The sequence below is a fragment of the Erysipelothrix amsterdamensis genome (assembly GCF_940143175.1).
Lineage (GTDB): Bacteria > Bacillota_I > Bacilli_A > Erysipelotrichales > Erysipelotrichaceae > Erysipelothrix > Erysipelothrix amsterdamensis.
The window spans coordinates 1,614,326-1,671,996 of the sequence record NZ_OW659496.1; the positions used below are offsets into that span (position 1 = coordinate 1,614,326).

Here is a 57,671-nt window from a genome sequence, read left to right on the forward strand (position 1 = left end):
CATGAAGTGCCGTTAAATCAAAATCATCGATCTCTTGATAAGCACATTCTTGTTCAACCACAAAAACATCAATACGTAAGCGATACATCTCAAACAACTCTTCTTTCGTTAAATCTTGAAACCATTTCTTCTCAATATTCATAGAATCCCTCCTTCTTATCTTAATCTTACATGACAATCGTGAAATCTAGATTAAAATCATCAACCCATTCCATAAAAAAACACCCTTTATAAAGGGTGTTTTAAAATTACGCTAATCATTTTATTGATCTTCGTTTTTTTTCTTTTTATTCATAAGCATTAAGACAAATCCTAGAACAACAAGACCACTTGCAAGAAGTACTGGTGTACTATCTACTGCAATACCTGTTGAAGGAAGTGATGATGCATTTTTATCTGTGTTAGTTCCATTTCCTGAACCATTTTGAGATCCATTTGTAGAACCGTTGTTTGAACCGTTGTTTGAACCGTTATTCGATCCATTTCCAGAATTACTATCATCAGTAATATTTAAGTTAACATGTTTACTGATTGTTTTATTCATGCCAAATGTTGAAGGTGTTTCTTCATCAATAAAGTCACCATCGATTGTGTAGTTCAAGACCACATCATATTTACCAGGAGCAAGTTTTGTAATATCTGCTGTATGGTAATCAACACTTGCAAGTTCTGCAATTTCGCCTGTATCCAAGTTAATTACTTTACCTTCTGCACGTTTGATAATTTCTTTTTCAATCGTACCATTAGCTTTGAATGCCTTGAATTCAGCCATTGTCATATTTAAGTCATGTCCAACAACTTGATAACGTGCTGTAACATGTCCTAAAACAGTAACTTGAACACCATTTGCTTCAAAGATGAAGTTATGGAATCCAGCTGTTGTAGGAAGTGCACTTACGAGTTTGATGTCTTTAACATCAACTGCATTACCGTTTGCGTCAAATGCTGTTACACCTGCTGCTGCGATAACACTTGCGTTGTTCATGTTTTTCATCTTCATGTCAAAGTTGTTTGCAAAGATTGATCCTTGACCTGGAGTAATTGTTCCATGATCAAAGAGTGATGCATCTACCTCAATGTTTTCTGTATTACCAGCTGCATTAGTTGCTTCGAATTTAACTTTATGTTTACCAACTGTTGTAGGTAATTGTGAAATCACTTTGATGTCTGTAATTGGCGTAATGTTATTAACATCTGATACATCAAATGCTTCAACGCCTGAATTTTCGATAAATTTAGCTTCGTTTACATCATCAATAAGCATTGAGAAATCGTTAGCATTAATAGCAATTTTATTTACATTATCCACGATATCAAACACATGTGCTTTAACTGTGATTGATGAGCCTTTAGCTGTTGTGAATGTAATGTTGTGAACACCTGAAGTTGTTGGTAATGCTGATACGTTAATATCATCATTGTTTAATTGAACTGCAGGATCAACACTTAGGTCAAATGCTTTTAGACCTGATAATTGTTTTACGTTTGCTTCGTTTACATATGATAATTGAATTACAAAATCATGTGCATTAATTGCTTCATTATTTATAGGATTAATTTCATCGTATACATGCGCTGTTACTTCTTTTGAAGTTCCGGCTGCTGTTTCGAATTTAACAGGGTAATCTCCCACACTTGTAATTGAATGTGTCACTGTTGCGATTGCTACAGATACTGGAGTATTTGTCGTTACATCGAATGCTGCTGCGTCTGCACCAGCGATTAAGTTTGCATCATTTACATCACTTAACTTAATGTTGAAGTCATGTCCGTTGATTGCTTCTTTTGTTCCTGAATCGATATCATCGAATACATGGGCTTTTACTTCTTTTGAAGTTCCTTTTTCCGTTTCGAATTTTACTGTGTGATCACCAACTGTTGTTGGTAATGGCGATACTACCGTCAAACCTACTGGATTTTTAGGTGATACACTAATGTCATATGCTTTTGCATCTGCACCAATGATTAAGTTTGCATCATTTACATCACTTAACTTAATGTTGAAGTCATGTGCATTGATTGCTTCATTATTATTATCATCAATTTCATCAAACATTTCTACATTTACAGTAATTGATACTTCATTTGATTTATTCTTAGCTACTGCGCTATCAACAACATAAACTTTGAATGTGTTAGTTCCGTTATTAGCGAAATCTACACTATAATCATCTGATTGAAGTTTGATGCCTGTTTGGCTTCCAGCTTCGACCATTGTCATTGTTAAGTGATTTTCAACAAATTCATCAAATGTTAATGCATTTGCTTTACCTTTTTTAAGGTTTAGATTAATTGTTGTAGGAGTAACGGTTAATACTGGAGCTGTTGTATCAACTACAGTTACAGTTACTTCTTTATTAGCTTTAAGACCTGTTGTTGGATCTGTTACTTCGAGCTTAACTTTATAACTTCCCTCTGTTGTTACATTTCCACTTGAGTCTACAGGAATTGAATCAATTTCGGTTGCAGTTATTTGAGCATCTGCAATTGCACCACCTAATTTATCAGTAGCAGTTACGCCGAATGCTGTTTTTAGGTTTGGTTTTGCAGAACCTAATTCTACTGTTTTACTTGTTCCTGTAACATTTAATACTGGTTCATTTCCAGCTGTCTTAGGAATGAATTTGAATGTTGTAGTTCCTTTGGCTTCATTTTTAGCTGCATCAGTTGCAACGATTTCAAATGTATATTCACCAGCTGCATCAATTGCTGCGATCGCTGCTTTTACATCTGCTTGTTTTGTACCGGAAGCAATAGTTGCTCCAGATGCATTTTTAATTGTCCAAGCCTCAGTTACATCTGTTGTAGCATCTGTAACACTATATGAAATATCTGTTGGTTGTAATGCTTTGTCTGCTGTCAGATTTTTAATTTCAGGTGTATCAGTATCTGTAATGTAGAGAATTCCATTTGTATATGTATGTCCCATGATTACACGTTCAGTTGCAGTCCCATCATGTAAGTCGTTTAGAACTGAACTATACTTGAAATCTTTTGAATTTGCAGTATTCGTAAATTTAAGTACATAATTGTCATTTTGTGGAAGGACTTCATCTACCATCGAGAATGAACCATTAGTTCCTGTTTGCATAGTTTTAATAACTAAACCATTGAGCATTAATTCTACTTTCCAATTTTTACCATAATTCGAAGTTACGATATTATCATCTTTATCAACGAATACGACGCCACCAGAAATATTAGTCATTAATGTCAATGCACCATTTATATCTTTTATTTCTTCAGTTCCAAAAATATCAGATACTTTAAATACTTTTGATCCCGATTTCTTTAACCACCCGAATTTTCCGGAAGAATCAATTTCTACTTGATCTGTTCCAAATGATTCAGCTTTAACATCACTGTCAAATACAACCTTGATTTGGTAATCACCGTTTGGTTTGTCAATAAACCCAAACATACCATCTACACCATTACCTACAGAAGTAGTTGTTGACTCTAAAGCGGTATTTAGGTCGTTTGCATCGTATAGTTCTACTGTAATACCGTTCATACCTGCTTCACTATTATTTTGGCCGTTCTTATTTAAATCATAGTATAACTGGCCTTCTAGAACACCTTTTTCTGTTGGTTTTGAAGCTTTAACGCCTGTTTTTGTAAGCTCTAAAGCATCAACATTTGTAATTGAACCGCTTGTAGTTTCACCACGGTATGCAATACTGTTGTAAGCCATCGAATCATCTCGAGGGGTTTCTGCTGGGAGAACACCTTCAAATTCAATATAGAGTTTATCCGTAGGCATTAATTTATCAATCATTTCAACTTTTATTGCTCGTATTGTAGTATCATCAACTGGTTTACTTGTTGTCCAAGCTGCACCTGCGATAATATTACCTGATGCATCAAATCTTTCTGGATTCTCACTTGTTGAGTAACTAATCAAATAACGATTTGATTCAGCACCATTTATGAGTACTTTAATACTACCTGTTGCATTAACTTTAAAATTAGAACCGCGACCAATTCCTGTAGTAATTGTAGAATCTCCCAAATTAGGTAAAGTATCGATTATTGTAAAGCGATCAATTGGTAGTGTTCCTTCATTTTCTAATGTATATCCAAAATAAACATTGCTATAAGGTTTTGATGTACCAATTACGCCGTCACCGTTAAGCCAGTTAGCATCAAGTCCACCCTTAACCCCTGAATTCGTTTTAACGCCATTTGCTCGTGTTATTTCAAATGATTTTGTACGTCCTTGATAAGTTTCCGCACTAGTGCCAATCAAGTCTTTTTCTTCTTGGCTGAGGTTCTTAGAACTATATTTTGGTGAGTTAACCGTTTCTATTTCACTATCGAAACTACCTGCACCAAACTCAACATCATATTTCCCAGCGATTAGTTTGGAACTATCCACATTAAATTGAACTTGTAATAGTTCTCCAAAATCACGTGTTCCAACTAGCTCATCATTTTTCAACTTATATAGATAGATTACTTTTCCATTACTCAATGGAATCTTTTCAAGTTCTGGTTGTTCATTTCGAATAAATACATCACGCCCAACATATGAGTGATCTAACGGTCTTGTATTCAAACGGATACCATGGCGACTTATATTGGTATTGACCTCTAATCCTTCCGGGGCAATCATAAATACATATGGATTGGTAATTGTTGGTCCACCACCATTTTGTATAGTTAATAAAGTAGAGAAGCGCGCTTTCATAGTCGGTGCTGTTGGAATCACTCCATACCCAGTACCTGGGTATCCACCATCTACGTCACCAACTTGCAACTGAGTAGTTCCTAAATTATTTGAACTACTTTGAATCTCAACGGATACAGTTTTTGGGTTAGTTCCACCTTCGGAAAAATACTCATGTTGAACCCCTACTGTATCAATATAGTTAACCTTTTCAATTTCGAAATCTACACTTTGACCTGGAGTCGTATTTTGTAGAATACCTTCAATATATTGATGATTATCAGTTTGATTTGAAATAGTTACAGATCGAGACAGCTTTATTCGTGTTATGTTACTAATTGATGAAATGTCTTCTCCGTCTGTAATTTGTGTGTAAACACCAGAATTATTAGTTTCATATGAATGAACCATTGCGTTCCCACCAACTCTAATTGGTTTAAACTCTGATGGTATTAAAATAATTTCTTCAAGGTTTTTAGTAGGATATGGACCACTTCCATCGACTCCTACAGCTGTTCGATATATAACGCGATCACCTTCTCCTGCGGTAGTAGGTGAGACCATATGAACAGGTCTAAGCATCGTGCCATCTGGAAGAACAGTTGTTTTTTGATTTAGAGTTCCAATTAAATTATTACCATTATATATTTCGTATTCGAAGTTATAAGATCCACTTGCAGTTCCAGATGGAACCTTAGTATTTTGTCGAAGATCAAATCTTGAAAGCGATACTTCGCCATAACTTACTATTGTTTCATCACCATCATTTTTCACCAAATAACGACGTGTTTGCAACTTAGAATCATCAATATGAGGATTAACTCCATCACATAAATCAAAATTTAAATTATGATTTTTTCTCACAATTTTCAAATCTGAGAAGTGTAATTCTTGACCTGAAAAACTATTCACAAACCATCCTATTACTCCACCTGCATATACAGATCCGTTCCAGTTTCTTGCATAACTCCAAGAAGCGAAATTTGTACTGTCAGCTTCAACAAAAGACCCAGGATTACCTGTTATATTTATTGTTCCACTTTGTGCAGCAGCTTCTTCAAATTCCGCCCCAGTGTTATCTTTACCATTCATTTTTGCGGAAACTACTGAAGTTGTTGATGGTACTGCAGCCACACTTACATCTGCAGGGAATTGGATGCTAAACGATCCGGAAAAGCCATCTTCAATTTTAAACTTCATAATTTTACTTTGTGTATCGTATGATTGCAATTTGACTGAACTATTTGTAGATTTAACTTTACTCTTATCCACCACTAATGGTGCAGATGATAAATCAATTTCTAGACTTCCACTATACAAAGCTGTATTGGCATTAGTTTGAGCACCATTAAAGAGAATATTTACTGGTCTTGTATCTCCTGGATCACGGCTTATTACTGTTCCATCACTAACGATTGACAACCCTTGTATACCTAATCCATCAACAGAAACTTTTTGTCCATCCACTACATCTTCATCAGCTTCAGGTTCTTCCACTTTAGGTTCTTCTGCCTTAGGTTCCTCTGCCTTAGGTTCTTCAACTTTGGGCTCTTCTGCTTTAGCTTCTTCGATTTCAGTTACATTAACTTTAAAGCTATGTTTTTCATCGCGGTTAATCGCTTCAGCTTCACCTTCTGCTGCTTTGACCTCTTTTGAATAGTTTAGTTCAAATTCAACTTCACCATTCTCAGATACAACCATTTCGTACTCGTCGGTTTTATCTTTTACAAGATCAAGTTTCTCTTTCTCCTTTCCCTCGTCTTTGAATACTTGTGATAAGTCATTAACTACTTTAGGCGTAGTCGGATCTTTATCTTCAAGTTTGATTTTTAAATCTAATGTAAGATCGGAACTGACCTAGTTCCGTGGGACTAAAGAAAAAAACCTCTTGTATGAGAATTATTGTAAAATAGTTCAATATAGGAGGTTTTTATATGGGAACACGAACTATGCATAGCTATGAGACAAAGATGAAAGTTATAGAAATGAAATTGGCAGGATACTCAAGCAGGTTTATTCAGACTGAACTTGGAATAAAAAATGTAACACAAGTCAAAACATGGTGGAGATGGTATCGAAATGGTGAACACTATCGATTTTCTCAACCTGTAGGCAAGCAATATACTTTTGGAAAAGGGCCTGAAGGAGACACGGTCGAAGAAACACAAAGACTTAGAATTAAATCTTTGGAGCAACAAATTGAACTATTAAAAAAGTATTTGGAAAGAGAAAGGATGTGGTTCCTGAAATAATCATCAAGCTCGTTGAAGAGTATCGCAACACTGTATCAATTAAAGATATCTTGAATCTTTTTGGGGTACCTAAGTCAACGTATTACCGTTGGACTAAAAAAGAGCAACTAGATTCTAATAATTATTCTGTCAATGAAGCATTAGTAATTGAACTTTGTAAAGAAAATAAATTTCGTTATGGATATCGAAAAATAACTGCATTAATTCGAAAAGAAAGAATTATCAATAAGAATACTGTTCAAAAGATAATGCAGAAACACCAATGTCAATGCCGTGTTAAGGTCAAACGGTATCGAAAAAACAAAAATCCGAAGATCATTATGCCCAATATCATTAATCGCGACTTTAAATCACTACGTCCTCTAGAGAAATTGGTGACAGATATCACTTACATCCCTTATGGCCATAAAATGCTCTATTTATCTACGATCATGGATTTATATAATGGTGAGATTATTGCGTCTACATTGAGTGACAGACAAAACCTAGAATGTGTGGTTGATACATTAAATCAACTTCCGGATATCGTTCAGCCATGTATTCTTCATTCTGATCAAGGAAGTGTCTATACATCAAAAGAGTATCAACTTAGAGTAAAAAATAAAAGCATTACCATGAGTATGTCCCGTAAGGGGACACCCGCTGATAATGCTCCTATCGAATCGTTTCATGCCTCTCTAAAGTGTGAAACATTCGAATTAAACCCAGAACTAAAGGGTTCTACTGAAATTGTATCACAAACTGTGATAAACTATTTAAAATATTACAATGAAAATCGAATACAAGAAAAGCTAGGATATCAATCGCCCGTAAATTATCGGTTAACTTCATCCTAACTTGGTTTTTTCTTTAGTCCCACGGAACTAGGTCAGTTCCATCTTTGGGGTTTAGTTTTTTATTCACTACGATATTGAAGTCATCGTTTCCAAGTGGCGCATCATCAGCGAGTGCTGGTGCGATACCGAGTGATGTCATCATCAATACTGTAGATAATAAAGCAACTAAATGTTTTTTAATACCCTTCATATCTCATCCTCCTTCTAACACACGTCGCGTGTGTTTACGAAATTATCTTAAAGTCCGACGTGACTTTTGTGCGCAATTTGTCATAAACAAAAGCTTAAATGTTATAAAAAAAATAGATGAAATATGTAGTTAATTAAGTGCATAATTTGAATATTAAATTTTTGTAAAAATTGATAATATCTACTTATAAATGGATATTACAACATTTTTGTTATTATAAAGGGATACGAAAAACGAATTTCCGTCTTCATAGTTCACTTAAATAACGAGTTCTTCACTCAAAATTCTAATACTAAATTCAAACAGCAAAACAAACAAACTTTTTTTGTTATTTTACATACAAAAACAAACCTGTATGTTGACTTATAAAAATATTGATTTCACCGTTTACTATTGTATTTTTCATCCAGGTTTAGATACTAATCATTCCATAAAAACATGTGTACTTTCAGTTGTTAATACATTCTGTTTTTTATCAGTTTCAATCCTCCTAATACTCATAATTAATTTAAAAAAAGAATGTTTCTTTAACACGCTCTATTTTTGCAATTTCAATAATTCATTAAGTGAAAGACTTATACTCTACATTTCTCTTCCTAATGATCAGAGCTAATGTAAAAAATTATAAATGATTAATATAATTACAACCTTTTGATGTAATCTTGGATTAGGCTTAATTACCATTAGAAAATCATATGATATTAAATAAACAGTTCCTTATTTTGAATTTATTTGTTTATTCCATATTGTGAACCTTATACTTCCCATTTTTGATTTTTATTACATTTTTCAATGTTTATATAGCATTTTGAGGTCTTGTGTAGAAAATAAAGATAAAATATGAGTAATTTAAAAGAGGTAAATTTATGAAAAAAATATTATTTGTTGAAGATGATGTTGAATATTCTGATTTTCTAAAAGAAAAGCTTGAGAAAGTTCCTTATGATGTGGATTGTGTCTACAGTGGAATTGATGCAATGGAAAGTTTAGCTTTAAATCATTATGATTTATTACTAACTGACCTTGAATTAGATGTGATTAATGGTTTACGTCTTGTTGAGGCATCACGAAAAATGTCGCCAGGTACACGTTCAATTATTTTAACTGGAAAACCAAGCAACAGTACCGAACTCGAATCACTCAGACTTCATACAGATTTATATATTGAAAAATCAAAAAGCTTAAAGGTAATTCTTCAGTATATTGCGAATATTTTAGATCGTGAAGAAGTCCCTATCACACACATCAAGTTTTTAGCATCAAGCATTGAAAATATCATGATGGATTTGCGTCTTAGAAGTGTCTACAAAGACAATGTAGAACATCATTTAACCCCTACTGAATTCGGTCTTCTTGAATACTTTTTAAGTCATAAGTCTGAATTAATCACGCGCGAAGATTTACTTAGAGCTGTATGGGCTGAGGAGCCTACTCCTGAAAACATTCGTAAGGTTGATGTACATTTGAAGAACTTGCGAACCAAAATGAATATTTTTTCAATTGTCACAGTCCGAGGATGTGGCTATAAGTGGAATGAAGCATAGTAAAAGTAGCTTTCTTTTCGGAATCGCGCTCTCTGTAGGCTATGTCGTTATAATAGCCTATTATGTTATAAATCTCAGCAACCTCCCTGCTCAATACCGGCTAGAGGAGTCTAAAGCTGTCGAAAAAATTGAAGCTGAAGTCAGCAAATCTGTTGATGATTATGCATTAACGAAAGAGAATCAATTTGGGACTCTTGCAGCACGGTATCCTCTTGATCTTCTTGTAATTGAGAATCAGAAAACCATCTATCAATCTTCAATAGCACTTGATGATAGAAATTTCTTCGACATTGTTTCTTCAAAAGCAGTATTATACGAAGCGAAAGGCAACTTGAATTCTCACGAAGATGATTATCAATTTTTTATACGTTTGTATAATTTCCCTGACGATATATATTTAATGCCTTTTCTAGCAAAACAAATAATTATTCTAAGCTTCTCGTTCATCATAATTACATTAGCATTTTTCTTTATTATGAATTCGCTTATACAACCATTAAAGAAAGCAAAAGTATCGCTAGAACATCTTCAAAATTACGAATTTGATCAAATCAAAGCCAGTGATGATGTGATCAATCAACGTCTTTCTAATGTCTCATCTCAAATTGATAATGCAATGATACAAGCATCACACCGTTATACTGACTTTGAAAAAGATTTAGAAATTAGTCGTCAACGTTTAAACAACGCTTTAGTTGTTTCACGTTCTTTCGTTCACGATTTAAAAACACCGGTGCACCAACAGTTGATGATTAATGAACTGGTAATTGATAACACTAATCCGTCAGATACTCCATCATCTGTTGCGTCTATGAACATAAAACATAGCACCAAACTCATGGAACGCATTAATGAAATTCTAAAAGTATTAAACCAAGATAATCTAACACTGGAAAAAAATATTTCAAATTTTGATTTAATCGCATTAACTTATACAACCTTACGTTCTTTCGGACAAAGTTTTTCAAAGAAAGCTTTAATGATTGACATTGATGGGCCCGAATCATTAAATATTGAATCCAATAAAGTTATTTTACAATTGTTGATTCATAATTTAATGTCGAATATCGGACATTACGCACTCCCTGAATCAACCGTTTTCATTTCTATTCGCGAACTTTCTAACTCTGTCGAAATGATTTATGAAAATGAAAGCAGTCTTAAGAATCTCGATCGCATGAAAAAATCCGAATTTCTATTTAACGTTCTAAATGAAGATAAAGAGCATCAACACAGTAGTGGAAATGGTCTCTTCCTAATTAAAGATCTCGCAAATTTAGCTCATGGATCATACAACCTCAAAACTAATAATAAGAATGTATTTATTACAATTACACTTCCAAAAGAACGTGGAGAAGATGATGAAGAAACTCACTAGGTTATTTACTATAATATTTTTATTCGAAATTATTTTAGTACCTGTTTATTCATTCGAAGATGAAAAGATTTACGATTCAGTTGAACATATTACCGAAGCTGGTCGATATCGTATTCGTATCTATTATATCGATGATGACGGGCTCGAACAATATGATATTATTACTCTAACAATAACTGAAGACGATTCAAAAAACACACCCAATCCAATCATAAAGTCTGTGTCAGAACCACAAACCGAAAATAAAAAACTTACCGATAGTACTGAGGTTATTGTTGCTTCTAACATAGAAATTACAATAGGAACCTTTAGTCGCCTAACAGATCAACGGTTAATCGACCTCGCGCACGTAAGAGCTTGGATTCAGGAAACCGGCGAAACAATTCCAATTACTGAAGTATTAAGAAAAGAAAGCGCGGATGGGATAACGGTCACTTTCAAGACGAGCAATCAGACTATGATTCAGATTAAAGTGTTTGAGGTCCCCGCAAAAAATGTAACATGGAATTCTATAAATCGTGATGCATCAGACGCTAGTCAAGTTGGGACATTTGAAACGATAAATCCAAGATCAATCACGATTACTGTAATGGTTTTGTTATTAATTCCGCTACTTGTTATTATAGTAATATATCTCTATATTCAAAGACAGTTTAAGAAAGTTGATGAACTTTTATACCATGCATCAAAAAAAGATCGGGACTCTTAGGTTCTGATCTTTTTTTAATACAACAAATGATTTATCTTTATTAATTTTTGATAGGAATCCGTACTTATCCAATCTAAATGATTCTTATCAAAAGCATAAATAACCCCTTTTTCTAAACTATATAATTTTTTCGTAGACCGATCAATGATTACAAGCTTCTGTCCACTTTCAACACGCATCCATCCAACCAACATACGCTCATTATAGACAAGTGGGATGACATCATCAAATTCGAGGGGACACATTTTATGACTTTCAAAATCGAAGCAATTCAACCAGACGTGAAGTCCTTCTCTCAAACCAAAAATGCCTTCTTTTCCATGGATAGAAACTTCATTGTAAAATATGTTTGAATTGTGGGTAATAATTTGCTCGCGCTCGATTGAAAATTCATAGATACCACGAACAAAGTGAACTTTGTCCGAAGCATTTATTTTTCCGAATATAAATGTATCCTCATACCGAGTCAACATCCCTGCATTTAAAATCATTTTAAATGTTGTGTGTGTTAACGTACTGTATCGATAAATATCATATGACTTTGGATCATTGGTTTTAGCAGAAAAATATAAATCTTTTTCAATCAAAATTGCCTTATTCAGTAATGTCATTGGCTCACTTAACTGTGGTTTTACCCGATTAATCGTATTGGCATTTATATTGTAAATCAAATACATATCTTCACAGCTTTGATTCTCATAGCCATGATCAACAAAAAAAACAAGAAACTCTTGGTTGCGGTCGACGTAAGTGACTTTTGTAATACATGTCGATTTATAAATATCATTTTTTTTCTTGGTATCGATATTAAAACGAACGATTCTACTTGTATGGGTAAATGGATTAACTGCACAGTAAAACAAGTGGTGCGCTTGAATCGTCAAAAGTTCCACAATTTCATGGAGCGATTCTTGGATATCAAAATATTCAGTACATACATTCCTAGCTATCTCAGTAAACTTTGATGCTTCCTTACTATTTTTATATTCTGCAAATAAATTACTATTAACACCCCATTTTTTAAGTAACTTCTCTACATCTTCCGAGGATAAATTTTTCATACCATAAAGTTCCACCGCAGCATTCATACGTGGAAGGACATTTGAAATATCCAGTAACGCATGTTCTGTGTTTTTGTAGTTTCCCCATTTTAGATTACGATAATAGTTTGGTGTCTCAACCCTTATGTCACCATATCCTTTTTCACCCACAACATCAATTAACTGTGGGAATTGTGCATTTTTATATGGAATATATGTTACCACATCTCCCAACATATCTGGATTATCTAAGGCAGTACAATAAGCACCGTAGCCTTGACTTAAAACCCATAAGTTAAAGTTTCGAACGGTATCATACTCAATTGAGTCATTCACGACTTGACAGAGCATGATGGGCCAAACACTCTCATTTAAGGCTTCGAGATACCCATAAAAATATAAGTTAAAATTTTCTAAATCTTGGGGAGCCATGTTTTTAATATTTTTTTGGAAAAGGAAATAAAACAACGCATCATCATTCTGACTTTGATTTCGAATGGATGCAATAATTGCCCAAAAATTATTATGATTCATAAACGTCTCCTATTTTCACGACTTCATCACGATTAATATATAAGATATTAAATCATTGGAATGAAGAATGTTATATAAGTTATAGGTAATGTAATCAAAATGGTACTATTACAAAAAAATAGTCTTGAGAGACTATTTTAGAGAGGTTGTGCGATTGTTAAGCCAATCAATCGTATCTTGAATGACTTCCATCCCATTTGGCTCATCATATAGGACATGCCGCATGCCGGGATAGATTTTTAAAGTTTTATCCTTTGATTGAATTAATTCATAAAAAGACTCCGAAACATCTTTAGGAACGGTTGGATCTTCTTCTCCTTGCGCAATAAAGGTTGGATAGCGATAAAATTCACGTCGACTCATTAGATCTTCAGCCCCATCAATAAATACTGATCGTGCAAAACGAACGGTAAAGTACGATAAACGCATCGGATTTTTGCTGGTATACATATAATCTTTTTCCAGCGTTTCTTTTTTGATTGGATTATTAATTTCCAACGAGTCCTCCGTGAATTTCACAAGCATATCATCAGCTAATTTACTTGCCAGTTTGATTCCCAGTCGATTGGGACCTCGAACACCACTGACATAACCGACCGCAGGCCCAAGGAATACCTGTCCACTTAAGCTGTTTGGGTACTCAATACCATAGAGCGCTGAAACAAGACCACCCATACTAAATCCCAGGGTAAATAAAGGGATATGAATGTTTTCACGAGTTGCCATACGAACCATAGTGTGTAGGTCCGTAATATAGGTCTTATACGTGTCAATATCACCTTTTTCTGAAATGGTCTTGCCGTGACCACGCATATCGTAACGGTATACAGAGTAGTTGTTTTTATTCAGTTCACGTGCATATACATCATAGTCGCCCGAATGATTGGTGAATCCATGACACATGAGCACTACACCACGGGGATTTGGTACGATATCTTTAATATAAAAAAGAGAATCTGTATTGCTTACTTTTAAATAATCATACATGGTTTATCACTCACTTTCTTGATGTTCCTATCATATCACGAAATAAATGATTCGACTTCTATCTCACGGACCTTTCAATTTTTACTGTATATTTGGTTCATTGAAATCATCTAAAAAATGATGTTGGGTTTCATCATCAAAATAAGAAATGACTTTATTAAGGTTCACGTTCTCAGTACTCCTGAAAATATTCGATTCAATAAATGGGTTAATGGCTTTGTATGTTTGGATAAACTGTTTTATTTCTTTACGTTTACTTTCTGTTTCATGATGCAGTTTTTCATCGCGTTCGGTGAAACGACACGCACATTGCAAGAATTCAAGACCCGTACAGTTGACCCACTTGATAATTGACGACTCACGAACTAAATACAAGGGACGAATAAGTTCGATATCTGGATGGCTTGTGGATTTAAGACGTGGCATCATGGTCCCAAATTGGCCCCCATAAAACAGATTCATGACAGTCGTTTCAATAACATCATCATAATGATGTCCCAAAGCAATTTTATTACAACCTAATTGTTCTGCAAATTGGTACAAGTGACCCCTACGCATTCGAGCACACAAATAACACGGACTCTTTTCTATGTGATCTACATAGTCAAATATTTTCGCATCAAACATCTCAATATCGAGTTCCAGTTCATGTGCATTTTGGTAGATGCGTTGACGATTAACTTCATTATATCCAGGATCCATAACAATGTATTTAACGGTAAAAGGAACCTCTGAATGTTGGACAAGAATTTTGAAACACAGTGCCATGAGCATACTGTCTTTGCCACCTGATATGCAAACTCCTATGCAATCATTGGCTTGAATCAGTTGATAATGTGTAATACCTTTCATAAATTTTGACCAAATATCTTTACGGTAGGTCTTGAGTATTATATTTTGATGTGTTGCCATAAGTAACTCCTTATTTTTGTATCAAAATTCTAACATAATCGTACTCAAAGAACCAAATAAAAACCGAGTTTTTTAACTCGGTTCTTTTATCAAATCTCAACCGCACCACTTTTACTTTTATTAAAGTCTATCTCATAGGCCGTTTTGAAGTCAAATATTTTTCGCGGCATTGAGTTAATTTTGAAGCAAATATCATCAAGATATTGTTGCGCTATATCATACATTGATTTTCCTTTTGGTATAAACCTTCTAACGATTGCATTCGCTCGTTCATTGGTTCCACGTTGAAAAGAACAGTATGGATCACACTTATATAGTTTCACACCCAACCGCTTGGCTGTAATTCCTAGTGTTTTAAATTCAAGTCCGTTATCTACTGTTATTGATTTGGTTGTTATATTATTCTCTTCAATAAATTTTCGAATTAAGTTTGATGTGTAATAGTCATATCGATATTCTGCTTTAATAAGCCAGGTCATTCTTGAGCAGCGGTCTACAATGGATATAATTGCTGCAGATTCATGTTTCTTACCGATTATAGAGTCGATTTCGAGATGACCAATCTCGTTACGTTCCTCAATGTATTTAGGTCTAAGGCTAATTGGAAGCACCGTTTTCTCTTCCAAGTTCCATCTTAAATGATTCATCATTCCACTAATTCTTTTTTTGCGTTTTCGACGTTTATAGCACATTCTATTTGGTTTTATATCAAGTTTACCTTGGTTAATCCAGTTATAGACTTGCTGCGATGTAACACACGGTTTATATGGATGATATCGTTTATAGTTACTCAAACATACTTCTACCGAATGAACTTTAGGATCATAGTGAGAATGCAGATATTCGATTAAGTGGGAATATTTGTCTCGGATATCAATCGTTCGTTTCTTATAGACATTATTTTTATATCTAGAAATCGTAGAATGAGATATATTGAGTTTACGTGCTGCCTTGCGCATAGAATAGCCGATGCTTAATAGAATATCAATTTGGTCTTTCATTTTTTTATCTAATTGTTTATACTTCATATGGGAGCTCCTTTTAGTCGGGTGGGCTCCTTTTATTATACAAAAACAACCGCACCTTGGGTGGTGCGGTTGAGATTTGAATTTAGGAAACCGAGTTTTTTAACTCGGTTTTTATTGTTTACGTTGTTTTTCCACATTCGCCCGTAATTGTCCACATGCTGCATCAATTTCGCTTCCTTTTTCACGACGAATGGTACATTGAATTCCATTACGTTTTAAGTAATCATAAAACTTAGCCGCTTGTTCCGGTTTTGTTTGACGGAACGGATTTTCATCGACTTCATTATAAGGAATAAGATTTACATAGGCATTCATTCCACGAATAAGGGCTACTAATTCTTTTGCTTGAGCGATTTGGTCGTTAACGTTATCAATTAGAATATATTCAAACGTCAATCGACGGTTGCTTTTTGATTGATAGTATTTCAAGGCATCAAAGAGTTTTTCAAGATTGAACATTTTATTCACCGGCATGATTTCTGAACGGAGCGTATCATTTGGTGCATGGAGTGAAATCGCAAGATTCACTTGGGTTTGTTCATCTGCAAATTTTTTAATCACCGGCGCAACGCCTGATGTTGAAATTGTAATATGGCGCGCACCAATTCCTAACCCATGGTCATGATTCACAATACGTATAAAACGCATGATGTTATCATAATTATCAAATGGTTCACCAATTCCCATCACAACAATATGGCTTACCCGTTTATCTTGTTCATCCAAATGACGTTGCACAAACATAATCTGATTAACTACTTCAGCAGATGTAAGATTACGTTTTTTCTTCAAAAGTCCTGAAGCACAGAATTTACACCCCATCGCACATCCAACTTGAGATGTAACACATACACTGTATCCGTAATCATGCTTCATCATGACTGTTTCAATGAGTGCGCCATCACTACACTCTAATAAGAATTTTGTCGTTTCATCGGAAGCTACTTGTTTCATAACAACTTTAAGCGTATCCAATTCAAAGTCTTGTTTTAATTTTTCACGTAAAGAGATGCTTAAATCACTCATATCATCAAACGAGGTAACTCGTTTTTGATAGAGCCATTGGAAGAGTTGTTTTGCACGAAAACGCTTCTCACCATAAGATTCAAATAAATCTCCCATTTCATTTAGATCGTATCCATATATGGATTTCATATTTATCACCGTATCAAGTCTAGCATGATTAAACACTTTGTCATAGTTCCATCTTGCATAATTAGTGCTTTTTTTCTCAAAAAAGATGGATTCACCCTAAAGTAAATCCATCTTGTGATAATTGTTAAGGTTCTTCTCAAAATCACAAGTGAAATTATTTAAAATTTCGCTTCTTTTTTTGTTTCCGATTGATCCACAACAACAAGCCGCCCACGATACTTGGAACAATACCATAGTGCCAAATTCCTTTTGGTGTGATACCGGCAGCAGGAAGTTTTTCACTTGGTACCGATATCTCCGGTTTTTGCGGTTTGTGAGGTGTTTGAGGAACCTCTGAGGTTGCTTTTGTGTTTAAGACATCCATACTCATCGAACGTGTTAATGTTACCTCCACAGGGTCTGTTAAGCGCTGATACCCTTGTGGTGCTTCTAATTCTTCTAACCAGTAGGTGTCTTGTACTAATTTTTTAAATTGAATGAAACCGGATGCATCACTAACCCAAGTTGCGACATCTTTGGACCATGAGCCATCCTGTTGATAATACTCTTTTTGTCCCGATTGGATACGATAGAGTCCAAACTCAGCACCAACAAGTGTTTTATGTGTCTGTGCATCCCGTTTCACTAAAAGTAAATCATAACGTTGTGTAGGATCTGTTTGTTTGACATTTTTTAATACAAATGATGTCGATCCGGGTGTTATGTCAGTTTTAACCGTAATAGCTACAGGTTTTTCTAGTAATTCGTAACCTTGTGGTGCTTTGAGTTCTTCAAGTTCATACAGGCCCGCTTCAAGTTGATTAAACTGTGCAAATCCATCAGCATCCGTTTCTAAAACAGTCGCTTCTGAAGAATCTTTTCGCCATGTAATAAACCCATAATCATCTTCATGATAATAACGTTTGACCCCATACACTATACGGCTTAAACGTAGACCAGCACCTTGAAGCATTTTTGTGTCATCGGTTGCATCAACTTTGTATATGTTAAGCTCATGGTATGGAGTTCCCGGTGTAACTGGGTCTGTTTCTTTTTGATTTAGAACTTGTTTGGAGATTACTGAATCGTCCGTATCCGTTATCGTTATTATTTCCTTATAGGTCGTCAATTCATAACCCAAGGGTGCTTGAACTTCTTCAAGAGTATATGTACCTGTTTCAAGTTTATCAAAATATAGATGTCCGTAACGATCACTTCGATGGCGAACCTCTGATGCTTCCCATGATGTGACACCATTTTCTGAGTTATAATACTCCTTTTGTCCACCTCGTTCTCGATACAGCACGAATTCTGCGTCACGTAAAGTGACTCGAGGATTATCAGCATCGAGCTTTGTTATTTCTAAGCGGTGTACTCGTGGCAATTTAATATTTTTAAAATGTAATGGAGTCGCAGTCGCTTTTGTCACTTGAATGGATATCGGTTGTTTTTTAACTTGATACCCTTGAGGTGCTTCAATTTCCTGAATAAAGTAATTTCCCAATGGGACATCTTTAAACGTTACCATTCCCGATGATGTGGACACCACAACATCTGCTTGATTGCGGTCTTCAGTCCAGGTACCATCACCACGATAATAGGTTCTCGTTCCATTAATCATATTATACATAAGAAATGATGCACCGGATAACGGCTGATCGTTTTCATCAACTTTTATAAAACTATAATCACGTGATGTGTGAATTTTCGTATTCGTGACGGTTTTACGTACAACAAGAGGTACAGTTGCTAGCTGTTCATCAAAATCAACTTTTGTAATATCCACCGTCGCATTCCCCTCATAACCGTCCGGTGCTTTTACTTCTTGAACTTGATAATCTTGGTTTGGTTCAACTCCAATAAAAACAGCCTTACCCTTCTCGTTTGTTTCCACAATTGCATCAGCTGGAGGCGTTGTACTTTTTACCCATTTTACAGCCTGGTTCGAAATCGTGTAGTAGTAGGTATCGCCGTGTTCATCGTTTTTTGTTAGAACAAACTGTGCGCTTTGGAGTTTAATTAAAGGATTTGATGCATCAACTTTTTCAATTGCGATTATACCATAAATAGTACGTACGTTTTTATAGTTTTCAAATTGGTATTCAACCGGTGTCACCGCAGCATTTTCGACATGGATGATGCGAGGTTGGGTATCCACCACGTAACCTTTAGATGTCTCTACCTCAAGCAAAACATAATCCCCCTTCGGTAATTCTTTAAAAAGAATATCTCCAGTTAACCCGTCCGTTTCAATTACCGCCTTGGGATCCGTTCCAACAGTCCATACAACGTTCTGATCTTTCACAGCATAATATCGACCTGTTTGCATGTTATATAGCTTAAAGCGAGCCCAAAGTGGTGCTATGAACGGTGTGATGCTGCCATCATCTTCAACCCCTACTTTGGAAAGATGTAACTGATTGTCTGCATCCATTTGTTGATTAAGAATTGTTTCCATATGAGGGTTATCCTGCTCACTCAAAGTAATCTCACGGATTGTAGAGTTCAACACATGACCCTCTGGTGCGATAATTTCTTGAAGGTAATACGTTCCAACTTCTAAATTTAAGTCAGTATTAAATCGACCTTGTTCCGTAAAAAGCACATTCTTTTCATCAGCTTCTTGTGTCCACACAGTCTCAGACGATGATGAACTTGTGCTGTAGTAAAAACGATGATTCTTATCTATTTTGAAAAGTAAGAAACCTGCATGATTCAATAAATCCCCCTGTTGATTGTGTTTATTGATGTTGAAAAGGACTTTTGGCTTGGGTGTCTTCTTATTATAAACGTGAGTTTCAATAACTCGACCTGAAGATTGTGTAATGGTCACTGGCACTCCCTTACGTTGAATGCCCTTATGATCAGGGGCAGCAATCACTTCTTCATCGATAAAGCCTAGGTCATAACCCGTGGGAGCTTCCATTTCAATCACATAGTAAGGACGCGGGCTCGGAATTAATCTGGGAAAGGCAACCAACCCATCCGTTCCTGTTTCTAGCACTGCCGCATCTTCTACATCTTCAACCCAATCAACAACGTTGTTGCGAATACGATAATACTTGAGCTTGTTACCGAAAACCATCCCTAAAGTTATCCTAGAACCAGCCAAAACATGGTTTGGATCATCTTGATCAACTTTTTGAATTTGAATGGTGTGTAGATTGTCTGTTTGTGGTGGAATCATGGTGGATAACCACGTATTGGGAATAAAAACATGAGTGTTATTACCACGTTGGTGGTAATCAACAGCAAAGATTTGACCATAAACATTCGCACCACTTAATACAACACTTGCCTTCGGTGCAAAGATTGTTCCGAATACATCGTCATAGGAAATGATGTTATTTTCTTTGCTAATTTCATCGCTGTCTAAGCGCAAGCTTCCATCATCGTCGAGACCATTATGCATTACCGTAATTCCCTGTGGTGCAACGAAATTACCATTTTGATTTTTATCATTATAAAAATCTGTAATTTGGGTCGCCTCGGGCATATAATTAATAATTTTTGCGGCGTGTTCAGCAATCTCCGAACTCCCACTTGGAAGGGTATGTTCCGCCCCACCTTTATTTGACATAAAATTACTGTGATGGATTACCTTTTTCGCATATTCCGGTTTCCCTTGAACCATACGGTACGATGTAATAATCACCTGTTCGATATTTTTATTATTAATTACGGATTCATAATCAAAGCCTAAATCAGAAATTAAAACCTCACCCTTCTCATTGGGTTCAATATTAACGACCAGAATTTTAGCGTTTTTTTGTGAAGGTTGAATATCATACTTAACTTGCTTACCATTGACCCACTTTCCACCCAGCGTTTTCCCATTTGATTGACCCAATGATTCCACCAACGGTTTCATCGTATCAGAGGTAAGTTTAACTTGCTTATCAAAGCCTAAAAACAATTCCGTTGTTCGAGATGTCGGCAAATATGATTTTTGCTCTTCACCTAAACTTGGTGTACCATCGACATTTTTAAAAACTTGATCAGGCCATGTGAAATCATCCGTAACTAATTTCGAGTTAATCAGTTTCCCGGAAATATTCGTTTTTTGAATTTGGGGCTGTACGTGTTCATTTAGATTTCGTACCCGACCGCCAATAAGTAATGCGAGTGGTTTCGCATTTTCAACCAAAGAAAGTGATGCTTCGGCACCATAAGTAAAAGACATCAAATTAGTCGGTAAACTCGAATCACGACGAACCGCAACAGGTCCCGTTACAAATGATTGTCGCGCTGAATGATACCCCGACAAAACAATACTGTAATCAAAAGCATCTTTCATCTCATTATATTCTGCTTCTGTAGTTTCTGGCGGATTGTCTGCATAAACGGGAGCTATGAATCCCGATGATATAAATACTAAAAACGCCATTAATGCTACGCTTAAATTTTTCCCCATAAAATCCTCCAATATTTAAGAACATGGTATCACGATACCTTGAACTTTAAATGATAATTGCATTTAATCGTTATCGTTAGTGGATAAAAAAAAACCGTCTTGCGACGGTTTTAGTAAATTTAAGCTAATTGATTCTTTGATTCACCTTTGTCGATAAACTCTTGAAGGTTTTCATATGAGTATTCGACCATATTACTTACAGCTTCATCAGTATATGAACCAACATGTGGGGTTACAAGAACGCGTGGATAAAGATTATTCAAACGTGTTTGTAGTTCATCAAACGCTTCTCCTGATAAATCCTTATTAAAGTATTTTGTTTCATTTGCAAGAACATCTGCCGCGAAACCCTGGATTTTTCCAGATTCAACAGCATCAAGAATATCATTAATGTTTTGAAGTTCTCCACGTGAAGTATTCACAACAATAACGCCATCTTTCATTTGAGCAATTTTCTCTGCATTCAAGAATTCATCATTTGACCCCTTGAAGTAAGGCATATGCATCGAGATGATGTCTGACTCTTTTAAAAGTGTTTCAAGATCTACTTGAGTACATGTATCTCCAAGATAGTCTTTTTCAACAACATCATAACCAATAACATTGGCACCAACACCTTTGAAGATTGTAGCTGCGGTAAATCCGATTTTACCTAAACCAATAATCCCAACTGTTGATTTACGAATTTCTTTACTAAACATAAAGTCATCAATTTTGAAGTTTCCTTTATGTGTATTGTTTGCAGTGTATTGAGTATGACGTGCAAGTGTTAATGAAAGTGTTAATGCTAATTCAGCAATTGCATTAGGCGAGTAGAATGGTACATAAGCAACTTTTAAACCAAATTCTTTAGCAGCTTCTAAATCGATATGGTTATATCCTACAGTACGTGTTAAGACATACTTAACGCCATAATTTTTGTAAATCTCTAAATTTTGGCGATTTCCTGGGCAATTCCCGCGAAGCATTACTGCCTCACAACCTTCTGCCATATGAACTGTTTCGTCATTTAGCATTTTTTCTGTTAAGACTAAGTCAAAATTAAATTTTTCATTTAACTCTACAAAGAATTGTTTTTCTACTGGTCGAACACCGTAGCATAATAGTTTCATTTTAAATCTCCTTTTTTGATTCTTAGATAATTCCTACGCCATGTAATGCTGTAAGAATAACTAACCATAAAATGATTGCAACAATCGATAATACTGTAGCAACAAGTGATGCATTTGACGAGAATAATGCTTCTTTATCAAAATTAATTGCATAACTTACGGCAACGGTTGCAGGTGGTGTTGCAAGCATGATGATTACACCAGTAATCGCAACGTAGTCTAAAGGTAAGAATCCGATTTTCTTGTAGAAAATCATGATAAGTAGCATAATTGCTGGAACAACAACCAGTTTTCCAAATGAGTAGATCCAAACATTAACGTCTTTAGTTGCATCTTTAAGTGAAATTTTTGCTAATGTCATACCGATTGCTAACCATGCAAGTGGTGATGATAATGATGCTAAGTAACCAACAGCTTTCATGAACCATGGAAGTGTCACATCTAAACGTAAGAATGCAACTGTCTTAGCAGTTTCACCAGCGCCTACAGTTACTTGTGGCAGGCTTGCTTGGAACATCCAAATCAAGAATCCTAAGAATGTAGCAATAATGATTGGGTTAAGAATAATTTGTTTTAAGTTTTTCTTCTCAAATTTTAAACCTGAGAATAAGATATAGCCATATGAGTATAGGAATACACGGTATGCTACATTAAATAAGTTTGCGTAAAGTGCTCCTTCATTTCCTAAGAAAGCTGAAATGATAGGAATACCGAAGAATGTTGTGGATCCAAAGATTGTAAGTCCACGCATTGCATCAAGTTTATCACCTTTATATTTAGCTGTATAAGCTAATGTGATAAGAATTAAAAGTACATATGCAACAAAACCAAAGATGAATGAGTTTAAACCTACAGTAAATGTTTCAGGTTTAATATCTGTCATAAATGCTTTAAATGCTAATGCTGGTAACGCAACATTAAGTAATACTGCAGTTAATGCTTTTGATGCATCATCTGTAACTTTATTTGTTTTCTTTAGGTAGTAACCTAAAAGGATGATTGATATTGTTGAGAATATCGCTCCTAGAAACGCCTGATCAGACAGGACTTGTTTTATAATATCCATTAAATTCTCCTCCGTTAATTGATATATCAAAAAGCACATTTGCTTCCCCTATGCTTCTTGGTATAAACATAATACTCCCATAACGTTGACTTATGGTGCGATAACGAAAAGTATTATAGACTTTTTACAATAAAAATCACATATTACGCACATATTTGAACTATTATGTGAAATTTGTTGTGTTTTTTAACAAGGTTTGCTTCATTACCTAAATATTCTTATCATTTTATTTCAATTATTATTAAAACTGTACTAAAAATCGAACTAAGTAAAGTATTGAAATGATATCACTTCAATATAAACATGTGATGACATAAGTTTTTCTTATATCAACTTTGGTCATTCTATTTAGTTAAGTGCAAATAAAAACACTATAGCTTCAGCCCTACTATTAAGAGAGAGATACAGTGTTAATATGTGGTTTTATTTGGAATTATTTAATTCTTCTTTAATCAGTGTGGTAGAGATATGAGGTGTTCTGGGTAAGTATACAACTTCGCAATACTCTTTCAGATCGTCAAATTTCCCTTCCCAATCATCACCCATCACAAAGACATCAACTTCATTATTTAAAACATCAGTAACCTTTTGATCCCATGTCTCTTCAGGAATGACTTCATCTACATACTTTATCGCTTCAAGTATATATTTTCGTGTTTCAAAAGAATGGAATGAATCCTTCTTCTTGAGCGCATTGAATTCATCCGTAGAAATTCCTACAATTAAATAATCTCCTAACGCTTTAGCACGCTTTAGAATATTAATATGACCTTGATGTAATAAATCAAACGTACCGTATGTTATAACTTTTTTCATTTGTTTACCCCCTCATTAGTGTCTTTATCAATTCGATAGCTTTATGAGTTGCACATCCACACTCATCAATAAATTTCTCGTGAATTACAGATGTATTCATATAACCATATTGGTGATCACTTGTCTCATTCAAATAATTTGTAAGATGATCAAATGAAGTGAAGTTTCCTACATTAAACAATTCATCATAATTAATATATAAACCTCTTTTATCTTGATACTCTTCAAAATCAGGAGTTACAAAATAAATTGGTCTATCTAGGATTGCGAAATCAACACATAAACTAGAATAATCTGTTATTACAATATCACTCACTTTAAATAAATCATTCAAGTTTGGGTAAGTACTGACATTGAGAAAATTCGGATTATCAATGTTATCATATTTTCTTGAATCACTTGCAGCATGGTGACCTCGATATAAAATATAGTATTTATCTGAAAGTTTATCAATCATCGCTTTTTTCTCTTCAAAGTAATCATAAGTTTTATATTCTTTAAAAGTAGGTGCAAATAATATTACCTTTTTCTCTGTATTAATATTCAGAGCCTCTTTTATTAAAACAACTTGGTTTTGATCAATATTTTTGAGTTCATCGTTTCGTGGTAATCCCGTTAGATAAATAGATTCTTCAAGTGTTCCGAATGCGTTAATAAATATTTGTTTTTCATAATTTGATTGGACTAAGTAACAAGGATCATTTAATAAAGCAATACTCTTACTTTTTCCTGAGAAAACACCTGTTCCATCAACATCATTACCAATTTTTTTAAATGGTGTCCCATGCCATGTATTTATATATACAACATTACTTGGCTTTTTAATTTTTAAACCTCTAGAAACTGTCGTATTTGTAATCCAAATTTCGGACTGAAATAAATACTTAAAATAAGATGGCTTATCTGTTGAAATGTACTTTGTACGCGGATAATCAAATACGGACGTATCAACAGATTTATCAACTGCCCAAATAAATTTATGGTCTTCAAAGTCAGGATCTTCCAACATTAATTTAAATATTGCAAAAGGACTATCCGAGAGGCCTTTACCTCCAAAAGAAAGAAATAATACTTGTTTTTTTCTGTTTCTAAAAAATATTCCATTTATTTTTATAAATGTATTACCAACGAGGTTGTAAAGTTTGAATAAAAAAGTACTATTTTTGATTGCTGTCTTTAGTTTACTCATCCTTTTTAATCTCCCATTTATTTTCATTGCCTACCATAATAAGCATAATAATAACAAGTAGGAACCTTGAGTCGACAATATTACCAATTAACTGTGAACCAACTAAAATAATCATCAAGGCATATTTTAAATCAATATTGCTTCTCTGACCAAATAGAACAAAGTACGATTGATAAATATAGTAGAGTAATGGCAATATTAGGAACAAGCCGCCTTGAGCTAAGTATTGGAAGAAAATGTTATGTGGAATGACACCAGGATACTGTTTCATACCAAAACCGATCCCTAAAAGTACATTGCTCTTAAACAATGTTACTGCTTTATACATTAGATCAAATCGTCCACTATCATCAAACAACTTATTTCCACGCCATAATGTCAACAATCCCACTAATGTAATCCCAACAGCAACGAGAATTAAACTGAAGCGTATTTTTTGCTTTCTTGATATTTTATTTCCTTTAAGTATTTCAACATAAAAGATTACTGCAAGGACTACAACGAAGCAAAATAAACCTGTACGAGCAGAAGTTAAAAAACTTGCAATTAATAAAATTACCGCACTCGAGATTCTGTATGTTATTGACTTATTATGTTTCCAAACAAGAGGAATTGCTGAAGATAGAAATAACGATAAGAAACTAAAATCTGCAAACACAACTGCGAAAGCATCCCTGTAATCAGTTGCAGATCGAATAAATCTTAAATGAAAACCTACTTCTGTATTGAAAACATAAAATAAGAAAACTTGCATAACCAAAAAACACGCAGTAGATAAAGCCGTAATTCTATAACTTTTTTTTAAGGAATCAATCTTAAAGGATAGAAAAGGCGTATTTAGGACGAGTAGCGTTAGTAATACAACAAACAGCACGAGATAGTAAGCTTGTGATGCAGCGCTAATAAAATTAGGGGAACTCAATATTACGCAAGAAATTCCAATTAAAAAGATGATACTTGAAATTAAGAATCCCTTTTGATTTTTTGGATATTTCTTAAAATCTATCGAATTAATTTTTAAAGCAAATGATACGAATAGATACAGAATTAAAACGAGCAACAAAATATTAAACCATGTTAGGAATAATGGTTTAGATCTCATACCCATGACATTCACAAATGATAGCGGTACAGAATAGATAAGGAGATGGAAAATAATGTTTTCTACCCCTCCCTCTTGCTTATAACTGAATGTTGCATAACTAAAAAATGCAATTCCAAGTAGAAACACGAGATAACTATAATTCTGATTAAATCCTAAAATCGTAAAAAAGTATGTGACTGAATAAATCAGTGCGATTTTACTTTCTTTACTGCTTAATAATTTTTCTAACATAATAACTCCTCTAAAACTTCCTTAATCAATCTTCATTTTGGCAATACACATCATTTAAAGCTATAAACACATTATCTAATTGATATTTTGAACTCATATTATAATTTCTTATTCCTTCTTCTTCTAACTCGTGCTTATCTGAAATAAGATTTTCGATATGATTTGCCAAACCCTCAGGACTGATTGATTTTATATCATAAATAAACTTATCATTCTTAATCAAATCAACATGGCCGCGAATATTTGATAGAAGAACTGGTTTTTTTGTTGCCATTGCCTCAAGAACACTAACAGGGAGCCCTTCACGATACGAACAGCTCAAAAATAAATCAGTACGTTCTAAGAAAGTCACCACATTGCTTTGATATCCTCCAAAAAAGATATTATTTTCAAGATTGTTTTCCGCAATATACTCCTGATATTCGTTCAAACGATCACCAGTACCAAGTATAATATACTTGACCTTCTTATTCTTCTCAATTAAGTTTTTCATAGCCTTAATCGCTAAAATATGATTTTTATTTTCATTTAGTTCACCAATACTTAGCACTAACAAATCATCAGCATGAATTCCAAAAGATTCATCAAGTGAATCTTGATTTTGTTCTAACTTAATCATAAATGACTTGCTAAGACCTATACCCGGTATTTTACAAAGATTTACACGATCAGGTTTTACACGCATAAAATAGTCATAGTCCTCTTGATTAATAGTAACCACATTGTCCGTCCATTTTAACGCAACCTTTTCAATGGTTTCAAATATTAACCAATTGTGCATCGGTGCTCCATTATAAAAATGAAGTCCATGAGCGAAATAGGTGACTTCAGCACCAGATCTATATGCCGCTTTACGAGTTAAAAATGCGGCAATTGGCGTATGTACAAAAATTTTATTATATTTTTCAGAATTTATTAATGAGGCTATTTGCTTATAGCTCTTAAAATGACTTGGAATTGACTTTGGACTTCTAGTAAAGTCAATTTGATGCATTACGACATTCGTACCCTCTATAAGTTTATAAGCCTCATCACGGATGTCGTCAAAATTTGATGCAACTTCTACGGAATACCCTTGTTTCTTCAAATACTCGATGTGTGGAAGCAAAAATGCTTTAATAGTTACGCCTACTGTAGTAACAATTAAACACTTATTCATTATCTATTTCTCCTTTTCTCTTAATTACTACACTATCATACATCATCATTAAAACACCTTCATCATATTGGTAAAAAGATTTGGAGTTCTCTTTCCCTTCGAGATTATTCATAATAAATTCTACAAAATCCACACCGGCACCATAAGCATGTAAATATGCGCCACCAAAACGCGGATTAATTTCAGATATGAAATATTGGCCATTTTTATAGAATAAATCAACATCCATCGGCCCATAAAAATCTAAACAATTTACTAATTCTTCAAGTAATGGCTCTATGTTTTTATCAATAAATGAAATTGTTTTGCTTGCACCACCGATTCTCGTTTCAATTTTACGCTTTGAAAAGAAACTCACAAGTTCTCGACTATGAGTATCAACGTAAACATCTACATCTACATCTTCTTCGTCCATTAATTCTTGAATAATTAGGGACTTGTCATCCGAGAAGGCAACTTCAAGCTCATCAATATTATTTATTTTACGAGCACCAACACTACCACTACCAGTTCTTGGTTTTACAAAAACAGGAAAATCAACACCATCTTTATTTTCTAAAAATTCTTTAATATCGCCATAAGTTTTAACTGTAGAAATACTGTTCGCTTCAAGATGTTTCGCAAATTTATATTTATCAAAACAAATTTTGGCTGTTTCGTATTCAGGATGTAAAACTTCTACGCCTATTTCTTTAAATAATTCTCTATTTTTAGTAAGAATTTCAATTTCAGGATCTATAAATGTCATAATAGCCTTAATATCTTCTTTCTTACAAATATCTATTAATTCTGAAATGTAATTCTCATCATCGATTCTCGATGTAATATAATATTTATCAGCTAAATAAATAGCTGGTGCATACTCGCTACAATCTGTAGCGATAATATTCCCATGATTTTTCATTGTTTTTTTAAAATCTTTGACTAATTCTCCACGTCTTCCAACACTACAAAATAATATGTTCATTTTTATCCCCCATAAATTCTTCCATTGTTGAAGTTCCTTCTGAACTTATACCTTCTCTTACTAATACAGTCTTAATTGTCATAAAAAAAATTTTTAAATCGTAAAAAAACGATACTTTTTCAGTATATTCTACATCGAATTCAAATCGCTTTTCCCAACTTATAGCATTACGACCATTTACCTGAGCTAACCCAGTCAATCCAGGCTTTACATCATGTCTCTTATACTGTTCTTTAGAATACCGTGGAAGATACTTTGGAAGCAAAGGACGAGGTCCGATCACGGACATATCGCCTTTTAAGATGTTAAACAATTCAGGAAGTTCATCTAAACTCAGACTTCTAAGTTTAGACCCAAAAGTCGTCATTCGTTCGTCATCACTTAGAAATTCACCGCTCTCATCAAAAGAATTTCTCATGGTGCGAAATTTATACATTGTAAATATTTTACCATTTTTACCGGTTCTTTCTTGCTTGAAAAGTATTGGTTTCCCTAGTTTTTTACCAATTAAGAAGAACAGAATAATATACAACCAGCTAAAAATAATGATACCAGATAGTGATAAAACAATGTCTAATATCCGCTTGAGAACGACAGTATAAAATGATTGACTATTTTTCATCTTCATTAAACACCTTTCTAATAATTTCAATTACTGTCTCTTGATCTAACTCTGTCATTTTTGTATCACTTGGTAAGCAGACACCATGTTCAAATAAATCTTTAGAGACATCATGATTATCAACACTGATAAAATCATACTCTGAGAAAACAGGTTGTAAATGCATTGGTTTCCAAACAGGTCTTGATTCAATGTTTTCATTCTCTAATGCGACAATAACATCAAAAGCTGTGATGTGTGAATTCTTAACAATCATTGAACTCAACCAATAATTATTCTCTGACCATTCATTTTCTGGCATAAATGTGATTCCATCTAAATGTCCTAGACTTTCTTTATACTTTTTGAAAATTTCTTTTTTTCGAGCAACGCGTTGATCGAGCACGCGCATTTGACCTCTACCTATCCCAGCAAGTACGTTACTTAAACGATAATTATAACCCACTTCATTATGTTGATAGTGTCGAGCCTGTTCACGCGCTTGTGTAGCCCAAAAACGCGCTTTATCAATCATATCTTTGTTTGACGAAACAAGCATTCCCCCACCTGAAGTTGTGATAATTTTATTCCCATTAAACGAAAAGATCCCAAAATCACCGATAGTTCCAGATGCTTTATCTTTGTAAGAACTACCAAGGGATTCCGCAGCATCTTCAATAAGTATCGCATTATTATCATCACAAATTTGACGTATCTCATCCATACGAGCATTAATACCATACAGATGTACAACGATAACCACTTTTGTACCAGGATACTTTTCAAACGCACGTTCTAGTGCTTCAGGGCTCATATTCCATGTCAAATATTCACTATCGATGAAAATAGGATTAGCTTTTTCATACATAATTGGATTTGCAGTTGCTGCGAAAGTAAGAGATTGACAAAAAACATTATCTCCAGGTTTAATATTAGATAATTTAAGTGCTAAATGAATTGCAGCTGTACCACTACTTAATGCAAGTGCTTCAGTTGATTTCGTATAGTCTCTAATATCTTGTTCAAATCCATCAACATTAGGTCCTAAAGGCGCAATCCAGTTGGATTCGAATGCTTTGTTTATATATTCTTGTTCAAAACCTTCTTCACTCATGTGAGGAGAAGCTAATAATATTCTTTTACTCATATTTACCCCTTTTTATTTCTCGTTATTCTTAGAATAAGTTGGAACTGTTTCTTTAATCGCATCATAGACATCGATTTCTCCATCAACTGCTTGTTTTAATGTTAGTAGTGAGGTTTTAATCGCATCAATCTCATAATTTATTGGATTTGCAATGTGTATTAAATCATTTGGTGTCTTTTGCAATCCTTCTTCTGCCATTAATAATTCTTCATAAAGCTTTTCACCAGGTCTTAGTCCTGTAAATTTAATTTCTATATCTTTGTATGGTACATAGCCACTTAATTCGATTACTTTCTCTGCTAAACTTAGAATTTTAACAGGTTCTCCCATATCTAATACAAAAATTTCTCCACCATCTGCATAGGTAGCCGCTTGTAATACTAAACTCACGGCTTCGGGTATTGTCATAAAATATCGAATTATTTCTGGATGCGTTACCGTAACTGGTCCGCCTTGTTCGATTTGTTTTCTAAATAGTGGTACCACCGATCCATTTGATCCCAATACGTTTCCAAATCTTACAGCAACAAATTTCGTACTTGAACATTTATCAAATGCTTGAAGCATCATTTCATTAAATCGTTTGGTAGCCCCCATTATATTTGTTGGGTTCACCGCTTTATCCGTTGAAATATTTATGACTTTTTCTACTTTGTACTTTATAGATGTTTGAATGATATTGAATGTTCCAAAAATATTATTTTTAATTGCCTCTTCTGGAGCATCTTCCATTAGAGGAACATGCTTATGAGCCGCAGCATGGAAGACAATTGTTGGTTTTGTAGACTCAAAAACTTTTTCAAGAGAAGACTGATCACGAACAGATGTAATAATTGCCGAGACTTTTATTTTCGGAATGACGCCTTCACGTTCCATAATTCTAAGTTCTTGCTGAATATCGTACAATCCATTTTCATTAATATCTACTAAAGTTAAGGACATTGGTGAATACTTAACTACTTGCCGCACTAACTCTGAACCAATAGAACCACCAGCTCCCGTTATGAGCACACGCTGACTATCTAAGTTTCTGAAAATTTCTACATCATCGATTATAATCTCCGGTCTATTGAGTAAATCACTAATTTCAATTTTACGAAGACTATTTTTTAGGTTTTTATTTTGAATTAATTTTTGAGCAGACTCTACAGTTTTAACATCCACCCCAATTTTCACGAGTTTATTAATAATTTCCTTTTGGGTATTTAATGGTTGAGATGGCATCGCAACAAAAACACACTCTACAGCATATTTCTTTACAACTTTTTCGATGTCATCAATACTACCTAGAACTGGTACTGAATAAATAATACTATTTTTCAAGTTTGGATTATCATCAATAAATCCAATAACTTTATATCCATATTCATTATTTCGACTGATTTCATTTAGAATCATTTGTCCAGCACTACCTGCACCGTAAATTAGAATTGATTGGAGTTTTTTACCTTTTACGGCTACGCGTTCTTTTTTATCGTAATAGTAACGAACAACAAAACGTACTGCTAGTTGCAAGAGTACATTCAATCCCGTAATCACAATCATAGCACGCGTTCCAATGAGCTCGTCATTACGAATGATTATGATCACCATACAGGATAAGAACGCCATGATATTAGCTAAACCAATTCGTATTGTTTCATGGACAGATATTTTTCTCCAAATCATTTTATCAAGTGAAAATATCTTATAGAAAATGAGATACATTACAAGGATTAATCCCACTTCAAAAAGACCAACCCGCTGATACAATAACTCCATTGCATAATGCGAATTATTAAGGATTGCTAAACCACCGATAATTGAAAGAATTAAAACTAAAATATCAAAAAACACCATGACAACTTTATTCTTTTTCATTAATTTCCCCAAACCTTCCCCTATTACTTTTTATATGTATATACAACGGAAATATTATATCACATAATATCATTAAATATCGTTTTATCAGTGTGACATTATATTTCATAATCTTCATACCGATTACATATAAGGCTCTTTTATAAGCTCTTTTGATTACCCTTTGATAAAAAAACAAAAAATGAGCTTTGATTTTCTCGAAAGCCCATTTTTTCTCTTTTTGATTGTATTAATTATTATTTTTCTCAAATCCACTTATGTTTGATAGTTTAGAATTAAAAGCATTCGTAAGTGTTTCAATGATTTCATCAAGATCTTCACCATCATAATGATCATTAAGACACAACATCTTATACTTGTTAGATTTTATAGCAGCCGCACCTTTTTCAGCTTCTTCAAGGCTGTCAATAAGGAAACGATCTCCGATTTTGTGGCTTCTTGGCATGAAGTTTCCTTCGCACATTTGCCATTCTTTAATCACCCATTGATTCACATCATATTTGTAGTCACGAATTTGATGTAAGCATGTTTGATGCAATACATCGTATTCTTTTTCCCAAATTGTCTCAAATGTAGACTTTAAAAATGAAGTAGGCAAATGCTGTTGATACAGGCCTGGAAACCGTGACCATGGTGTAAAGATGAGGTTTAACGCGTTAAGCACACCATAACGATAGTTATACCATTTCAATGGATTTTTTTTAATCACTTGTCGTTTGTTGAAATTTTGATTGATTATTCCGATATCGTTAATCATGATATTCGAGATCGTATCATAACGCGCAGGAACTATTGGGTTGATAACTGCAGTATCACAAGGAAGACCCTCTTTAAAGAAGTCTTCTGGCGTAACAGGTTTGTTTAGAAACATATCATCATTGAAATATACAAAGTGTTCACTTAAACCTTCAATACGATGCATATTCAATTCAATTGCATGAGATGAAAATGTTGGTAAGTATTCCTTTGGAATATAATCTGTATGATTAATAATTTTTAACTTAGGATGATCAACATTTAAAAATTCTGGTAAATGCCCATACGTAATTAAATAGACATTATTAACCCATGGTGCATACATCTCAACTGCACGAAACCAATATTTAAAGATATCCCAATCTCGATAATCACTGTCTGTAATTTCTACGTCTTTACCTTCGAGTTGGAGTCGATCACGAATCCAATCTTTATCACTTCCGTCCACCCACGGGACAACAAAATCAATTTTTAACGATTCCATGGCTATACCTCCCTAGCAACTGGCAGTGAAAGCCAGATTTATTCGTACAATTCCATCCAAATTACATTTCCATTATAGTCTAAGTATTCACGAGAATATTTTGTCGTTCCTACAGCTATACCATCTGCATCAAATGGACTGATTGAGGAATAGAACTTATCTGTAAGAATCGCTCCCTCTTCGTCAATTATTGAGAAATAATTAGAATGTTCTGTTTGAATCATAAAATATGATCGATCTGTAAACGTTAAGTCTTTGTATATGGACCCTCTCCAAACAGTATTTTTGTTATATGCATTCAGTTCATCGTACTCAATGACTTTATGTTTTGGAACCATAGTCATTGGGAACGGTTTTGAATCACGTGCATCGTTAAACTCATTTCGTGCATCAATTGTTGGTTTTACAGTTTCATAATCCACAACTAATGGATTTCCGATTTTACGATACAATTTACTTGAATATGATCTTTCGCCGATAGTTTCTTCAACAAACGGTCCATATATCTTAAATCGACTCTTAGCAGTCGGTAATTCAACAATTTGTCCTTTTTCATTCACGATACCATAAGTTAAGAAGTCTTCACCTTTTTTAACTTTTTCGCTATCTGGGAACTTCACAGATAAATGAACTAGATTTGGATCATATAGTGCTTCTTGGGCGTAAACAGTGCGCATCTTGTTTTGTTGATAATCTTTAACTTGGGCTTTAACTAATTCACCATTTTGAACTTCAAATGCGTACATGTTATTAAAACTTGCATAGTTCTTTTGGAAAATTGTCTCGAGGTTTAGTCGCGTCGGTGAATATTCATAACCCGTACGTTTTACCTGTTTTGCTAATTCATTATAGAACTGAGTTCCATTAAAACCTAATAAGACTACAAACGCTAATTTATAGATTTTTTTATCTTCATATAGACTTAAAATCATCGGCAGAGTGATTACAGTAGCATAATAGCCAAATACTGTAATACGTGTTCCCAATACTTTTGAGAATGGAAGATAGAAGTAGAGCAACATATTCAACAACACAAAATCGATAAGATTTTTTTGTTTTGAATATTTTTCAGTTAATTTATTGTAGTGTAAAATTGTAACCGCAAAAATTGAAAATCTCAATAAAAAGGGTACACTCAATATTTTTATATGATCTGCATCTGAGTACAGAAGCAGTTTCGATAACACGGGGATGTTTTGAAAAATGGATAAAACAGCAGGTGTAAAAATCAATCGAGTTAATGGGAATAATACGAAAATTAACACAAACCATTTAAACGACCACTTGATTTTGGTAGCCAAGTACAGAACAGGAACAACAAGTGCAGTTCCATGAATAAAGAACAAAATAAACGTGGTCAAACCTTTGATTTTCCAATCGAAATCTCGATCACGGTTAAAGTAAACATACATTGAGCCAACAATAACAATAACTTGTCGCAACGCTCCAAGATTCCAATATAAGAAAAATGTAGAGAAGTAGAGTAAGGTCGCCATCTCAAAATTATCAGAACTGTCTTTAATCCATAATAAGGCTACGAGTAAAATACCCGTACAGAGTAACCCTGAAAAAATGTGATAGTTCATACCTAATGCACGACCACCCAGCATCAATACCTTAAACAAGGTTTCAATTTTGGGAAGACTTGCGAAAGAATCGTTAATCCGATGCGGATCAATGGATTCGTAAATCGTCTGATATGAAAAATAATCTGCCCCAACTCCAAATCTTAAGAAAATAATCAAGATAAACGGAACTGCAGCAACAATAAATTTTTTCTTTGTTTCTAAGTGCTTTCCAAAATACAAAAACGCACATAAGTATATAAAACTAAAATAATACACAATAAGCTCCTCACATTCATTAAACTTCATACATAAATATCAATTAATCATTCATGTCATTTTTAAAAATACATATCTGTATTCTCGTTAAATACCAATATTATAATACCATATTATTAAAGGCAATACTTTTAATGTATCTTTGATTTACTCATTACCTCTATGTCCTATCCTGAATGTGAGGGCAATTGCTGCTATTGTTTTCGATATGCGGCTTCAATCATGTCATATTCATCAGTGATTGCCGCCAATATTCCATATGCATCATCGATTTCTATTCCTTGTTTTTCAAAATATGCCATCATTGCGGAAAAATACTTATATTCATCGCTTTGTGGATAAAAGAGACGATCAAGATTTAAGGTATAGTTTTCTAGATATTCAGTTGTAAGAATAAGACTAAACGTTTCTCTTCCCACAACTGTTTGTCTTCTTCGATAATTTAACCCTTCCTGTGTCGCTGGATCATACCCTTTATTATTAAAGTATATTTTCATTGACTCAATTGAAGCATAAGGAATTTGTTTCGTTTTTCGTTTACCAATAAAACTGAGTATTGTTGCTGTGAGTTTTAAGTTGGTTCCTACATATACCTCAATCCCTTGATTCCAAATGATAAAGAAATCATAGTAGTCTTTAAAATTTCGAAAACCTATGAGACTTACCATTCCATAACAATATCCAAATGCAAGAAGCACCACAATCAAATGTGGCTTCATTGTATAGGTCACAAAGCACACCAATGTCGTAATGAGTACAAATATCACGAAGAAGACTTTCGTCGTATTTTGACCAAAACTAAAGGGAATTGGGAAGCTTTCTTTTCCTTTCACCAATTCATCTAATGGAATTCCAAGTATCTCACCCAATCGAACGAGATTATCGATCGATGGAAGACTTTCGCCTCGTTCCCATTTAGAAATTGATTGACGAGAAATATTTAGCTTTTCTGCCAACATATCCTGACTCATCTTTTGCTCTGTTCGATAAAATTTAATTTGTTGGTTTATAATCATATTCACCACTCCTTCTATCCAAATCCTAGCATAGAGCTCTTTTCTAACCTAGAACCGTCTGGTTGCGGCAAAGAAAAAAACTACTTATGAGTAGCTTTCTCTTAAATTATAGTGTTTGACATAAAAATAAAGTGAAATACCGTTGAGGATAAAAGCCACCAGACAACAGCCCATAATAATCGTGAACATTGTTGGTGCTATATCTCCAATTGTACCGAAATCATCGCGATTCACAAGGCGGACAATAAGATAATATTCGCTCAATAAAAACAAGATTGGAAAGATAAACGATAAAGAATAGTAAAGATACCAATGTTTCATACGTCCCGTTAAACTCCTAAATAGATTCAACAATACGATTACAACAGAACAAATACCTGTAATTGGCCATAGATATTCCATTAGAATCACCTCCATTATATTAACTTCATTCTATCATGTAACCAAAAGTAAAAACAAACAGTTTCATACTGTTTGTTTTTATACATGTTTATCTATTTACGGCGCTTTTTAGAACCTTTTAATACAAACAGACTGCCAAGTCCTATTACGAGATAAGGCGTCTTCAACGCGGCTATACCCGTGTTTGGTAAGGTTGGAGTTGGCTTATCAGATTCTTTTGGGGTTTCCCTTGGATTATCTTTTGGTGTTTCTTTTGGTGTTTCTTTTGGATCTTCTTCATATGGTTTATTCGGCTTATCTTCTGGAGGTATAACGCCGGTACGAACTGCTACTTTTAGCGGTTCAATGGCTGGATGACCATTAATTGCGACCGCAAATGAATTCCACGCTGTTAAGTTTGGTTGATTCATTAGTTCTTGTTTAACCACATCCGGATAGGTCATTTCAGATTGGAATGCGAACTCAAAATCTTGAAGTTCCGAAAGTTCTTTTTGATCTTTCAATTCAATTTTGAAACTTTTAATCGTCTGCCATTCCATCACATCCGAAGCCGTGATCCAATTTGGATCAGTAGTATCTTTATCCTCTATTGTGTCAAAGCCTTCAGTTGTGAGGACGCGATTCAGATCTCCACGACTTGGATTGTTAGACGTACTATAAAATACATCAAACAGTGTTTCATCAACCCCTATCGGACCAGTTAGACTTACATCAAATTCACTATTACGTTGTGTGAAGTCTGTAATGCCACGATCACCAATATTAGGTAGAATATCCATCAATACAAATTCTTGTATCGCTTTTCCCGTACGATTTGAGAGTTGTAATTTATAATCAATCTTATCGTCTAACTCGATAAATGCTTGCATATCATAGAGTGCATCGTTTTCATTCTTTACCCATTTCTTAATTTTAAGTTGATAGTCTGAAATCATCTGATAATGATTTTGACTTTGAAGCATTTTTTTAGATTCAAAAGTACTTTGTGTTGTATATCCATCATAATCAATTAAAAGGGTATCTTGGATTGTTGGATTTGAAACGGAAAGTGTTTCAAATGTATCATTAGCTTCAAGTAAGGTAAATATTTTAAGATTAAGGTCTTGATATGTCCCCGAGATATCCACATCAAAAACTTGGCTTGTGGATTCATAAGGTGCAAGTTGTGCTAGGTCCCACACGATATGATAGACATCATGATTTCCACGACGCTGATCAAGTCGTTCGATCGATTTAATATTACCTTGTGGGCTAAGATCTTTAAATTGAACACTTCTGGGTACATAAATAATCGAATGCACATTATCTTTAACTGCACCAACTGAAGAGGGTTCATTCACAATTTCAACTTTTAGTTTATTTGAACCTTTGTATATTTGACCTTTATATTGATCAATAAGTTCAATGGAATTGGTTACAGTTGGATGGTATGCTTCTTGATTTTTAGTTACATTGGCCCAACGTGGTGCAGCAAGAAAGTGAAATCCTTCAAACCAGGCATTTACACGACCATCTGGGAAAGTAATGGTATAATCATTTTCTGCATTTTCCTTAAAATCATAGAGTTCACGAACGACATCATTACTGATTCCATAACGAAACGCTGTATCAATATCCATCTCATTTTTAAGCTCTGTAATGTTGTCTTTCGAATCCTGCCGCCATGTGTCCTTAATCGTAAAGGTATAGGTAGGCATGCGTGAAAGTCCATTATGTTCTTGAGGTAAAGGTTCATCAATCATCATTCCAGGAACTGTTGTTTGGAAATCATATTGTACTTTAGAGATTTGAGTTGTTTCGGATAAATTCTTTTGTTTTAATATTTCTTCACGTGAAATGATTTGATCATGTTCTAAATCTTTAAATGTTGCGATAATTTGATTGTTATCATCATAAACATGAGCATGGAGAATGGGTTGTTCATGAAGAGGTGTTGCATCCCCATAATCTGTAGTTGGACGATAATCAAAGCGTCCTGGGGCTTTAAACGACTCAAGACGTAAATGCTTATTAATGTAGTAGTTCCACTTATATTCCACATAACGATCGTCTGCACCATGTTCTAATGCAGTCATTTGATGTGCATAGGTTAATGTTGCCCAAGGATAGACGGTTGGACGTTTATTTAGTGCTTCAAAATCAGTAGAATGGTTGCCGAACGGATCAATAGGACTAAAATGTCCTGGAACGTACCAGTTACCGTCAACTTCTGGTGTTTCACTCTCAGAAGGATAGAGCGTCGTTCCCGCATAACCTTGATCTTCTAGCACAACACCATCTACATTAATAAATTTAAGACGTGATGTAACTCCAACTCCAGAAACAGGGTCATCTAAAGATCCTGGTTTTGCTTGATAGTTCACTTTAAATTCTTGATGGAATAGGGTCGAATCAAATTGATCTTGTTGATCGTAACTTGGAGCATCAAAATACCATGTAAGTGTACGGGCATCGTAGTCAACGAAATCAGGATTCGGGCCCGAAATCATACCCTTATAATCCAAGGATTCGTGATACGTTTCAGAAATCGAAATCTGTGTTCCTTCTTTAATATATAGTTGGCCTTGAGATTGACGATCAATTTGCGCTTTAGTAACCCAGACACTTTCCATTCCAGGACTTAAGCCGAGGGATCCTTGATGTTTAGAATTTTTTAAACCATCATACGCCTTTGATATTTTTAATGGGCTGCTAGCTTGGACTTTCGTATTTAAGTTAAGCGTTGGGTTCGATCGCTGATCTGTAGATACTTTGATATCAAAATAAAGATTTTCCGTTGTTTTCGTAATACCATTAGGTACTGTGAAAACGAGAGGAAGCTCTAGATACGTTCCAGATTCAAATACATCACGTGTAATTAGAAGCCCCTGTTTATCACGTGTAACGTTATATGGTTCACCCAATATATTTTTTATTGAGGTTATGTCTATTTGTACAAATTGAGGCATCAATACTTCTACCTTTAAGTTGGTAAACGTTGTATGGGCGCCGGTTGCTTTGAGTTTTAATTCAATACTATTCTTTGCCCCAGTATTGAATGAATCATAAGTCATCTGTGCATAACTTTCTAAATTAAATGCTTCATAACTTGCATTTAACGGAATTATAGATAGAATAAATAAAAAACTAGACAATGCAATCATCAATTTCTTTTTCATCATAACACTCCTTTGTTGTATCATTATAACGGAACAGTGGACGTGTCTGACATTCACGATTTACAGTGGTTTTGTAGATCTTGGGTGTCGGCAATTGTGATGCAAATCACATTAAAAAAACAATTTTTCAAGAATCCCTAAGTATTGTTTTTGTGTCGGGTAATCATCAATGAGGATTGCATCAGTCACAGTAGGAATATTGCCAATACATAGGTCATAGTCCAGCGAACTTAACTCAAAATAACTCATACAGTCAATTATTATTTGCTTCGGGTCCAGTTTAAATCGCGTCATAATCTCATTACGAATGTAAACGGCATGTTGATATCCCAAATCTGAATAGATTAAAACATGTTGAGTTCGTGCTTCATAACTTAATATTTCCGGACAATTCATAATTGTCCAATACAAAAAATCATCGATATATAATTGAGGGTCAAGAGGCATTAGGTCGTTTGTTATCATGAGTGATTGATACACATCGGCACGTAATTGGGGATGATCCGTATTAAATGCATTCATAAAATCCGATATCCGATCAATAAATAAAGATGTTTTAAAAGGATAGAGGGTATAATTATTTAATAGCGTTCGATGAATTAAGCTCATGAATGCTTGCGTATCCGAGCTTAATTCATAATCATATGTATGCATTAATTTCGAAATAAAAGCATCCGTGAACCGTTTGGTAGCTAAAGTGTCCAAGATTTGTGTGTGATAATACATGACTTCATTCAAACTTTGCTTACTACGTGTAATATCATAATTTCGATAACCCCGAAAAACACCTGAGAAGTCCATCGTATTAGCTTGATACTCTGGAATCATCGATAGATTGCTATGAAAACCTTGCTGTTCTCTTAGGTCCGATATAGCAAATAAAATAACACTGAAGACAAGAGTCAAGCTATCATGATAAATCCCTTTTTGATCGAAAGCCTTGCGAATTAATGCCTTCGCAACTTCCGTGTTAATTTGTAAGATATCGTCTAAATTTTCTGTACCGTAAAGTTCTAAAACCAAACACGTTACAAATTTACGTACATAATGTTCTTGATCTGAAACGATACTTACAGGCCTACTTCCATTACGTTGAAACTGTATGGCACTTGACGCAAATTCTTGATTCATGATTCGTAAAGTACGATAGAACGTCGATTCACTGATGTAGAACTGAGTCATGCGTTCTTCATTAGGAGTCATCGGATTCTTTACAATATCAATAAAAAGAGAAATCGCCAGCGATCGCATTAAAAAAACACGCAATATCCGTTCATTCATCTTTTGATTGTATTCTCTAACAAAATAACGACCATTATCTTTTTCTATCGTGAGCAAAGGTTCCCATTCTTGTGCAATTTGGTCAAGATACGTGTAAATCGTTTTTTCAGAACATCTACAGTGTTTGGATAAGTCCACAACTGAAGCGTGTGGCTGAATATCACTGTTGAGGTAAGTAATGAGTTGATAATGATTGCGGTCTATAGTATTCAAAAGTTTTAACATATTGCTTCTCCATTCTTAAAGCGATTTAAGTTCTTAAATTATAGCATTCTAGTCAAAGAATTAAATTCATGATATTAAAAAAAACAACCCTAGGGTTGTTTACACATCTATCTATTAAAAATTATATTGCAAACTATTGTTGATAAATAAACTTTGTTTAAGGTGTTCTAAAAAAAATATAAGCATTATTAAGCCCTAATAGATTGTAAATAAGCAACAAAAATATAAGATGAAAAACTACAAAATAGAGAAAATTTTTCCATCTTCCTCTAAGACTAAAATGCTCTCGAAGTTTTATGAAAAACATCTTTGGATGGAGTAAGTCCCATGAATTAAACCGGACTTCACGTCCAAGATAGATTCCGATAACCACTCCCAGAATTATCAGCACCGCAGAGAGTTGGATTAGGACTTGATCGCGCGTTTGAATAATAATTGGATCAATGATAACCAAATAGCCCAATTGCACAATCATTATATTAAGCATCGTATTTAGAATACCTGATAACGCAAATGATGTTACAGAAATAATATCGTACCAGATTGGCACTTCATACTCGTCCATGTCCCTATGTGTCAAATTCAACTCCGTGAGCAAGTAAGTCGCATTTGGTAGTAATGCAATCCAAATGATCGAGCCAAATACAAAAGTAATATTTGATAAAAATAATATTATCCGCATCTGAGTGATCGCGAAAACATAACGCATTCCCAATGTAAAACTAATGGTAATCAAGAGAACTACAAATGGTATAAGTGATAATTTTAAATTACGAATCATAGGTTTAAAGAGCGTTACACGGTAGATTTTTGGGCGTATAATTATTGTAAAATAGGCGAATACATTAAAGAGCAAAGTACTTACTAATAAGGATTTCATAGAGTTCCTTTCTTACTTGAAATACGTTTGAGGTTCCCATCAATCATCTCGTAGGTCTCATCACAATCTTTAATCATACGATGATCATGGGTCACCATAATTACCGAAGTATTATATTCTTTAGTGATGTGCTTCAAAAGCTTAATGACATCAAAAGCACGTTCGGTGTCTAAACTTGCGGTTGGTTCATCAGCGAGAATAATGCTTGGCTTTAAGACCAAAGCTAGACCAATTGCGACCCGTTGGCGCTCACCACCCGAGAGACTTTCTGGGTATTGATCCCGTAGCTTATCAATATCAAGTGATTCTAGAAGAGCTTGAATTTCACTCGCAGAAATAGCTTGATCTGATTGTTTAACTTTAAACTCAAAATGTTCATATACAGTGAAAAACGGTATTAAATTGGATGTCTGTAGAATAAATCCAAGTGTATTAAACCGCAGGGCTGATCGTTCGTTTTCTGTTAATTGCGCGAGTTGGTGCTCGTCAATCGTCACAGTTCCTTGTGACGGTTTTTGGAGTGCACCCATAATCGTTAAGAGGGTCGATTTACCGGAACCACTGGGTCCGACAAGGGCAATAAACGCCCCTCGAGGAACATGTAAAGTTACTGGATGAAGGACCTCAACTTGATTTTTTCCATCGGTAAATGTCTTTGTAATAGATTGTAAATAGATCATAAAACACCTCCTATAATGACTTCAGTGGATCAATCTTAAGAATAATCCGTGTCGAAAATAAAGATCCTAACATCGAAAAACCAAGCATCGCAATCGTTACACCGAGTGAAAGCGGTACATACGTAGCAACTGGAACCATATTTTTTAAAACCATGCAAGTCAGTTCGGATGCAATCAAACCAAGACCAAGTCCAAGAGACATTAAGATCAATGTTTGAATTATAATGGAACCCATTATTGTTTTGTTTTTAAATCCTTGGACTTTTAAGATACCAAAAATAGGTTTTTTTTGCATCGTCAAAATATACATAAACACTCCAATTATTAGTGCTGAAATTATAGATAACGCCCCTATCATCAAACCAAATGTTAGAATTTGTGCTTTATACCCTGGTAAATTATCGATAAGTTCGGGTTTAGTCACCACTTCATGTTCATCATCTGGTCTTGTACTTATTATCATATTATATGGATCTCCTGATTCCAACTGAGAACCGTCTAAAGTTGTATAAAGAACGGGTCGTGTATTATAATTTGAAGACGGTGTAATCCCACTGATTTGGTAATCGCCATACTTAGGAATCGATAACCTGTCGCCCACATTCAATTGGTTTGCAACACCAATGTCCTCAGTTATTAAAATCTCTTTACCGCTTTGTGGATAATGACCTTCTTTCAAGGTTACAATTTTAGAATAACGGGATGGAGCCGCACCTAATAATATTACATCACTTTGTTCATCACTAAGATCCAGGGTAATACCACGAATTCTCAATGCATCTTCAACATCACTATCCATCTTCTCAATTTGCTGATTTGAAATAGAGGAAGCTAGCGCATTTTTATTTGCTTCTTTATTTAATATTACTGTATCAAATTGCCAATGATCAATTGCAGTTCGATTGATTGACGCCAAACCATATGCAAGGCTCGACAAGAAGAATACAAGATAAGCAATGAATGTCATGACAAGAACAATCATTGCGAAACGTCCTTTTTCTTTTTTTATTTCTTTAATCGCTAAATACATGGTGCCTCCTTATCAGGTGATAAGTTAATTCTAACAAATCTCTTATCACTTGATAAGGAATTTGCTTAAAGATTGTAATTAAGACTAATTTTTGTTTTAATTATGTAAAGGTGATTATATGAAATCAATAAGAACACGTATCCTTGAAACTGCACATTGGCACTTCATGAAATACGGCTATGATAAGACCTCTACACGTGATATTGCTCGCGAACTTGGAATTACTCAGCCCGCACTCTACCACTATTTTAAAAACAAAGAAGCCCTCTATTTTGATGTTTTGCAAGCATTCGCAACAGAAATTGGTAACGATTTAAAAAACATTGTAATCTCGGATTCGCTTGATTTAAGTGCTCATTTACAAACCATGAGTTTGTTTATTCAGGAAAAGCACCCAATGAATTTTAATATGTTAATTCACGATATGAATGTTCTAATATCAAAACCACTACAAACAACATTATATGTTGTATGGCAAGAAAACTACTTTCAACCGTTTTTTAACTTATTCCAATCTTATGCCGATACGCTTCGTGATGATCTCAATATAAACCAAATTGTGTTTCAATTTCTAAGAGTTTTATCCATCTATATCATCCCTACGCCTACGAAAAAAGATCAAGAAAACCTTCGAAATATGATAGATATTTTTGTTAGGGGTATTTCTTTGAAATAGATTTTATCATTTGAGATTATAGAAAACCGCCATCCAAATACGTGATGGCGGTTTTCTATATATAAATAACTATTTTTTATTTGATTTCTTTCGACGTTTAAAGCTGTAAATTGATAACAGTGATCCAACTGTGATTACGACTGCAGCGTTCATTAGATTTGTAGACGAAATTCCAGTTGTAGGAAGCACTTCAATACGCTTATTGACGACGCTAAACTCATAATCATCCGGTTTTCCAGCAAAACTACTTGCAACCTCGAAGTTATATGAATCATCTGCTCCTTCATAACCCCTTGGTGTCGCAGTTTCAGTTAATGAATACCATCCTGGACCAACATTTTCAAAGTTTGCAATTCCCTCTGCATTCGTTAGAGCAGAAGTAAGTTCGTTGTTTTGAGTTAAATCAAATTTAACACCTTCTAGAGGCACATTATGATCATCGGTTTTATGGATTATCACTCGAGTTTGATAGTTATAATGGATTAGCGGCGATAATTCCACAAAAGGAAAATCTCCACTAGAATTGATTTTAGCATCTTTTAATTCACTTATTCTATTAGGTAATGTGAAAAAATTCTTATTCTCTAAATTCAGAATATAATTATCTGCCGCTTCGGTTTGAACGATTTTATGTTCACCAGGACCGATACGACCGATTGTCACTGAACCCTCCGATGATACTTCATGTGTCATATCATCAACACGATATTGTCCTGAATCTAAAGGTTGTAATGAGCTACCGTCAACAAGGTAAACTTCGATGTGCCCATAGATTACACGTACCGTTGCGCTGTGATTTATTCCTATGTCATTATGAGCCTCTACTGGGATTAACGCTTCAACATTCTCATCATACACCACAGCATTAGCTGTCTCTGTAAATGTTAGAGCATGTTTACCTGGTTTTAGATTATTTAAGATTAAGGTTCCATCTTTAGCTATTACAGGCGTGTTTCCTCCGTACGTTCCTTCCACTTCATGACGATAAGGACCAGTTTCATCGACAAATGCTATGGAAAAACTACCTTGGTAGTTTACGAAATCATCCAGCGCAATCACGACACGATCGTCTGATTTTGATGATTTAAAGGTTGGAACTTCAAACTCATATTCATATGTATTACGTATAGTTTGTCCCGGTGCCTGTGTCTGAACAAGTTTATACTCGTTTGGCTTAATGCCTTTTATTTCAAATCTTTCCTTACCTGTTTCCACAGTGAAATCAGAATATCCAGGAACAGCCTTCCATCCAGAATCTGTCTTTTCAAAGAGATTGAAATGTCCGGTTGTATAGTTTTCAAGATGGCTAGGATCTGTGTTCTTAAAGATTACATTCGCATAATAATTTTTAACTCCCACATCTTTTGTTGCATAAGGACCACCGTTTTCAGATGCAATTTCAAATGCGTAATGTTGGGATGATATGGTATGTTGTCCATCCCCTGAAGTTTCCACGAAGTAATAGTTCCCAGGAGCCAATGAATCGACATCAATCACACCTTGATCATTAGTTTTTAAACCTTCAATCAATAATTTATCTTCTTTATAGAGATCAAAAACAACACCTTCTAGTACGGAACCATCCTCACCAGACGTTTTCAACAGTGAAACTCTTCCACGATAATTTTCAAATGTATTTAGATTTTTAATCCAATAGCTTACTGTTTGGTCTTGTTGGTTTATTACAACTTCACTGGATTTAATACTTTTAGGTACCGTTACGGTTTGTTCAATATCAGTATTCAATCCATACCCTGTTGGTGCTTTGGTTTGATTCACAACATACGTACCCGGTTCAACCTGTTTAAATCTTTGATCAGTATTGGTCGTAACACTTTGACCCGTGGTATTTGTTAGTGTGAAATGTCCATCGATTAGTGGTTCTACAGTCGAATCATCCCCGTCTAGGTTTGTATATATCAGTTCTGCTTGAGTACCGTAAATTTCAACTGATTTATGAAGCTCCTTAGGATCTTCATAGGATGTTGGAATTTCAAACACGGGTTCGGTATCAACATAAATCCATTTTGAACTGAGTTCAACACCATCAATGGTATAAGTTCCATGACCAAAATCAGAGCGTTGACCATCAGGAACTCGTCCATTAGGACCTTTAATATTTAAATTTTCAATATCTATCTGTGTATTTATTGGTCCATAAGATTCTATATCAACCGATCCTAAGTGATTCATGAACACAAACTCGAATGTTGACTCATCGCCTTGCTCTTCTGCAATCTCAAATACTTCGCTCTTTTTATTTAACGGACGATTTGAAGTGGTCTTTGTCTGTGTTAGTGTGTATTTACCCGGTCCAAGTTGGAGTTTGTGGCCCAACGTTTCATCAGAAATTGTAAACATTTCTACATTGCTTCCGTCTTTTTCAAGAATAAATTCCGAACCCTCAATTAACTGATTACCAAGTTTATTTAAAATGGTTACTTCCATAGAAATATTATCAAATTGAAGCTTCATCGGTGTTGGCTTACCCTCGTAACTTGTAATTAAATCATCCAGTCCATATGCAAAGAACGTCAATGGCTCAGTATTGAGTAAATACTTCCCGTCAACTGATACTTGTTTCAACTGATACAAGCCAGTCTCTAAATTATAGAATATCGCCTTACCGTTAGAGACTTCATAAACATCATCCGTCTTGTTTCCAGAATAAATCGTATCATACGGAACCCATGCTTTGTTTTCATCTTGTTTAAATAACTTAAATGCACTGTTTTCTATTGTCTCTGTAGTATTACGTTTTACAACGTTTAATTCTGCAGTCGTTAAATAGTTTTGATAAGTTGCATTCTTTGTCGTTGCATCGACGGTTCCATTAGGATTTGACTTGATAGTATGAGAAACGGACTCCGAATTATGTAAAAATCCGTTCAAGTTTTGTTTTGGTTGTGTAATTTGGTATGCCCCAAAGTCAATCCCTTGATCTCCAACATTGACAGTTCCAACTTTAAAAATCCCATCATCATTAGATGTGAACTGCTGTTCTATGTTTGAATCATTGGTCACCTTCATATCAATATTTTTAAAAGGCACTTCCGTATTTATAAGGTTTTCATCTGTCCTGATTGCATTGTTTTTCACCTCAAAAACGGGTGTCGTATTATAAATTGCGAAATTTCGCTTATCAACTTCCGTATCACCTCGTAAACGATCCAATAATCCCGTTTTTTTCTCAAGATTTATCGTTACCAATTTTTTCGACTGAATTTGACTGCTACCAATAACTTCAGATAGATCCTTTGTTTTGTCGCGATTCTTACTTACAAACCCTAATGAATTTGGTACAGAGTATCCCTTCGCTGCCGTATACTGTTTGACGACATAGTCACCTTCCTCTAGGTCTTTAAACTCGATATATCCATTTTTATTGGGACGCCCCATACGATAAATATGGTTGTTTTCAGGAAGTCCCGCCTGGTAGCGATACAATAAAATAATTACTTCTTGTACATTTTCTCCGGTAATGGGAATTCCTGCTTCCAACTCTTCTACCGAAGTCAATTGATTGTCATTGTAGCGTAAAGATAAACCTAAGTCCATTCGATCCTCATCATAGGACTCACTTTGATTGTTAATATTAAAATTAACTTCAGCTTGTACTTTATGATTAATCGTTTCTCCACTATTAGATCGATATGATACATCTGCATAATTTATAAGTGGAAGTTCTGTGTCTGAAACTACCTGTCCGTAAGTTGCATAAGTAATACGAATTGGATCAGTGATTGTCTTTGAGAATGACATAATGAAGCCACTTTCACCCGTAATCCAATCATCCAAGAGATCTTCTTCTCCTTGTAAATTGGTTAACGTATATCCGTATTCATCTTTATTAATGCTACGCCAAGATCCCGATTGGAAAATTTCCATTTTAAGTCCGCTGAGTTCTGCTTTACCATGACTTAAATTTTCTAATTCACCATCATTATCAACAAAGGCAAACGTATGCATTTTTTCTAGTGTGTCTTTAATTGTGATTTCAGACATCTCTTCATAGGTTTCGTTTAACGTTAAAATCCATTTAATCTGTTGACGATAACCTGATTGTGGATCATGAATACCTTGTTTCTTAATTCGTGCTACACGATCAAATTTTGCGTTAGCTTCCGCTTCTCCGACATCTCCTTGTAATGGTCCATCGGGAATTAAAGCACGATCATAGGCAACCTTATTTGTGAAATTTCCATCCATTCCTACTTCTGATTTATTTTCAGTTATCGTTTGCGCAGGCGCATCATCAGTATCGATGAATGTAATTAGTTTAAACTGATAAACATACTTAGGGTTCATTTCTTTTGCGATATGGTATGATATCGTATTCGCATCTTCTGTTATTTTCAATTCTTCACTTCCCACAATTGCCTCTTTTACGATGGGTTTTCCCTCCACATCTTTGGCTTCTGTGATGTGACCTTCTTTATCCACTTCAAAAGCTTTAAATTCGAGCTTTTCTATTTCTTCTAATTTCAGTTGAGCATTTTGAAGGTTTTCTTGCGTCGATGATACGAAAGATTTATCAATCGTGTCTTGAACATCCATCTTCACCCGATCAATTCGTCGGAAGTCGATATCATAGTTGAAATTTATAGTCCACTCAACCCCTAAACGATTGCGACCTGTATTAGCATCTTTAACTACTTTAACAACACCTTCCTTTTTAGGAATAGTATTATACTTCGCGACTTCTCCTAAATCTTGTTTAGCAACATGGCCTCCACCTTTCCAAGTAATTTTATTACCTTCACCAGGAACCCAAGAAGCGAAAATTAGTTGACCAAGATTGGATACTTTATCTAACGGTTTATCACTATGTAGTTTAGTTTTATACATTATAAAATAAGTGTTTGCATCGCCTTCACCATTCCCAATTGCTTTATCCGAAACCACAAAGTCTACACGTAAATCTGCGTCTTTCGTTAAGTCATTCTTGGTAATATCCGATTGATGTGCTTCATCGCTATCACCATTAATAACAATCCCTTTTAGTTTTTCAACATAGCTAGGATTTGCCTTTGGACGTGACACAATATAATCTTTATCTCTCAGTGTTTCTTTATCTTGAGAGGCATAACCCATATCATCTACAGCAATCAGTTCAGCAACTTCTCCATAGGTTTTCTGTGAATTTTCGTCATCACCCATCGGTTCCCCCAATAGTTTTATTACAGCATCATAAATATGAATTGATTCAAGTTCTGAATCATCCATCAGTTTTTGAACTTCATTACGGAATTGATCATACTCACGATACGAATTTTTCTCCGGATCTACTTTAAATAGAAGAATTTTGTGACCGTCATCCATGGGTTCAAACTCTAATCCGTCCCCAAATTTATCCATGTAAGATAATCCAGGAAGTCCTACACGGTGAGCTGTAGTTGTGTTTATAGATGCACCCCAAATTACTTCTTTCGTACGGTAATCAATCATAATTGGTTTTTTATCGAGTAAGATTAAGTAGTTCGATGCTTCTCGTGTTTTCAATTCTTCTTCCGTAGGTTTTGGTGCAGGAATTAGCCCTCCATTGGTGAACGAATCAACTTCAGCATCACCCTTAAACATTAAACTTGGCGAGGTCATAAGTTCGTCACGAATGCTTTTTCCGGATTGATACTCATGTTTAATATCATTTTCAAAAATGATACTAAATACGACTGGCTCAGTTACTTTTTTATCTTTTTTTATTCGTATTTGTGCTTCAGTACCTTCCGCATTCCAAGCAAGATCAAAACGACCATCCTTATCAATTGCTTTATTGTTAACCAAAACGGTGCGCTTAAATTTCATATTTTCATAAGTCGCTGGAATTTCAACATACTCGTCAGCACTATCTGCACTATAAGCTTTAATTGTCTTGGCATTGATCCTAAAGTCAAAACCATCGTTTTCAATACGTACCAATTCGTTGTTGTTGTATTTTATGTTCCAAATCAAACTAGTTGGCATCGCCTCTTCCCGTTTTTCACCAGTAATGAGAATGGATCTTGGATACATTTTTTCATTATCTGCAGTCCGTATGAGTTGATTTTTTTCAAGGGCGGAAGTCATTCTACCAAGTTGACGCCCCTCTATTTCAAGTTGAAGATCCACATTTTCGTACGTTTGTTTCACCGTATACTTGACCACAAGATTTTTTTCAACTAATGGAATTTTTATATCATCAATCTTAGTCGTTGATGTATTTTCAAAATGAAGTGATTCAGAAGGATGTTCGACGTACGGTTCCAAAGTACCATCATTTTTAACAATAAAATAACTTACTTCAACATCGGTTTGTATTGACCAATTTTTAAAACCTGAATCCTTTACAATCTTTGGACTTACAAATGATAAATTCAGAGGATTCATCGTATGATTTCGACTTGTGTTTAATATTCCATCCCAAGCCAGTTCGAAGCCACTACTAATTTCATTAAACCCTTTATGTTCAAGTTTGTGATCCACACCACCTAAAGGTTGAACAGGAAATATCTCTTCGATATGATTATTGGGTGCAATAAAATCTTCAATAACAAGTGGATAATCTTCAAGTTTTTCTAATTCTTCTTTTTTCATTTGTTTATACGAATAACCTGTGAATTGATACTCATCGGTTGCGAATTCAAAACCTTCTTTAAGTGTTTCTTTAATGGTTTCTAAGCTCGTCCCTTTTTTGATTTCCGTTGTAATATAATCATTAAGCTTGTACGCAATCAAATCTTGAAAGCGATATTGATCTTCAATTCCAGCTTCTTCATTCGAAATAAAAAGTTCGTCTACAACGAGTTTAAAAGTACCATCATTTGATAATGGATCAACACGAACAATTTTTGAAGAACTGTAATCTTTCAATTTATCGCTAATAACAAATTGCTCTTGTGTTGCTGTGAAAAGCGTCATTTCTTTAGGGAAGTCATATTCATATTGATAAACAGATCGTTTTCCATCTTTCATATAATAGAAATCATAGATTGGATTACCTTCGGTAATTTTATTGAGTGATTCCTCGTCTAATATAAGTTTGTAGCTTATTTCTACAAACTCGTTATCATCTGTGAACACGTCAACACTAAATTGAGTCGAGTCATCTGAATATTGATCCATTTTAACAGGATTGCTAGCATCAATTAATTTATTTTGATATCTTAGTTTTGCATGAGGTTTTCCTTTAAGATTCAATTCTATTGATCCTGTTAGGTGTTTGTTTGTTGTCTCAGGTAAACCTGAGTTTTCCCCATTTTCAATTTCTTCAGGAATATTTTCATCCTGTTCCACATCTACTTTAGGTACAACTTCGGTTTCTGATTGAGATTCAAGTTCTTTGATATTATCGAGGAGATTAGGTAATACAATTCCAATAGCTGGGAATTCCCTAACATCAACTTCCTGCAATTCCCCAACGATATCTACTTCATAGATTAGTTTAAATGATACCGGGTTCTCTACGACATTTTTAAAATCCAAACTAAACCCATCATTGTCAGTTTTTGTTTTAATTTGAGTTAAATCTTGAATTGCTTTAGACTCTAAACTTTTTTCGGTATGAGTCGGGGAATCGAGTTTTGTCAACGAAACTTGCTTTGGTAATTTAAACAAAAGTGGATTAAAATCCTGTTTGATTTGATACCACATATCGTCACTTATATTAAACGATAACTCTACCCGAGATTTATATGGTTTAACCAACGATTCTACTGTAACTTTTGACTGTTTGGAGTCAATAACAAGTGGCAAAACTTCGTCATTTGATAACTCTTTTTCAGACAAATTTGCAGAAATAGATAATTGTGAAACGATTAATACGAGTACTAACGCGACAATGCTTAGGGGTCGCATTTTATGGCTTCTTGAAAATAACATAATGTCTCCTCTTTTCTCGGTTTAATAAAAGGTGATTTATGTCAAATTCACCTTAAAATTGTGTCACTAAAAAGTACAGATAGAATCTCCACTTTCTCGTATCCTACCATTATCAACAGACACTTATGTGATTAATATTTCACAAAGGGATTTAAAATCACACAAACAAGCGTCTTATAGCCACTGTCTAGTCATTAAATTGATTTTCGTTAGCATCGAGGTGAAACATTCGTGATAAACACTGAAAATACCTTTTTACCATCACTAATATGATGATAATTCAATCGTTTTTTGTATTTGTTCATTCAATAATGGGTGACAAAATGCTCTAAGTACTTCTATAGATTATATTTAGAACAATTGCTATGATTATATTAAAGAAATTCTCTTGGTCTAGGAGGTGATTGCCAGGTATGTACTTATGGAACTTAAATCTCAATGTTGCTTTTGAATTTGATTCGATAACTACCTTAGCTCCCTACGGTATTCCAAACATAAATCAATATATAGCAATTGGTCTTTTAGTATTAGGAATGCTTATCGTTTCCAATCAAAACCGTTTAAATAAATGTATAAAATCAAGAAAAAGATAGAATCATTGCGATCTATCTTTTTTTATCAGTTCTTAAATCTTTTTCTTACTAGAACAAGTCCAATAACTAAAGTAAAGCCACCATTTAGACGCGATCATAAATTTGAAAGCACCTCATCATCAATCGTAAGAGATACCGCAACTTCATGTGTAATTGTCGATATAGGATTAAGATTTCCTGAAGGATTTCTACTTTCCTTAAGTTTTCAAACGGTTTCCTCTAAATCATTGGTAACTTGCCCTAAATTCGGTTCATCTGGATTTTGGGGTTCCCTAGGTTTAACCGGTAGATCATAATGATTATCAGCAGGTTGATTGGGTGATTTATCCTCCCAATGCGCATACAACGTGAGATCTTTCTCAATAGTATCTATATCAAAATTCCGCAATTCTAAGCGATATTTTGATGTTGACCAACCCATAAAAATTGAATTATCTTTTACACTCCTTTTTGTGAAACTTTATTAACATAATTTCTTAGATTCACATTGAAGCCAATTACTTTTAATATCTTGTGAATTTTTAAAGAATTGAGTTTTTATTTCTTTTGTTCGTTGTGTGAAAAAAAAAGACTGTTTAGCATCAGTCTTTTTTGAGAATCATTCTATTTTTAAAGATTTATTATATGTATGAGTCAGCAATGATGGTATCAACAAACAGTTTCATGAAGGATCTTCCTTTGACGGACTGTGCAATACGTACATTTCGATGCTCTTTTAACGGGTTATGCATAATTTGTTTACCAAAGTAAGCTACGGTTGCACCTCGTGCCAATGTTCCTTCTACTTCAACATCCACATGAACTGGTTCAGAAAATGTACACAAGTGTGGGTGTGCAACCAATGCTAGCGTAATAATATCATCCATTGGGAATCCCGATAAATCAAAAAACTCACGCCATATATCTATATATACAGGAAATTTATGCGTGATATACTCGATGACATCATTACTTTTACCGTATGTCTTAAGGTCGTATAAATCATCTCGGGAAAGCATAGAAGCTGCGAAATCATTGTTCTCACAAATATCTAATGGAACCAAGATAATATCTTTAACATCAGAGTTAAAAACAATCTTAGCGGCTTCTGGATCTGCCCAAATATTGTATTCGGATAAAGGCGTAATGTTTCCAGCAATTTCAAAATTACCACCAAGTGCAATTACTTGTTTGATATCCGATGCAATATCAGGGCACTTCTGTATAGCCTCCCCGAGATTTGTCATTGGTCCTGTTGTTACAATTGTAATCTCATTGGGATTATTTTTTACCGTTTCGATGATGTAATCGACAGCATCAGTTGTTTCTGCTGCCTGCGAAGGCATTGACTGTGCTTCATTAAATCGATCCAAACGATCCCCTAGTTTACCACGAAGTAATTCATGGAAGTTTACAGGATCACCATGTTCAAGAGAAATAGGTTTCATCGGTTGTGCCTTGCCGGCATATACCGGTATGTGTCTATGTGTTAATGCAACTGTGTTGAGGGCAACCCAGGTAGCTTGCTCAATGTCACCACTTGCTCCACAAACGGTTGTTATTGCCTCAAGTGACGTATGGGGGTCTAAGATCCCAAAGATTACCGCTAAAATATCATCTCCAACGGAGTCTATATCTAAGATTACTCTATTCATCATATTCACCTATTATCCTATCTACCATCTTATTGGTATGGGGTCTTAAGAATTGTACAATCGGGCCCGTCATAACAACTGCCACGATGGTACCAACGCCTGCTGTCCCGCCCAAAAAATAACCTACAATAACCAAGGTTAAATCGCCAATAATGCGAACCATACGATAAGCGACACCACTTTTATCCGAAATAATTTCGGAAATCAAATCAACTGCACCGACACCTAAATTAGCACGAATGTATATGGGGATTCCCGATGCCATAATCCCACATCCGATAATCATCAACACCATCCGAATACCAACTGAAAAATCTGATGGTAAAATCCCCATTAAGATTGTGTTGGTAAAATCTGCTGTGTATCCGATTAAAAAAATCGCTAAAAAAGATGAAATGTTAATAAACTTGCGATCAATGATGAAAACGATGGTTAGAATAACCAGATTCATCAAAGCGGATGCATCTCCATAACGGATCCCAAGTTGTTTGGCGAGACCCAGTTGAAAAACACTTGCTGGGTCAACACCTAATTGACTAAAAATAAAGATTCCGACACCGATTCCTGAAATCATTAATCCAATTGCCGCAATCAAGATACGTATCGGTAGTTTTTTATGTTTCATAATCGACTCATTGCCTTAAAGAAGTTTTCAACGTAGACTTCTCGGTTGACACCCTTTAAGAATTTGACATTTTGGGGGCGTTTTACGCCAAAGATTTTTTCTTGATAGTTAATCGTATCCACTACAGTCATTCCGTAGGTTAGCGTTCCTTGTGTTTCAACATCTACATTGCATTGAATGGATTCAAACATTTCAGGGTGAACAAGTGCACCAATTACAGTCGGATCATGTAGTGTACAGCCCGGGAACCCTTCAACCTCATAATGATATTTACTGAAGTAATCAATTAACTCTGCAGCAAATATAGATCCTTTATTTCCTTGTTTTCTCAAAATTTCATTTTCTTCGCGTGTTATGTAAGCTTTTTGAGTAACATCTAAACCCGCCATTAGAATCTCAATTTCACTGTTGAATACGACCTTTGCAGCTTCCGCATCAGCCCAGATATTATATTCGGCAGCTGGCGTATAGTTTCCAACCGTTCCACCACCCATCAACGCGATCAATTCTATCTTGTCCATTAAATCAGGTCTCATTCGTAAAACCAATGCGATATTCGTTAAAGGTCCTAGAGGTACCAATGTAATTGGCTCCTTGCTTGCTTCAAGAGTACGAATTATAAATGAAACAGCATCCTCTTTAATTGGATCAAAACCACGTTCAGGAAGTTCGGGTCCTTCAAGTCCCGAATCCCCATGTACTAATTCACCACCAATTTCCAAATTACGTACAAGGGGTTGGCTCATACCGACCGCAACCGGAATCTCATGATGTCCTAATAAGGTTAGAATACGAAGTGTGTTTTCTGTAACCTTACTTAACGTTTGATTTCCTGCTACCGTAGTAATACCTAATATATCTAGTTCAGGTGATGCAAGTGCCCACATAATGGCCATTGCATCATCGTGACCTGGATCACAGTCAATAATTATTTTGCGTTTCATGCTTAATGCTCCCTTCAAGTGCTAATCTCATTTTTTTCTTTTCATTTTCGCGTTTAACACGAATACTAAATACTACCAGTCCAACAACAGACACAACATAAGGAATCATTTGAACCAATTCCGTCGGAATGGAGGTTAATTGTAAAGCGTAAGACCATGCTTCTGCGAAAGCAAAGAGAATTGCCGCTAAGCTTGCGCCAAGAGGTGTTGATTTCCCCATTGCATCAGCTGCCATCGCAATAAATCCACGACCTGCTAGCATGTCTTTCGAAAACCAACTTACATAGCCCATTGACATGTAAGCACCGGCGATTCCACCTAAAATTCCACTAATGGCAAGTGCAATCATTTTTGTTTTAAAAACACTTTGACCTACAGACTCCAAAGATTGCGGTGCCTCTCCTGCTGCACGTATTCGAAGTCCCATTGGTGTTTTATAAAGCAAAATCCATACTGCAATAATAGCAATCACCGCAATATACGCAACCACATTATGTCCCGAAAATATCGTATTCAATATAGGGATATCCTTAATGATGGGGATAGTTATATTTGGTAGTACCCCTGAATTTAAGGAGCTGGTTGTGCCCTTATCGCCTGTGATCGAATACATAAAGAAGATGGTTCCACCGGAAGCCATGGCATTAAAAGTAATAAACGTCAATGCACTGTCCGTTTTGAGTTTCAGTGAAACATATCCAATAAA

Annotated in this window: 40 protein-coding genes (2 of these 40 running past the window's edge); 6 read left to right on the forward strand and 34 right to left on the reverse strand. The window is 34.8% G+C overall.

Annotation, left to right across the window (positions count from 1 at the left end; all coding sequences use genetic code 11):
• Positions 1-142: the beginning of a GNAT family N-acetyltransferase gene (locus NMG63_RS07735; RefSeq protein ID WP_003774689.1), read on the reverse strand. The gene continues 296 nt to the left of window position 1, outside the view; 142 of the gene's 438 nt are visible here — the first part of the coding sequence; its start codon is at positions 140-142; the stop codon falls past the left edge of the window.
• Positions 143-262: 120 nt separating this feature from the next.
• Positions 263-6,370: a peptidase gene (locus NMG63_RS07740; protein WP_254006887.1), complete on the reverse strand. Its 6,108-nt coding sequence runs from the start codon at positions 6,368-6,370 to the stop codon at positions 263-265.
• Positions 6,371-6,603: 233 nt separating this feature from the next.
• Here NMG63_RS07740 and NMG63_RS07745 point away from each other — a divergent pair.
• Positions 6,604-7,757, forward strand: a protein-coding gene (locus NMG63_RS07745) for an IS3-like element ISErh1 family transposase (protein WP_254006376.1) whose coding sequence is annotated in 2 segments (ribosomal slippage) — positions 6,604-6,877 and positions 6,877-7,757 — 1,155 coding nt in all. Because the reading frame shifts where the segments join, the coding sequence is not laid out codon by codon here.
• A gap of 13 nt (positions 7,758-7,770) precedes the next feature.
• On the opposite strand, the gene NMG63_RS07750 is transcribed toward NMG63_RS07745, so the two are convergent.
• Positions 7,771-7,947, reverse strand: a complete 177-nt coding sequence (locus NMG63_RS07750) for a hypothetical protein (protein ID WP_254006888.1) — start codon at positions 7,945-7,947, stop codon at positions 7,771-7,773.
• Between the two features lie 866 nt (positions 7,948-8,813).
• Here NMG63_RS07750 and NMG63_RS07755 point away from each other — a divergent pair.
• From NMG63_RS07755 to NMG63_RS07765, 3 genes are read left to right on the forward strand one after another with little or no spacing between them, the layout of a single operon-like run.
• Positions 8,814-9,491, forward strand: coding sequence for a response regulator transcription factor (locus tag NMG63_RS07755; protein ID WP_013853324.1), 678 nt, complete (start codon positions 8,814-8,816; stop codon positions 9,489-9,491).
• Positions 9,481-10,869 carry a sensor histidine kinase gene (locus NMG63_RS07760; RefSeq protein WP_254006889.1) on the forward strand — a complete coding sequence of 463 codons (1,389 nt, stop codon included), beginning with the start codon at positions 9,481-9,483 and terminating at the stop codon, positions 10,867-10,869. Before NMG63_RS07755 ends, NMG63_RS07760 begins: the two co-directional genes overlap by 11 nt.
• Complete coding sequence (locus tag NMG63_RS07765) at positions 10,853-11,578, forward strand: hypothetical protein (protein WP_254007563.1); 726 nt, start codon at positions 10,853-10,855, stop codon at positions 11,576-11,578. Before NMG63_RS07760 ends, NMG63_RS07765 begins: the two co-directional genes overlap by 17 nt.
• A gap of 14 nt (positions 11,579-11,592) precedes the next feature.
• On the opposite strand, the gene NMG63_RS07770 is transcribed toward NMG63_RS07765, so the two are convergent.
• The 25 genes from NMG63_RS07770 to NMG63_RS07890 form a co-directional block, all read right to left on the reverse strand.
• Positions 11,593-13,152, reverse strand: a complete 1,560-nt coding sequence (locus NMG63_RS07770) for a DUF4240 domain-containing protein (protein WP_254006891.1) — start codon at positions 13,150-13,152, stop codon at positions 11,593-11,595.
• A gap of 132 nt (positions 13,153-13,284) precedes the next feature.
• Positions 13,285-14,139, reverse strand: coding sequence for an alpha/beta hydrolase (locus tag NMG63_RS07775; protein WP_238000433.1), 855 nt, complete (start codon positions 14,137-14,139; stop codon positions 13,285-13,287).
• A gap of 81 nt (positions 14,140-14,220) precedes the next feature.
• Complete coding sequence (locus NMG63_RS07780; RefSeq protein ID WP_238000434.1) at positions 14,221-15,051, reverse strand: tRNA 2-thiocytidine biosynthesis TtcA family protein; 831 nt, start codon at positions 15,049-15,051, stop codon at positions 14,221-14,223.
• Between the two features lie 89 nt (positions 15,052-15,140).
• Positions 15,141-16,079, reverse strand: a complete 939-nt coding sequence (locus tag NMG63_RS07785; protein WP_254006521.1) for an IS30-like element ISErh4 family transposase — start codon at positions 16,077-16,079, stop codon at positions 15,141-15,143.
• A 111-nt stretch (positions 16,080-16,190) separates the two neighbouring features.
• On the reverse strand, positions 16,191-17,234 hold the full coding sequence (rlmN, locus tag NMG63_RS07790; RefSeq protein WP_003774668.1) for a dual-specificity RNA methyltransferase RlmN: 1,044 nt from the start codon (positions 17,232-17,234) through the stop codon (positions 16,191-16,193).
• A gap of 154 nt (positions 17,235-17,388) precedes the next feature.
• Positions 17,389-21,627 carry a SpaA isopeptide-forming pilin-related protein gene (locus tag NMG63_RS07795; RefSeq protein ID WP_254006892.1) on the reverse strand — a complete coding sequence of 1,413 codons (4,239 nt, stop codon included), beginning with the start codon at positions 21,625-21,627 and terminating at the stop codon, positions 17,389-17,391.
• Positions 21,628-21,746: 119 nt separating this feature from the next.
• Positions 21,747-22,739: a 2-hydroxyacid dehydrogenase gene (locus tag NMG63_RS07800; protein ID WP_123171057.1), complete on the reverse strand. Its 993-nt coding sequence runs from the start codon at positions 22,737-22,739 to the stop codon at positions 21,747-21,749.
• Positions 22,740-22,761: 22 nt separating this feature from the next.
• Complete coding sequence (locus NMG63_RS07805) at positions 22,762-23,805, reverse strand: AEC family transporter (protein WP_013853332.1); 1,044 nt, start codon at positions 23,803-23,805, stop codon at positions 22,762-22,764.
• Positions 23,806-24,228: 423 nt separating this feature from the next.
• Positions 24,229-24,621: a glycerol-3-phosphate cytidylyltransferase gene (tagD, locus tag NMG63_RS07810; protein WP_013853333.1), complete on the reverse strand. Its 393-nt coding sequence runs from the start codon at positions 24,619-24,621 to the stop codon at positions 24,229-24,231.
• A gap of 4 nt (positions 24,622-24,625) precedes the next feature.
• Positions 24,626-25,810 (reverse strand): CDP-glycerol glycerophosphotransferase family protein, encoded by a 1,185-nt coding sequence (locus NMG63_RS07815; protein ID WP_254006893.1) that lies wholly within the window; start codon positions 25,808-25,810, stop codon positions 24,626-24,628.
• Positions 25,803-27,146 (reverse strand): O-antigen ligase family protein, encoded by a 1,344-nt coding sequence (locus NMG63_RS07820; protein ID WP_254006894.1) that lies wholly within the window; start codon positions 27,144-27,146, stop codon positions 25,803-25,805. The genes NMG63_RS07815 and NMG63_RS07820 overlap by 8 nt, the downstream gene beginning before the upstream one ends.
• A gap of 25 nt (positions 27,147-27,171) precedes the next feature.
• Positions 27,172-28,305, reverse strand: coding sequence for a glycosyltransferase (locus NMG63_RS07825; protein ID WP_254006895.1), 1,134 nt, complete (start codon positions 28,303-28,305; stop codon positions 27,172-27,174).
• Entirely contained in the window at positions 28,298-29,272 is a 975-nt protein-coding gene (locus NMG63_RS07830; protein ID WP_254006896.1) for an ATP-grasp domain-containing protein, read from the reverse strand. The genes NMG63_RS07825 and NMG63_RS07830 overlap by 8 nt, the downstream gene beginning before the upstream one ends.
• Entirely contained in the window at positions 29,253-29,894 is a 642-nt protein-coding gene (locus tag NMG63_RS07835) for a sugar transferase (protein ID WP_254006897.1), read from the reverse strand. Before NMG63_RS07835 ends, NMG63_RS07830 begins: the two co-directional genes overlap by 20 nt.
• Complete coding sequence (locus tag NMG63_RS07840) at positions 29,884-31,020, reverse strand: DegT/DnrJ/EryC1/StrS family aminotransferase (RefSeq protein ID WP_254006898.1); 1,137 nt, start codon at positions 31,018-31,020, stop codon at positions 29,884-29,886. The genes NMG63_RS07835 and NMG63_RS07840 overlap by 11 nt, the downstream gene beginning before the upstream one ends.
• A 12-nt stretch (positions 31,021-31,032) precedes the next feature.
• Positions 31,033-32,880, reverse strand: a complete 1,848-nt coding sequence (locus NMG63_RS07845; protein WP_254006899.1) for a polysaccharide biosynthesis protein — start codon at positions 32,878-32,880, stop codon at positions 31,033-31,035.
• A 229-nt stretch (positions 32,881-33,109) separates the two neighbouring features.
• A complete protein-coding gene (locus NMG63_RS07850) occupies positions 33,110-34,120 on the reverse strand; it encodes a stealth family protein (RefSeq protein WP_254006900.1) in 1,011 nt (336 codons plus the stop codon).
• A gap of 38 nt (positions 34,121-34,158) precedes the next feature.
• Positions 34,159-35,964, reverse strand: a complete 1,806-nt coding sequence (locus tag NMG63_RS07855) for an EpsG family protein (protein WP_254006901.1) — start codon at positions 35,962-35,964, stop codon at positions 34,159-34,161.
• Between the two features lie 194 nt (positions 35,965-36,158).
• On the reverse strand, positions 36,159-36,980 hold the full coding sequence (locus NMG63_RS07860) for a helix-turn-helix domain-containing protein (protein ID WP_254006902.1): 822 nt from the start codon (positions 36,978-36,980) through the stop codon (positions 36,159-36,161).
• 84 nt (positions 36,981-37,064) lie between these two features.
• A complete protein-coding gene (locus tag NMG63_RS07865) occupies positions 37,065-37,382 on the reverse strand; it encodes a hypothetical protein (RefSeq protein WP_254006903.1) in 318 nt (105 codons plus the stop codon).
• A 92-nt stretch (positions 37,383-37,474) separates the two neighbouring features.
• Positions 37,475-40,540: a peptidase gene (locus NMG63_RS07870; RefSeq protein WP_254006904.1), complete on the reverse strand. Its 3,066-nt coding sequence runs from the start codon at positions 40,538-40,540 to the stop codon at positions 37,475-37,477.
• A 111-nt stretch (positions 40,541-40,651) separates the two neighbouring features.
• A complete protein-coding gene (locus NMG63_RS07875; protein ID WP_254006905.1) occupies positions 40,652-42,046 on the reverse strand; it encodes a helix-turn-helix domain-containing protein in 1,395 nt (464 codons plus the stop codon).
• A gap of 157 nt (positions 42,047-42,203) precedes the next feature.
• Positions 42,204-42,926: a DUF1361 domain-containing protein gene (locus tag NMG63_RS07880; protein ID WP_254006906.1), complete on the reverse strand. Its 723-nt coding sequence runs from the start codon at positions 42,924-42,926 to the stop codon at positions 42,204-42,206.
• Positions 42,923-43,606, reverse strand: a complete 684-nt coding sequence (locus NMG63_RS07885) for an ABC transporter ATP-binding protein (RefSeq protein ID WP_254006907.1) — start codon at positions 43,604-43,606, stop codon at positions 42,923-42,925. The genes NMG63_RS07880 and NMG63_RS07885 overlap by 4 nt, the downstream gene beginning before the upstream one ends.
• 10 nt (positions 43,607-43,616) lie before the next feature.
• The gene (locus NMG63_RS07890) at positions 43,617-44,636 is read right to left on the reverse strand and encodes an ABC transporter permease (protein WP_254006908.1); all 1,020 of its coding nucleotides are present in this window, start codon (positions 44,634-44,636) and stop codon (positions 43,617-43,619) included.
• A 118-nt stretch (positions 44,637-44,754) separates the two neighbouring features.
• Here NMG63_RS07890 and NMG63_RS07895 point away from each other — a divergent pair, with 118 nt between their 5' ends.
• Positions 44,755-45,312, forward strand: coding sequence for a TetR/AcrR family transcriptional regulator (locus NMG63_RS07895; RefSeq protein WP_254006909.1), 558 nt, complete (start codon positions 44,755-44,757; stop codon positions 45,310-45,312).
• Between the two features lie 69 nt (positions 45,313-45,381).
• Here NMG63_RS07895 and NMG63_RS07900 read toward each other — a convergent pair whose 3' ends face one another.
• Positions 45,382-53,169, reverse strand: a complete 7,788-nt coding sequence (locus NMG63_RS07900) for a SpaA isopeptide-forming pilin-related protein (RefSeq protein WP_254006910.1) — start codon at positions 53,167-53,169, stop codon at positions 45,382-45,384.
• 413 nt (positions 53,170-53,582) lie between these two features.
• Between NMG63_RS07900 and NMG63_RS07905 the strand changes: the two genes are divergently transcribed.
• Positions 53,583-53,762, forward strand: coding sequence for a hypothetical protein (locus NMG63_RS07905; RefSeq protein WP_254006911.1), 180 nt, complete (start codon positions 53,583-53,585; stop codon positions 53,760-53,762).
• A 205-nt stretch (positions 53,763-53,967) separates the two neighbouring features.
• Here the strand turns inward: NMG63_RS07905 and NMG63_RS07910 are convergent, their stop codons facing one another.
• The 5 genes from NMG63_RS07910 to NMG63_RS07930 form a co-directional block, all read right to left on the reverse strand.
• Positions 53,968-54,183, reverse strand: coding sequence for a hypothetical protein (locus NMG63_RS07910; protein ID WP_254006912.1), 216 nt, complete (start codon positions 54,181-54,183; stop codon positions 53,968-53,970).
• A 199-nt stretch (positions 54,184-54,382) separates the two neighbouring features.
• A complete protein-coding gene (locus NMG63_RS07915; protein WP_254006913.1) occupies positions 54,383-55,396 on the reverse strand; it encodes a nucleoside hydrolase in 1,014 nt (337 codons plus the stop codon).
• Positions 55,389-56,021: a YczE/YyaS/YitT family protein gene (locus NMG63_RS07920; protein ID WP_013853361.1), complete on the reverse strand. Its 633-nt coding sequence runs from the start codon at positions 56,019-56,021 to the stop codon at positions 55,389-55,391. The genes NMG63_RS07915 and NMG63_RS07920 overlap by 8 nt, the downstream gene beginning before the upstream one ends.
• Entirely contained in the window at positions 56,018-56,965 is a 948-nt protein-coding gene (locus NMG63_RS07925) for a nucleoside hydrolase (protein WP_003774584.1), read from the reverse strand. The genes NMG63_RS07920 and NMG63_RS07925 overlap by 4 nt, the downstream gene beginning before the upstream one ends.
• Positions 56,943-57,671 carry the 3' portion of an ABC transporter permease gene (locus NMG63_RS07930; RefSeq protein WP_003774582.1) on the reverse strand. It continues 240 nt past the right edge of the window, so only the last 729 of its 969 coding nucleotides appear in the window; its start codon lies beyond the right edge, outside the window — the gene reads right to left on this strand; it ends in the stop codon at positions 56,943-56,945. The genes NMG63_RS07925 and NMG63_RS07930 overlap by 23 nt, the downstream gene beginning before the upstream one ends.

Excerpts from the sequence above, each read along its gene's own strand:
- NMG63_RS07740 (WP_254006887.1), bottom strand. The coding sequence starts at position 6,370 with ATGGTTGTATCTGAGAATGGTGAAGTTGAATTTGAACTAAACTATTCA.
- NMG63_RS07750 (WP_254006888.1), bottom strand. The coding sequence starts at position 7,947 with ATGAAGGGTATTAAAAAACATTTAGTTGCTTTATTATCTACAGTATTG.
- NMG63_RS07755 (WP_013853324.1), top strand. The coding sequence starts at position 8,814 with ATGAAAAAAATATTATTTGTTGAAGATGATGTTGAATATTCTGATTTT.
- NMG63_RS07760 (WP_254006889.1), top strand. The coding sequence starts at position 9,481 with ATGAAGCATAGTAAAAGTAGCTTTCTTTTCGGAATCGCGCTCTCTGTA.
- NMG63_RS07765 (WP_254007563.1), top strand. The coding sequence starts at position 10,853 with ATGAAGAAACTCACTAGGTTATTTACTATAATATTTTTATTCGAAATT.
- NMG63_RS07770 (WP_254006891.1), bottom strand. The coding sequence starts at position 13,152 with ATGAATCATAATAATTTTTGGGCAATTATTGCATCCATTCGAAATCAA.
- NMG63_RS07775 (WP_238000433.1), bottom strand. The coding sequence starts at position 14,139 with ATGTATGATTATTTAAAAGTAAGCAATACAGATTCTCTTTTTTATATT.
- NMG63_RS07780 (WP_238000434.1), bottom strand. The coding sequence starts at position 15,051 with ATGGCAACACATCAAAATATAATACTCAAGACCTACCGTAAAGATATT.
- NMG63_RS07785 (WP_254006521.1), bottom strand. The coding sequence starts at position 16,079 with ATGAAGTATAAACAATTAGATAAAAAAATGAAAGACCAAATTGATATT.
- rlmN (WP_003774668.1), bottom strand. The coding sequence starts at position 17,234 with ATGAAATCCATATATGGATACGATCTAAATGAAATGGGAGATTTATTT.
- NMG63_RS07795 (WP_254006892.1), bottom strand. The coding sequence starts at position 21,627 with ATGGGGAAAAATTTAAGCGTAGCATTAATGGCGTTTTTAGTATTTATA.
- NMG63_RS07800 (WP_123171057.1), bottom strand. The coding sequence starts at position 22,739 with ATGAAACTATTATGCTACGGTGTTCGACCAGTAGAAAAACAATTCTTT.
- NMG63_RS07805 (WP_013853332.1), bottom strand. The coding sequence starts at position 23,805 with ATGGATATTATAAAACAAGTCCTGTCTGATCAGGCGTTTCTAGGAGCG.
- tagD (WP_013853333.1), bottom strand. The coding sequence starts at position 24,621 with ATGAAAAAAGTTATAACATACGGTACGTTTGATTTATTACATCAAGGT.
- NMG63_RS07815 (WP_254006893.1), bottom strand. The coding sequence starts at position 25,810 with ATGAGTAAACTAAAGACAGCAATCAAAAATAGTACTTTTTTATTCAAA.
- NMG63_RS07820 (WP_254006894.1), bottom strand. The coding sequence starts at position 27,146 with ATGTTAGAAAAATTATTAAGCAGTAAAGAAAGTAAAATCGCACTGATT.
- NMG63_RS07825 (WP_254006895.1), bottom strand. The coding sequence starts at position 28,305 with ATGAATAAGTGTTTAATTGTTACTACAGTAGGCGTAACTATTAAAGCA.
- NMG63_RS07830 (WP_254006896.1), bottom strand. The coding sequence starts at position 29,272 with ATGAACATATTATTTTGTAGTGTTGGAAGACGTGGAGAATTAGTCAAA.
- NMG63_RS07835 (WP_254006897.1), bottom strand. The coding sequence starts at position 29,894 with ATGAAAAATAGTCAATCATTTTATACTGTCGTTCTCAAGCGGATATTA.
- NMG63_RS07840 (WP_254006898.1), bottom strand. The coding sequence starts at position 31,020 with ATGAGTAAAAGAATATTATTAGCTTCTCCTCACATGAGTGAAGAAGGT.
- NMG63_RS07845 (WP_254006899.1), bottom strand. The coding sequence starts at position 32,880 with ATGAAAAAGAATAAAGTTGTCATGGTGTTTTTTGATATTTTAGTTTTA.
- NMG63_RS07850 (WP_254006900.1), bottom strand. The coding sequence starts at position 34,120 with ATGGAATCGTTAAAAATTGATTTTGTTGTCCCGTGGGTGGACGGAAGT.
- NMG63_RS07860 (WP_254006902.1), bottom strand. The coding sequence starts at position 36,980 with ATGATTATAAACCAACAAATTAAATTTTATCGAACAGAGCAAAAGATG.
- NMG63_RS07865 (WP_254006903.1), bottom strand. The coding sequence starts at position 37,382 with ATGGAATATCTATGGCCAATTACAGGTATTTGTTCTGTTGTAATCGTA.
- NMG63_RS07870 (WP_254006904.1), bottom strand. The coding sequence starts at position 40,540 with ATGAAAAAGAAATTGATGATTGCATTGTCTAGTTTTTTATTTATTCTA.
- NMG63_RS07875 (WP_254006905.1), bottom strand. The coding sequence starts at position 42,046 with ATGTTAAAACTTTTGAATACTATAGACCGCAATCATTATCAACTCATT.
- NMG63_RS07880 (WP_254006906.1), bottom strand. The coding sequence starts at position 42,926 with ATGAAATCCTTATTAGTAAGTACTTTGCTCTTTAATGTATTCGCCTAT.
- NMG63_RS07885 (WP_254006907.1), bottom strand. The coding sequence starts at position 43,606 with ATGATCTATTTACAATCTATTACAAAGACATTTACCGATGGAAAAAAT.
- NMG63_RS07890 (WP_254006908.1), bottom strand. The coding sequence starts at position 44,636 with ATGTATTTAGCGATTAAAGAAATAAAAAAAGAAAAAGGACGTTTCGCA.
- NMG63_RS07895 (WP_254006909.1), top strand. The coding sequence starts at position 44,755 with ATGAAATCAATAAGAACACGTATCCTTGAAACTGCACATTGGCACTTC.
- NMG63_RS07900 (WP_254006910.1), bottom strand. The coding sequence starts at position 53,169 with ATGTTATTTTCAAGAAGCCATAAAATGCGACCCCTAAGCATTGTCGCG.
- NMG63_RS07905 (WP_254006911.1), top strand. The coding sequence starts at position 53,583 with ATGTACTTATGGAACTTAAATCTCAATGTTGCTTTTGAATTTGATTCG.
- NMG63_RS07910 (WP_254006912.1), bottom strand. The coding sequence starts at position 54,183 with ATGGGTTGGTCAACATCAAAATATCGCTTAGAATTGCGGAATTTTGAT.
- NMG63_RS07915 (WP_254006913.1), bottom strand. The coding sequence starts at position 55,396 with ATGAATAGAGTAATCTTAGATATAGACTCCGTTGGAGATGATATTTTA.
- NMG63_RS07920 (WP_013853361.1), bottom strand. The coding sequence starts at position 56,021 with ATGAAACATAAAAAACTACCGATACGTATCTTGATTGCGGCAATTGGA.
- NMG63_RS07925 (WP_003774584.1), bottom strand. The coding sequence starts at position 56,965 with ATGAAACGCAAAATAATTATTGACTGTGATCCAGGTCACGATGATGCA.